54 protein-coding genes and 2 tRNA genes (2 of these 56 running past the window's edge) are annotated in these 57,671 nt (G+C 40.9%); 26 read left to right on the top strand and 30 right to left on the bottom strand.

From position 1 onward, the window contains the following. The 6 genes from OQX61_RS08080 to OQX61_RS08055 form a co-directional block, all read right to left on the bottom strand. Nucleotides 1-680 carry the 5' portion of a FecR domain-containing protein gene (locus tag OQX61_RS08080; RefSeq protein ID WP_265841146.1) on the bottom strand. The gene continues 301 nt to the left of window position 1, outside the view, so 680 of the gene's 981 nt are visible here — the first part of the coding sequence; it begins with the start codon at nt 678-680; the stop codon falls past the left edge of the window. Nucleotides 681-798: 118 nt separating this feature from the next. Further along, nucleotides 799-1,368: an RNA polymerase sigma-70 factor gene (locus OQX61_RS08075; RefSeq protein WP_265841145.1), complete on the bottom strand. Its 570-nt coding sequence runs from the start codon at nt 1,366-1,368 to the stop codon at nt 799-801. A gap of 425 nt (nt 1,369-1,793) precedes the next feature. Continuing rightward, nucleotides 1,794-2,657, bottom strand: coding sequence for a glycine betaine ABC transporter substrate-binding protein (locus tag OQX61_RS08070; protein ID WP_265841144.1), 864 nt, complete (start codon nt 2,655-2,657; stop codon nt 1,794-1,796). Between the two features lie 194 nt (nt 2,658-2,851). Beyond that, complete coding sequence (locus tag OQX61_RS08065) at nt 2,852-3,679, bottom strand: proline/glycine betaine ABC transporter permease (protein WP_265841143.1); 828 nt, start codon at nt 3,677-3,679, stop codon at nt 2,852-2,854. Continuing rightward, a complete protein-coding gene (locus tag OQX61_RS08060; protein ID WP_265841142.1) occupies nt 3,679-4,917 on the bottom strand; it encodes a glycine betaine/L-proline ABC transporter ATP-binding protein in 1,239 nt (412 codons plus the stop codon). The genes OQX61_RS08065 and OQX61_RS08060 overlap by 1 nt, the downstream gene beginning before the upstream one ends. 16 nt (nt 4,918-4,933) lie before the next feature. Further along, entirely contained in the window at nt 4,934-6,313 is a 1,380-nt protein-coding gene (locus OQX61_RS08055) for a hypothetical protein (protein ID WP_265841141.1), read from the bottom strand. A 320-nt stretch (nt 6,314-6,633) separates the two neighbouring features. On the opposite strand from OQX61_RS08055, the gene OQX61_RS08050 reads away from it, so the two are divergent. The 5 genes from OQX61_RS08050 (at nt 6,634) to OQX61_RS08030 (ending at nt 11,121) form a co-directional block, all read left to right on the top strand. After that, on the top strand, nt 6,634-7,227 hold the full coding sequence (locus OQX61_RS08050) for an HD domain-containing protein (protein ID WP_265841140.1): 594 nt from the start codon (nt 6,634-6,636) through the stop codon (nt 7,225-7,227). 2 nt (nt 7,228-7,229) lie between these two features. Next, nucleotides 7,230-8,159, top strand: a complete 930-nt coding sequence (locus OQX61_RS08045) for a hypothetical protein (RefSeq protein WP_265841139.1) — start codon at nt 7,230-7,232, stop codon at nt 8,157-8,159. A gap of 316 nt (nt 8,160-8,475) precedes the next feature. Next, entirely contained in the window at nt 8,476-9,312 is an 837-nt protein-coding gene (locus OQX61_RS08040; RefSeq protein WP_265841138.1) for a DUF6266 family protein, read from the top strand. 71 nt (nt 9,313-9,383) lie between these two features. Next, entirely contained in the window at nt 9,384-9,824 is a 441-nt protein-coding gene (locus tag OQX61_RS08035; RefSeq protein ID WP_265841137.1) for an SRPBCC domain-containing protein, read from the top strand. Nucleotides 9,825-9,894: 70 nt separating this feature from the next. Continuing rightward, complete coding sequence (locus tag OQX61_RS08030) at nt 9,895-11,121, top strand: TCR/Tet family MFS transporter (protein WP_265841136.1); 1,227 nt, start codon at nt 9,895-9,897, stop codon at nt 11,119-11,121. Between the two features lie 10 nt (nt 11,122-11,131). On the opposite strand, the gene OQX61_RS08025 is transcribed toward OQX61_RS08030, so the two are convergent. The 3 genes from OQX61_RS08025 to OQX61_RS08015 form a co-directional block, all read right to left on the bottom strand. Further along, nucleotides 11,132-11,650 carry a GNAT family N-acetyltransferase gene (locus OQX61_RS08025; RefSeq protein WP_265841135.1) on the bottom strand — a complete coding sequence of 173 codons (519 nt, stop codon included), beginning with the start codon at nt 11,648-11,650 and terminating at the stop codon, nt 11,132-11,134. A 214-nt stretch (nt 11,651-11,864) separates the two neighbouring features. Next, nucleotides 11,865-13,301: a PLP-dependent aminotransferase family protein gene (locus OQX61_RS08020; RefSeq protein ID WP_265841134.1), complete on the bottom strand. Its 1,437-nt coding sequence runs from the start codon at nt 13,299-13,301 to the stop codon at nt 11,865-11,867. 183 nt (nt 13,302-13,484) lie between these two features. Beyond that, entirely contained in the window at nt 13,485-15,065 is a 1,581-nt protein-coding gene (locus tag OQX61_RS08015; RefSeq protein ID WP_265841132.1) for a M1 family metallopeptidase, read from the bottom strand. A 273-nt stretch (nt 15,066-15,338) separates the two neighbouring features. Between OQX61_RS08015 and OQX61_RS08010 the strand changes: the two genes are divergently transcribed. Together OQX61_RS08010 and OQX61_RS08005 are read left to right on the top strand one after the other, a co-directional pair. Next, nucleotides 15,339-16,244 carry a class I SAM-dependent methyltransferase gene (locus OQX61_RS08010; protein ID WP_265841131.1) on the top strand — a complete coding sequence of 302 codons (906 nt, stop codon included), beginning with the start codon at nt 15,339-15,341 and terminating at the stop codon, nt 16,242-16,244. Nucleotides 16,245-16,270: 26 nt separating this feature from the next. Then, a complete protein-coding gene (locus OQX61_RS08005) occupies nt 16,271-16,753 on the top strand; it encodes a GNAT family N-acetyltransferase (protein WP_265841130.1) in 483 nt (160 codons plus the stop codon). A 65-nt stretch (nt 16,754-16,818) separates the two neighbouring features. On the opposite strand, the gene obgE is transcribed toward OQX61_RS08005, so the two are convergent. The 3 genes from obgE to OQX61_RS07990 form a co-directional block, all read right to left on the bottom strand. Next, entirely contained in the window at nt 16,819-17,823 is a 1,005-nt protein-coding gene (gene obgE / locus OQX61_RS08000; RefSeq protein ID WP_265841128.1) for a GTPase ObgE, read from the bottom strand. A gap of 117 nt (nt 17,824-17,940) precedes the next feature. Continuing rightward, a complete protein-coding gene (locus tag OQX61_RS07995; RefSeq protein WP_265841127.1) occupies nt 17,941-18,510 on the bottom strand; it encodes an adenylate kinase in 570 nt (189 codons plus the stop codon). Nucleotides 18,511-18,948: 438 nt separating this feature from the next. Continuing rightward, the gene (locus OQX61_RS07990; protein WP_265841126.1) at nt 18,949-20,151 is read right to left on the bottom strand and encodes an MFS transporter; all 1,203 of its coding nucleotides are present in this window, start codon (nt 20,149-20,151) and stop codon (nt 18,949-18,951) included. An 88-nt stretch (nt 20,152-20,239) separates the two neighbouring features. Between OQX61_RS07990 and OQX61_RS07985 the strand changes: the two genes are divergently transcribed. Together OQX61_RS07985 and OQX61_RS07980 are read left to right on the top strand one after the other, a co-directional pair. Beyond that, nucleotides 20,240-21,097, top strand: coding sequence for an AraC family transcriptional regulator (locus tag OQX61_RS07985; protein WP_265841125.1), 858 nt, complete (start codon nt 20,240-20,242; stop codon nt 21,095-21,097). Nucleotides 21,098-21,198: 101 nt separating this feature from the next. Further along, a complete protein-coding gene (locus tag OQX61_RS07980) occupies nt 21,199-21,663 on the top strand; it encodes a DUF2147 domain-containing protein (protein WP_265841124.1) in 465 nt (154 codons plus the stop codon). Nucleotides 21,664-21,810: 147 nt separating this feature from the next. On the opposite strand, the gene OQX61_RS07975 is transcribed toward OQX61_RS07980, so the two are convergent. The 3 genes from OQX61_RS07975 to OQX61_RS07965 form a co-directional block, all read right to left on the bottom strand. Then, nucleotides 21,811-24,009, bottom strand: coding sequence for a radical SAM protein (locus OQX61_RS07975; RefSeq protein ID WP_265841123.1), 2,199 nt, complete (start codon nt 24,007-24,009; stop codon nt 21,811-21,813). A 74-nt stretch (nt 24,010-24,083) separates the two neighbouring features. After that, the gene (locus tag OQX61_RS07970; RefSeq protein ID WP_265841122.1) at nt 24,084-25,304 is read right to left on the bottom strand and encodes a crosslink repair DNA glycosylase YcaQ family protein; all 1,221 of its coding nucleotides are present in this window, start codon (nt 25,302-25,304) and stop codon (nt 24,084-24,086) included. 13 nt (nt 25,305-25,317) lie between these two features. Continuing rightward, entirely contained in the window at nt 25,318-25,866 is a 549-nt protein-coding gene (locus tag OQX61_RS07965) for an RNA 2'-phosphotransferase (RefSeq protein WP_265841121.1), read from the bottom strand. Between the two features lie 313 nt (nt 25,867-26,179). Here OQX61_RS07965 and OQX61_RS07960 point away from each other — a divergent pair, with 313 nt between their 5' ends. Both OQX61_RS07960 and OQX61_RS07955 read left to right on the top strand, forming a co-directional pair. Continuing rightward, on the top strand, nt 26,180-26,659 hold the full coding sequence (locus OQX61_RS07960) for a LemA family protein (protein WP_265841120.1): 480 nt from the start codon (nt 26,180-26,182) through the stop codon (nt 26,657-26,659). A gap of 9 nt (nt 26,660-26,668) precedes the next feature. Then, complete coding sequence (locus OQX61_RS07955) at nt 26,669-28,612, top strand: DUF2207 domain-containing protein (protein ID WP_265841119.1); 1,944 nt, start codon at nt 26,669-26,671, stop codon at nt 28,610-28,612. Nucleotides 28,613-28,696: 84 nt separating this feature from the next. Here OQX61_RS07955 and OQX61_RS07950 read toward each other — a convergent pair. The 4 genes from OQX61_RS07950 to OQX61_RS07935 all read right to left on the bottom strand — a co-directional run bounded on the left by OQX61_RS07950 (nt 28,697) and on the right by OQX61_RS07935 (nt 30,443). Further along, nucleotides 28,697-28,770, bottom strand: a tRNA-Arg gene (locus OQX61_RS07950). Nucleotides 28,771-28,861: 91 nt separating this feature from the next. Further along, nucleotides 28,862-28,935 (bottom strand) — tRNA-Arg (locus tag OQX61_RS07945). Between the two features lie 109 nt (nt 28,936-29,044). Beyond that, complete coding sequence (locus OQX61_RS07940; RefSeq protein ID WP_265841118.1) at nt 29,045-29,509, bottom strand: redoxin domain-containing protein; 465 nt, start codon at nt 29,507-29,509, stop codon at nt 29,045-29,047. A 19-nt stretch (nt 29,510-29,528) separates the two neighbouring features. Further along, a complete protein-coding gene (locus OQX61_RS07935) occupies nt 29,529-30,443 on the bottom strand; it encodes an SDR family oxidoreductase (protein WP_265841117.1) in 915 nt (304 codons plus the stop codon). Nucleotides 30,444-30,682: 239 nt separating this feature from the next. On the opposite strand from OQX61_RS07935, the gene atpD reads away from it, so the two are divergent. From atpD to OQX61_RS07860, 15 genes are all read left to right on the top strand, one after another. Further along, complete coding sequence (gene atpD, locus OQX61_RS07930; protein ID WP_265841116.1) at nt 30,683-32,188, top strand: F0F1 ATP synthase subunit beta; 1,506 nt, start codon at nt 30,683-30,685, stop codon at nt 32,186-32,188. 22 nt (nt 32,189-32,210) lie between these two features. Then, nucleotides 32,211-32,453, top strand: a complete 243-nt coding sequence (gene atpC / locus OQX61_RS07925) for an ATP synthase F1 subunit epsilon (RefSeq protein WP_265841115.1) — start codon at nt 32,211-32,213, stop codon at nt 32,451-32,453. Between the two features lie 756 nt (nt 32,454-33,209). After that, a complete protein-coding gene (locus OQX61_RS07920; protein ID WP_265841114.1) occupies nt 33,210-34,100 on the top strand; it encodes a branched-chain amino acid transaminase in 891 nt (296 codons plus the stop codon). Nucleotide 34,101: 1 nt separating this feature from the next. Further along, nucleotides 34,102-35,799 carry a dihydroxy-acid dehydratase gene (gene ilvD / locus OQX61_RS07915; RefSeq protein WP_265841113.1) on the top strand — a complete coding sequence of 566 codons (1,698 nt, stop codon included), beginning with the start codon at nt 34,102-34,104 and terminating at the stop codon, nt 35,797-35,799. Nucleotides 35,800-35,834: 35 nt separating this feature from the next. After that, nucleotides 35,835-37,574 (top strand): biosynthetic-type acetolactate synthase large subunit, encoded by a 1,740-nt coding sequence (gene ilvB, locus OQX61_RS07910; RefSeq protein WP_265841112.1) that lies wholly within the window; start codon nt 35,835-35,837, stop codon nt 37,572-37,574. A 9-nt stretch (nt 37,575-37,583) separates the two neighbouring features. Next, nucleotides 37,584-38,201: an acetolactate synthase small subunit gene (gene ilvN, locus OQX61_RS07905; protein ID WP_265841111.1), complete on the top strand. Its 618-nt coding sequence runs from the start codon at nt 37,584-37,586 to the stop codon at nt 38,199-38,201. A 79-nt stretch (nt 38,202-38,280) separates the two neighbouring features. Then, nucleotides 38,281-39,762, top strand: coding sequence for a ketol-acid reductoisomerase (gene ilvC / locus OQX61_RS07900; RefSeq protein ID WP_265841110.1), 1,482 nt, complete (start codon nt 38,281-38,283; stop codon nt 39,760-39,762). Nucleotides 39,763-39,820: 58 nt separating this feature from the next. Continuing rightward, nucleotides 39,821-41,236 carry a 3-isopropylmalate dehydratase large subunit gene (gene leuC, locus OQX61_RS07895; RefSeq protein ID WP_265841109.1) on the top strand — a complete coding sequence of 472 codons (1,416 nt, stop codon included), beginning with the start codon at nt 39,821-39,823 and terminating at the stop codon, nt 41,234-41,236. An 11-nt stretch (nt 41,237-41,247) separates the two neighbouring features. Then, entirely contained in the window at nt 41,248-41,832 is a 585-nt protein-coding gene (leuD, locus tag OQX61_RS07890; RefSeq protein ID WP_265841108.1) for a 3-isopropylmalate dehydratase small subunit, read from the top strand. Continuing rightward, complete coding sequence (locus OQX61_RS07885; protein WP_265841107.1) at nt 41,832-43,328, top strand: ATP-binding cassette domain-containing protein; 1,497 nt, start codon at nt 41,832-41,834, stop codon at nt 43,326-43,328. The genes leuD and OQX61_RS07885 overlap by 1 nt, the downstream gene beginning before the upstream one ends. A gap of 88 nt (nt 43,329-43,416) precedes the next feature. After that, nucleotides 43,417-44,508 (top strand): 3-isopropylmalate dehydrogenase, encoded by a 1,092-nt coding sequence (leuB, locus tag OQX61_RS07880; RefSeq protein ID WP_265841106.1) that lies wholly within the window; start codon nt 43,417-43,419, stop codon nt 44,506-44,508. Nucleotides 44,509-44,520: 12 nt separating this feature from the next. Then, the gene (locus tag OQX61_RS07875; protein ID WP_265841105.1) at nt 44,521-46,029 is read left to right on the top strand and encodes a 2-isopropylmalate synthase; all 1,509 of its coding nucleotides are present in this window, start codon (nt 44,521-44,523) and stop codon (nt 46,027-46,029) included. A 1-nt stretch (nt 46,030) separates the two neighbouring features. Then, nucleotides 46,031-47,281, top strand: coding sequence for a threonine ammonia-lyase IlvA (gene ilvA / locus OQX61_RS07870; protein WP_265841104.1), 1,251 nt, complete (start codon nt 46,031-46,033; stop codon nt 47,279-47,281). Nucleotides 47,282-47,453: 172 nt separating this feature from the next. Further along, nucleotides 47,454-47,948 carry a YdeI/OmpD-associated family protein gene (locus OQX61_RS07865; protein WP_265841103.1) on the top strand — a complete coding sequence of 165 codons (495 nt, stop codon included), beginning with the start codon at nt 47,454-47,456 and terminating at the stop codon, nt 47,946-47,948. A 141-nt stretch (nt 47,949-48,089) separates the two neighbouring features. Beyond that, nucleotides 48,090-48,506 carry a hypothetical protein gene (locus tag OQX61_RS07860; protein ID WP_265841102.1) on the top strand — a complete coding sequence of 139 codons (417 nt, stop codon included), beginning with the start codon at nt 48,090-48,092 and terminating at the stop codon, nt 48,504-48,506. A 40-nt stretch (nt 48,507-48,546) separates the two neighbouring features. On the opposite strand, the gene OQX61_RS07855 is transcribed toward OQX61_RS07860, so the two are convergent. The 11 genes from OQX61_RS07855 to hemB all read right to left on the bottom strand — a co-directional run. After that, nucleotides 48,547-49,539 (bottom strand): ABC transporter ATP-binding protein, encoded by a 993-nt coding sequence (locus OQX61_RS07855; protein WP_265841101.1) that lies wholly within the window; start codon nt 49,537-49,539, stop codon nt 48,547-48,549. Between the two features lie 86 nt (nt 49,540-49,625). Beyond that, nucleotides 49,626-50,426, bottom strand: a complete 801-nt coding sequence (locus tag OQX61_RS07850) for a PorT family protein (protein ID WP_265841100.1) — start codon at nt 50,424-50,426, stop codon at nt 49,626-49,628. 23 nt (nt 50,427-50,449) lie between these two features. After that, nucleotides 50,450-51,211, bottom strand: a complete 762-nt coding sequence (locus OQX61_RS07845) for a hypothetical protein (RefSeq protein ID WP_265841099.1) — start codon at nt 51,209-51,211, stop codon at nt 50,450-50,452. Next, nucleotides 51,192-51,758, bottom strand: a complete 567-nt coding sequence (locus tag OQX61_RS07840) for an RNA polymerase sigma factor (RefSeq protein WP_265841098.1) — start codon at nt 51,756-51,758, stop codon at nt 51,192-51,194. The genes OQX61_RS07845 and OQX61_RS07840 overlap by 20 nt, the downstream gene beginning before the upstream one ends. A gap of 89 nt (nt 51,759-51,847) precedes the next feature. Then, the gene (hemJ, locus tag OQX61_RS07835; RefSeq protein ID WP_265841097.1) at nt 51,848-52,393 is read right to left on the bottom strand and encodes a protoporphyrinogen oxidase HemJ; all 546 of its coding nucleotides are present in this window, start codon (nt 52,391-52,393) and stop codon (nt 51,848-51,850) included. 69 nt (nt 52,394-52,462) lie between these two features. Beyond that, the gene (gene hemE / locus OQX61_RS07830) at nt 52,463-53,485 is read right to left on the bottom strand and encodes a uroporphyrinogen decarboxylase (RefSeq protein WP_265841096.1); all 1,023 of its coding nucleotides are present in this window, start codon (nt 53,483-53,485) and stop codon (nt 52,463-52,465) included. Between the two features lie 15 nt (nt 53,486-53,500). Then, the gene (locus OQX61_RS07825; RefSeq protein ID WP_265841095.1) at nt 53,501-54,016 is read right to left on the bottom strand and encodes a hypothetical protein; all 516 of its coding nucleotides are present in this window, start codon (nt 54,014-54,016) and stop codon (nt 53,501-53,503) included. Continuing rightward, entirely contained in the window at nt 54,016-54,720 is a 705-nt protein-coding gene (locus OQX61_RS07820) for a response regulator transcription factor (RefSeq protein WP_015809248.1), read from the bottom strand. Before OQX61_RS07820 ends, OQX61_RS07825 begins: the two co-directional genes overlap by 1 nt. 5 nt (nt 54,721-54,725) lie before the next feature. Next, nucleotides 54,726-55,592 (bottom strand): HAMP domain-containing sensor histidine kinase, encoded by an 867-nt coding sequence (locus OQX61_RS07815; protein WP_265841094.1) that lies wholly within the window; start codon nt 55,590-55,592, stop codon nt 54,726-54,728. Nucleotides 55,593-55,622: 30 nt separating this feature from the next. Continuing rightward, nucleotides 55,623-56,996 (bottom strand): glutamate-1-semialdehyde 2,1-aminomutase, encoded by a 1,374-nt coding sequence (gene hemL / locus OQX61_RS07810; RefSeq protein ID WP_265841093.1) that lies wholly within the window; start codon nt 56,994-56,996, stop codon nt 55,623-55,625. An 11-nt stretch (nt 56,997-57,007) separates the two neighbouring features. Beyond that, a protein-coding gene (gene hemB, locus OQX61_RS07805; RefSeq protein ID WP_265841092.1) for a porphobilinogen synthase crosses the window boundary here: on the bottom strand, nt 57,008-57,671 show its 3' portion. 305 nt of this gene lie beyond the right edge of the window; only the last 664 of its 969 coding nucleotides appear in the window; its start codon lies beyond the right edge, outside the window; it ends in the stop codon at nt 57,008-57,010.

Below are 57,671 nucleotides of genomic sequence, written 5' to 3'. Positions count from 1 at the left end.
TGCAAGAGTTGGCTTTCAGTTCCGGCCTTCGTTTTAACCAGTCCGGTCCGAACGATTACCGCCGTTGATTTCCTGGTGTCAATCACATTAAAAGAAGTCCCTAAAACGGAAACCTCCAGGTTTGAAGACTTAACCGTAAAAGATTTTCGATGGCCATCCTTCGCTTTCACTTTAGTGATTTCAAAGAAAGCCTCTCCGATCAGTCTCACATTACGCTCCTTCCCATTAAAATCAGGAGAATACTGTAATGAACTTCCCGGCTTTAACCATACGATAGATTGATCCGGTAATACCACTTTTTTAATACCTTCATTCAGTGCTACGGAGATAGAAGTCACTTCATGATTCCCATAATAGCGGCTAACTATTAAAATTGAAAATGCGAGGGTAAACAAAACGGCGGCAGCATATTTAAGATAGGAGCGATTAAGTTTAAACACCCCTGTCCGCTTAGTTTCAACTTTAGCTTTCCCGGAAATATTTCTCCATACTGCCTGATCAGGGGCCAGCCTTACTTCCTCATAATCTATATGGTTCACAATATCCTTGACCCGGAAATAAATTTCCTTATGCTCAGGGGATTCATTGATCCATTCTAATACGGTGATTTTTTCTTCCGGACTGGTTTCTTCGGTTAGAAATTTAAGCAGTAGCTGATAGGCTTCGTTTTGTTCTTCCATTTTTTAGGGTACATACACACATTTTTATGTGCGTATAAACAGAAGACGATGAGCTTTATTTTTTTACGTACGCCGGGAAGAAAAAAAATATAGGGGCCCAAATCCCGGGAGAAGGAATCTATCGGGGGGAAAGGAAAATCAGGAGCAACAGGAAAAACAGGCTAATGTCTTTGAAAGTAGTTTTCAGCTGTTTCATGGCTTTATAGATTTGTGTTTCTACGGTGCGGATAGAAATCCCCTGCTCATCAGCAATTTCATTATTCCTTTTTTGGTCAAAGTATTTTGCCTTTAAAATGATGCGACACTTTTCCGGAAGTTTTTCAATGGCATGAAAGACCGCCATTTCATCGTCATCAAACAATAAACTTCTTTTATGATCCGGATTAAAATATTCTAACTCTTCCAGATTCAAATGGAGCGTCATTTTATCAATGTAACTCAAATGTACCTGTTGAGATTTTACGTGATCAAGGTATTTATTTTTGATTGCCCGGTAAACGTAACCTTCGAGCGTGGTATTGATGGTCATATGATTGACCTTTTTTAACAGCTGAAAAAACACATCCTGAACAATGTTTTCAGCAATATCCATAGGCACAAACTTGTTTGTAAAACCAACCATTTTTGAATAGTGATTTACAAATAAGTGTTCTATTTCCTTTTCCGAAAGATTTATCCCCTGAGTCATTCAATAATTATTAGCCAGGCATTCAGGATCAATTCCCCGACGCTAAGCGATATTTGGTAAACCAAAGAAAGTGTTTTATCGAACTGTTTATTCTATCATTTTGTCATTTCATTCAGCGTTGATGGCAGAATCTTTCCGTTGGCCATGCGCTAGTCAACAATCCGATTTGCAAACCAATCCAGATTATCAAAAGTGAGACTACACCAACAGAAAATTGACATTTACCCCTGATACTAAGAATTAATGAAATTTCAGGATAGGAATAAAAAAACCGCGATTGCGGTTTCTCAGATATCATTAAATAAAAAAAGCAATATGCTTTAAAGCCTATTGCTAAAAAACAGGCCATATCACTTAGCTTGTGATACGGCCTGTTTTCTGACTACTCCTTAAAAGGATCTGTCTGGAAACACCGGAGTGTTAAATTACTCCGCGTCTGATTTTATAAAAGAACGCAATTGCATTTCTAATTCCTGGTGTTTGCTCAACCATTCATCAACTGCTGCTTTTTCATTCGGATTGTTTTCCAAAGCGGCCATTAAAGAACCTAATTCATCTTCATCCAACTGGAAGTTTCTAAAAAACTCTGCCACTTTTGGTTGTGCTGTTACGAATTTTTTATTAGCTACAGTCTGAATTGTTTCTACCGCACCAAAAACTGCTTTCGGGTCATTCAGGAATTTCAATTTATAAGTACTGAAGATATAATGTGGTGACCAGCCTGTAATGACTACCGGTTGTTTTGCATCTATACTTTTCTTAAGTACAGCTAACATTGCCGCTTCACTTGCCGATTGCAATTCCAGTTTTAAACCGTAATCTTTAATCGCTTCCTCTGCTTTACCCATAATTCCTGCACCAGCATCAATCCCAACGATTTTACCGTCGAACAAAGCTGCATTTGTGTTTAGATCTTCAATACTGTTGATCTTTACATATTCCGGAACTACAAAACCGATTCTTGCGTTATTGAAATTGGTTCCTAAAACCTCCAGGTTCGGACCAAATTTCTCCAGATATTCCTTATGCGTTACCGGCATCCAGGTATCCAGAAAAACATCGGCATCACCACCGGCTACGGCAGCAAATACAGGTGCTACATCTGCGTTTTTCAACGCTACGGTATATCCTTCTTTTTCCAGCAAGGTTTTAGAAAGTTGCGTCATGGCTACCCCTTCTGCCCAGTTTACATAAGCAATCGTTACTTTTTTCTCTTCTTTTGCTGGTCCACATGATGCGATTACACCAATAACCAATGCGATTAATATACTACCTACTATCTTTTTCATGTTGTATTCTTTTATATAATATGTACTAATTTTCTATGCTAAATTCCGGATCATCTGATGATGATCTTTGTGCTTCATTCCGAAAGCCTGCTACGTTTCAATTTTTGAAACCATTGGACCTTCGTATACTATATTTCGAAAGCTTGCTACATTTCAACCTGTACTTCATTTCGAATTATCCGGTATGCTGAAGCTTAAGCCTTAGCGAGCTTTTTCGCTCCGAACGACTGTGTAATCCTATCCAGGATAACAGCCAGAATCACTACGGCAATCCCACCTTCGAAACCTAAACCGATTTTCAACTGTGTAATTCCTTTCAATACTACCTCACCTAATCCACCGGCAGCAATCATTGCAGAAACCACAACCATAGAAAGCGCCATCATTATCGTTTGATTTACACCTGCCAGAATTGTCGGCAATGCCAAAGGCAATTCTACTTTAAAAAGCAGCTGACGAGGGGTAGCACCAAAGGAACGCGTAGCTTCTACGATAGATGCCGGCACCTGACTGATCCCTAAGGTTGTTAACCTCACTGCAGGAGGCATCGCAAAGATAACCGTTGCAAAAGCACCGGGAACTTTACCCAGGCCAAAGAACAGCACTGCAGGAATCAGGTAAACGAATGCAGGCATGGTTTGCATTAAATCCAGCACCGGACGAATGACTTTTCCTGCCGTTGGATTTTTAGCTGCCCAGATGCCTAATGGCACACCCATTAATAAAGCTATAAATGCAGCGGATAAAATCAGTGCGAGCGTAGCCATTGTCTGGTCCCAATATCCCATCCCCCAGATTAAACCTAGTCCGAGGATAGTAAAAACCGTTAAGCCCCAACCGGTACGTTTCCAGGCTAAAAATGCGATTAAAGCAATCACGATGTAAAACGGTGGAAACATCAGTACCCATTCCACTGAATTAACCACCGATTCTACGACCACCTTAATCAGGTTAAAAAATGAGCCGAAGTTGAGTGTCAGCCAGTTTATAAATTGTTCTATATATGTCCCTATATTTATCATTATAAAATTTCTTTTTGAAGGTTATCAATTGTATTTCCGGTTACGTTTTCCCATGTTGCTCCTGTGGTTTCAATCAATAAGGAAGTTTGGGCAACGATACCAATCAGTTTATTTGTTTTTTCATCAACTACAGGTACTGCCCTACCGTTTTCTGCGATAAATGGCAGCATTTGTTCTACGGTAGTCTCCGGATAAGCTACCGGAATATCCTTGATAATTGCTTTTTCAATAGAGGTTTCTTTTTGAGCTTTCAGGTCTAAAAGATCTTTCAGGTATACGAAACCAAGGAAATGTTTATCTACCGACACTGCCGGTAAAGAGGTTAATCCGGAAATACGCATTTTGCGTAAGCTTCCTTCTACCCCATCCTTTTTGAAAATCGCAACTGTAGGTTTCTCAAACAGCAGACTTGCCGCTGTGATGATCGACTTACGGTCTACCTTCTCTACGAAAGAGGCCACGTAATCTGTTGCCGGATTTGTTAAAATATCTTCCGGGGTACCTATTTGTATAATTTCTCCATCTTTCATGATTGCAATACGATCTCCTAAGCGAATTGCTTCATCCAGATCATGGGTAATAAAAACAATAGTTCTGTGCATTTTCTCCTGCAGGTCGATCAGCTCGTCCTGCATTTGCGTACGAATTAGCGGATCCAGTGCTGAAAAGGCCTCATCCATCAACAGAATCTCCGGATCATTGGCTAAAGCTCTGGCCAGACCAACACGTTGTTGCATCCCACCGGAAAGCTCGCCGGTATGTTGATTTTCGTAACCACGAAGACTCACCATATCAATCACTGTTTTCGCTTTTTCTTCTCTTTCTTCTTTCGGAATATCTTGTAATTCCAATCCGAATGCAACGTTTTCCAATACCGTACGGTGTGGCAGTAGTCCGAAATTCTGGAATACCATCGCCATTTCTTTACGACGAACGGCTTGTAATTCCATATCACCCAGACTGGTAATGTTTCTCTGATTTAAGATCACACTCCCCGCTGTGGGTTCGATTAACCTGTTCAGGCAACGCAGTAAGCTGGATTTACCACTTCCGGATAATCCCATAATGACAAAAAACTCACCCTCTTCAATTGCGAAGCTGGCATTTTTCACCGCTACTGTACAACCTGTTTCTTTGAGGATCTCCGCTTTGGATTTCCCTTGCTTCAATAATGAAAGCGCTTCTTCTTTTTCCTTCCCAAAAATCAGGGTAAGGTCTTCTATTTTAAGTTTAGACATTTCGGTAGATGTTATGTTAAAAGTAATAGCCAATATTAATATTAAAACGACTGTGCCATTTGGCATCCGGGTTTCCTGCGGCAAGGCCATTTTGCCATTCAGGACCTAACCAGGGTTGGTTTTTTCCTGCTGCCCAATCCACATAAGTAACCAGATTACCTGCGGTAAGCATCATTCCCAATACATTCATTTGCGTATCGGTAGCCCCTTGTTGCGTCTTATCCATGTAGGAATAGTTTTCATAAAAGGTGATCTTGCTTACCGGACCAATTTTCACTGGTTGGGTAAAAGCCACAGATGCGGTATGCAGGTATGCTTTTGTGGCCACATCATAAGTAGAACCATAGGCGCCCAGGTTTACGCTCTGGTTATATTGTGCCGAATCTGCCAGATGGTATTGATAATACATGGATTGCAGTTTCACATTGAACTTTCCAAAAGTCAGGTCGGTGTGTATTGCTGCTGCCCATCTGGAGCCCATATTTCCGGTGGGGATGTTGTAAACACCACCCAGCATTCCAGAAATACCAATTCGTTTATTTTCTGAGAGTAAGTATTCTGTTTTTACATTCCCCTGGTTTACTTCTTTATTTCTGCCGGCAACATCATAAGAATATCGCGAAGGATCGATGCTGGTTTTATCGCCAAAATCTAGCTCCATTGCACTTTTAAAGAAGGCCAAATCATATACCCAGCGGTTGCTGCGTTGATGGAACCTGATTCCCATGGATGCTTTGTCTTCAAAGCCCAGGTAGTAAGGAAGGTTAAAAAACCAGTTGTGAGAGTTATATGTCGTGTTCCCGAAGGGATTCTGAACTAGTCCAATTGCGAGATTGGTACTGTCATTGAAGTTATAGGTTAGATATCCATCTTTTAAAAAGGATCCGCCGGAGGCTTTAGCGTAAAACCGATATTCTGCGTGGAAATCTAGTTTTTTGTGGGAGGCATCTACATTGATTCTGAACATATCAAGTCCGAAATCTCCGCCTCTCTTTACTTGTTCTTTTTTCCAGGAGGAAAGGTTGTAGTTGAACCTTAATGCGCCTCCGATTTTGAGTGTAGGCTTATCTGCCTGTTTTATGGAATCTGCCCTTTTTGCCTGGCCTGCTGTATCTGTCTGTTTTATCGATGCTGCCTGTTTTTCCCGGCCTGCCGTATCTGTCTGTCTGGCCGTATCTGACCTGTTTCCTGGAGCTGCCTTATTTGCCTGGCTTACTCCGGGGACCTGTCTTATCGAATCTGACTGGTTTCCCTGACCTCCCCCGGCCGCCTGATCTGGTCTTAATGAACCTGAGGCAGTATCGGGTAGTATCGGTATGGGGTCCTGGGCCAAAGTTGTCAAAGGGACAATAAAAAATAGTACTAAACAGCCTGTGAGCTGTGTGAGTTTTACCATAATTAGTTATTAATACAAATCAGCTGCATTACCGTTTGTAATAAAATGCTTTAAATAAAACATTAATGAAATCAGGGGGCAATCCCCTTAGACATTGAACAGATTTTCATCTGTTTCTTTTAAAGAAATTGACTAGCAAATTGCGATGAATCCGCTGAGGTTTAAATTAAAAACATGACAAAGGTAAGAAAAATAAGCCTAAAATCAAAGTAAAGGGCCGAATTAGCCCCCCAATACCGGGGATACACCTGACCTCAATATGATAGAAAAGGAGGAATAAAACCTTACTTTTGGGCGGTTAGAAACCAATCTTTATCCCTATGAATTTAACAGCACTGGCCAAACAAATGGCCTTCATTCACGAAATTGACAAACTCAAATATATACAGCGAAAAACACGCCTGTTCAACAGTATGCGTCATGAAAACGATGCAGAACACAGCTGGCACCTCGCCATGATGGCCATGGTTCTTGCTGAACATGCCAATGAAAAAGTAGACGTTCATAAAGTTGTTAAGATGTTGCTCATCCATGATATTGTGGAGATAGATTCGGGAGATATTTTTTTATATGATACCAACGCGAATCACGACAATACTGCCGAAGAGCAGAAGGCTGCAGTGCGGATTTTCGGCCTTTTACCCGATGAACAGGCAGAAGAATTTATTTCACTATGGGAAGAATTCGAAGCCGGAATCACCGCAGAATCGAAGTTTGCCAGGTCCATTGACAGGCTGGAACCAGTGCTCCAAAATGTATCAAATGAAGGTGGAACCTGGAGCGAATTTGAGGTAAAATATGATACAGTGATCCAAAAAACAAATAAAATGAAGGAAGGATCTCAGGTTTTATGGGACCATACCACTAATTTATTTGACGAAAGTGTTCTAAAGGGTATCCTGAAAAAAAATTAGCCTTGAAAAAGATTCTTCCAGTCTTAATCGTTATTGCCATTTTAGGTGGTGGTTATTTCTTTTTTCAAAAAATAACCACTCCTGGTCCCCGCTATACAAGGAAAACACCCTCAGCTAAATTGACAAAGTATCAGGAAGAAATGGAGCGCATCTTGTACTCGACCTTTGAACCGGATCAGTCTTATGCCGATATGCTGATCAAAAACGGTAATACTTTTGATTATGTAAAACTTTACAAAAGAGATCTGATTCATCCCTGCGATTGTCCGGAAAAGACTTATCAGGAATTTCAGGATAGCCTGATGCAACAACCATTGTCTGTAAAAACGCGCTTTGTTTATAATGATGACAACCTGTTACTGGAATCTACGCATTTGAATGATGGTCACCTGACCGCCAGATTGAACTACACCAGGGATGATCATGGGCTCATCCAAAAAATCATGACCAACAATCAGGATGGAAAGTTCCTGACCTGGTTCGTTTATGAGAAAGACCGTTACTACAAAGTCACCCTAAAAGATGGTGTACCAGAAGCTTATGAGACTTTTCTTTTGAACGATCTGAAGCAGTGTATCAGGAGGTTTTCTATAAAATCTGAGCTCCTGTCAGCTATGGACATTAGCTTTAGCTATGACCAATTGGGTCGGGTGGTTAAAGAAACCACAAAGGATTCTGAATTGATCTATGAATACCAGCATGACGAAGATGTTTATACAAAATTTAAGTTTTACAGCTTAAATCCGAGAAAGCTATTCAGTATTAATGAAATGACCTCGGACAATAACCGCCAGTCTCTGGTTGGCAAAACCGCAGCGTTAGCACCTTCATTTAAGTATATCAGGGAAAGAGACGGGGATTGCATTGTCCGCTCTTATGTATATAATGAAAATGATCGCCTGATGAGTACCACATTGGAATCCTGCCCGTAATAAGGCAGGAGCTCCTGCTCCCAACTTTCTTCCTACCTCTTCCCTTACCTCTTGCGACAACCGTTCAGGTAAAGGTTAACCTGTGCTCGATATGAGGTTATAATTACCTGGGATTTGATTGGAGTTTAACAGGTGGTTGGTAGGGCTATGATGGGCTTGATACCCAATCAACATTGGTTTAATATACCGGAGAACTTCTAATAATTATTTAAAAATTATAGGATCATCCCGACTGCATAGTGGATTCTTTTTGGTACCTTCATGAAAGCTTCCCGAACAAACAACCTACTCAAATACAACTCATTAACTCTCTACTATGGCCATCGCTTTAAACGGCCCTCAAGGGCATTTCAATGGAAAAATAGGAAACCTTGTTTTCTATATGTTAAATGGTATTCCGGTGGTCCGGCGTATCGGGCGGGCGGGAAAACCCAGCAAAGCTCAATTATCCAATCATTCTGCCATGGCTGTAACGGCTAAACTGTTGAGGTCCATGAAAGATTTCATTAAATTGGGATATGGTCTGCAGGCAAAAGGAACGCCTCAGAACGCCCATAATCTGGCGACTTCCTATCACAAAAAACATGCTTTAACTGGTGTGTACCCTGATATTAAGGTCGATTACAGTAAAGTATTACTCAGTCAGGGCGTACTTCCCCTTGCGGATGATTTGAAAATAGTGAAGACTGCAACAGGATTAGAAATCAGCTGGAATCCGGCCCATGGAAAAGACGAAAAGTCCTATGACGATAGTGTCATGATTATGCTTTGCCATCCTGAATCTAATTCTGGTCATGAATACCTGAATATTGCGAGAAGATCAGAGGGGAAATGTTTTATAGGATTGGGAGCACGTGATATCAACCAACAAATTGAGGCCTATATCGCTTTCCGGTCTTCTGACGGGGAAAAAATATCTGACAGTGCCTATCTGGGCAATCTGAATGGCCAGGTAGAAAGCCCTGAAGAAAAAATTAACCGGGAAAAATACGAGCAGGTCAAAAAAAGATTTGATCAGGTTGCCGATATTTATAATGGACAGATCAAGGAAAGCCATATCGATAATATGAATAGTAAAGCTTTCCGGCATCTGCGAAAAGAATATCAGGTATTAAAAGAAAAACTCGACAGGACGCCCGGGAAGCCCGGTTAAAGCTACCGGATTTAAGCCCCCCAGGGTGAAATATGCTATATTAATACCGAGAAAATTAAAGCTATAAAAAGATGAAAACAGCAGCGCTTGAAGTAGAATACGTGTATGATGCAGCGGTTTCCGATGTATGGGATGCATTGACTAATAATTCCAGGATGAAAAAATGGTATTTTGACCTTGCTGAATTTAATCCGGAAATCGGTTTTGAGTTTCTATTTTATGGCTCAAAAGATGATACCAGATACCTTCATATCTGTAAAATAACAGCCGTAATTCCAGAAAAAAAACTGAGTTATACCTGGAAATACGACCAGTTTCCCGGCGAATCGACGGTTACCTTTGAGCTGTTTGAAGCCGGAGAGAAAACGCGGTTAAAACTAAGTCATGCTGGATTAGAGAACTTTGCTACTGACAATCCGGATTTCTCCAGAGCATCATTTGAGCAGGGCTGGACGCACATTCTGGGTACATCGTTGAAGAATTATATAGAAAACAGACAAAATAACACCTAATCTCCAGGGTCAGGAAAGGGCATCTATAAATTAAAAGCAATAACTTGCGCCTTCAAATCCTGAAATTTTTATGGCATCATCCAGAAAAGCGGCGTTAAGCTTCATTTTCATCACCATGTTATTGGACGTGATTGGCATTGGGCTGATTATTCCGGTATTCCCTCAATTGATCGAACAGTTGATTCATGGCAATATTAGCGAGGCTTCTCAATGGAGCGGCTTGCTCATGTTTGCTTATGCCATTATGCAATTCATTTGTGCCCCGATTATAGGAAACCTGAGCGACAAATACGGCAGAAGACCGGTACTACTCTTCTCATTATTCGGCTTCGGCATTGATTATATCTTTCTGGCCTTAGCGCCTACGATCTGGTGGTTATTCGTTGGCCGTATCATTGCGGGCATGTTTGGTGCCAGTATGACTACCGCTACCGCTTATATTGCTGACATCAGTACGCCGGAAAACAGGGCACAAAACTTCGGTTTGATTGGTGCTGCATTTGGCTTAGGCTTTGTCATAGGCCCCGCTTTAGGTGGTTTGCTGGGCGAAATCGGTCCCAGAGTTCCATTTATCGCTGCTGCTGCCCTTACTTTTATCAATGTAATTTACGGCTATTTTGTATTGCCGGAATCTTTAGATAAAGCACACCGACGTCCTTTTGAATGGTCAAAAGCCAATCCTATCGGATCCTTACTTTGTCTTAAAAAATATAAAGGCGTTGGCGGCTTAATTGTGGCTTTGATTTTTATTTATATCGCCGGTCAGGCCTTACAGAGTACCTGGACCTTCATTAATATTGAGCGTTTCCAATGGAATACTTTTCTGATTGGTATCTCACTGGCTACTGCCGGAATATTGGTTGCCCTGGTTCAGGGTGGCTTAATCAGGTATACCAGTCCGCGCCTGGGCAATGAAAAAAGTATATACATCGGCCTCGCCTTCTCCGTATTTGGCATGCTGTTATTTGCTTTTGCCAACCAGAGCTGGATGATGTTTGCCTTTCTGGTGCCCTACTGTCTGGGCGGAATTGCTGGTCCGGCGTTACAGGCTACGATTTCCCAGAATGTCCCACAGAACGAGCAGGGGGAGCTGCAAGGCGCTTTAACCAGTCTGATGAGTGCCACCTCTATTGTGGGACCCTTACTGATGACCAATTTATTCGCCTGGTTTACCAGTCCTAAAGCACCCTTTAAATTTTCAGGTGCTCCCTTCCTTGCCGCAGCAGTATTTATGCTGATCAGCTTATGGATTTGCAGGAACACCATGAAAAAAGAATCTTATATCAATAGAAAATAATTGCCCGTTTTTAAGGGTTTATTCTGATCAGTGTAACCGATGGAAAAGTGACACCGGCTATGCTGATCTCTTCCCTTTCCCCTTGCTGAAAGCCATATTGTTCATAAAAAGCAACCATTTCCAGAGCAGCAGAAACTTTCAATGCTTCGTAAGATTTGCAGACGTTCAGGCATTTTTCCATTAGAAATTCCCGCGCCCCGCTTTCTTTATATTGGTCTAGCAGTTCAAAATCTACCAAATGAACCACACGTTTATCTTTCAGCTCTTCGGGGAGAGCTCCGTTTCCACTGAAATAGGCATATCCTGCTGGCTGATCTTCCACATAGACCACGATCAATTGATTAGAAAAGGTATTTAAATTGCTGACGACAGTTGCAGTATTGAATTTATCGTAGAGGTAATTTTCGAGTTGACTGGTATCGAAGACTCCGGCATATTTTTCCTGTCCGCGTTTTTCTCCCAGCATTTGTAATAAGGCTATTCCTTCTTCAGAGGCTATAGTGAACTTCGTTTTTATCTTATTTTCCATGTTAATACCTGTTATGACCTTTAATGATTACTGATCAATCATCGTTCCCGGTTGATCAGTAATCAGGATTAATCGTTATTCCTGATTAATCATTGTCCAGGCTTGATCTTTATTCCGGATCAAACCTTCAATAATGGTCAAAAGTAAGTATTACGGAGCCGGATAAGGGGGTCAGTACCCTTAAACCGATGGGGTACAGATCTTGGCGCCCGCTTTACTCCTCCCTATTCAAATTTCCCGCCAATACCCCTGCCTGCCTCAAAACGTCGACACTCTGCCGGGTATACTTAACCGCAAAAACGATCCTGAAATACTGTTGAAAAGCATTGCTAAAAGAGAAAGTGTGGCCAGGAGTAAAGCGTACCCCGATCTCCTGACAATGGTTATGAAATTTGGCCATATCAATACTCTTATCCAATTTCAGCCAGATGCTATATCCGCCTTTTGGGGTAGAAATAAGTGTTTTATCCGGAAAATTAGTGGAAATCAATTCCATGGTCTGATAGCATTGGCTGGCTAGTTTCATGCGAAAATTACGAATATGACGCTCATAACTGGTTGTCGCTAAAATTTTCAGCATCGTTTCCTGATAAACCGGTGATACGGAACTGCCCAATGCGAATTTGATCTGTTCAGCAACTTTAAAATATCTACCAGTAAACAGCCAGCCCAAACGGATCCCTGAAGCCAGGGTTTTAGAGTAAGAAGAAAAGGTCATAACCAGTCCGCTATCGTCCATTGAACTGATATTTCCTGGTCGGTGATCATGAAAATTAAGATCTCCGTACACATCATTTTCAATGATTGGAATATCTCTCGCAGTAGCGATTTGCAGTAATCTGAGCTTATTTTTATCAGACATCAGAAAGCCCGTCGGATTATGAAAATTTGGCGTCAGCGCAATGGCTTTTATGGGGATATTTTTCAAAGTTTCCTCCAGAAAATTCAGGTCAAAACCTTCAGGATCCAATACCGGGATCTCAACTATTCTAAGTTTCAGGGTTCTTAATACCTGTAACATCGAAAACACACATGGACTTTCTATCGCTACTGCGTCCCCGGGACTGGTTACCGAAGCCAATGCAATATAGAAGGCCTGTAATGCACCGTCGGTAATGATCAATCCTTCAGCATCAAAATTCCCATGGTTTAAGGCGGCACGTTTTGTAATGTGCTCTTTCAAAGGTTCAGAGCCATTAGGCGGGTAATACCTGAGTATTTTGGTCCCTTTTTCTCTAATGACTTCCTGCATATTTCTCAGGATCATTTTCTGAGGAATGAACGTATCATCCGGAGTAGCCACATTAAATTCGCTGGTCCGGTGACGCTGGTTTGGGTCCGGACTGGTGCTGATGGCCTGCAAATTATTTCTAAACAGTTCATCCCTTAAGCGGATCTGGCCGGGGACGGAGATTTGCGAACCGTTATCCCAGCCTTTCGCCAGGACCACATAATAACCAGATTTGGGAATACACTCTACCAGCCCCATAATAATTAAAAGCTCGTAAGCTTTCTGAACCGTACTTAAGCCTGCACTGTATTGCTGTTTCAAGCTCCTGACCGAAGGAAGTTTATGTCCTGGTTTTAACCTTCCTTCGGTAATGTTAAGCGCGATCTCCGCAGAGATCTCTTCATATCTATACTTATTCATTGGAAAACTTAGATACCGAATTTATATATTTTTAACATTTTTCCATTAGCATTGGTTTTGAAAATTTCACTGTTTTATGCGGTTGATAACCGCATCATTTCCAGCCTAAAATGTGAACAACCCCTGTGGATAAAGGGTGGATAACAGGTGGAGAACTATGTGAACAACCTTGTGGATAAAATACTATTTAAAGCTTCCTTCTTTGTCAATCAGCTTAAAATAACCGTCCAGATTAACCCCTAAGGAGGTCTCAAAGGCAGCTTTCAGGTCTTCAGGTTGCGGGTGTTTATTCTTCCAGCGGCTGAAATAATATTGAAAAGCTTTATCCATTTTTTCTCTTCCTACTTCATTTTCGAGGATAAACAGCCATAAAGCGGGTTTCACATAGGAAGCCATGCTGTATTCATCAGAACTGCTGAATTTATCCGAAGGGGTTTCGATAGCCGACTTCATCGGAAGGGAGCCTAAAGCATTGTATATACTGGTTAAAAAATCCTTTTCCGGCATTTTCTTAACGGCTTCAGGAATGGCATCCCCAAAGAGACTATTGCTGCGGTACTTTTCTGCTTCATACCTGAATTGAAAATAACTGTTTAATCCTTCATCCAGCCAGGGATGCTTGCGCTCATTACTGCCCAACATGCTCATAAACCAGTTGTGTCCTACTTCATGCGCAATTACTGCATCTAAGGTTTCTTTTTTAGCATCAGGACTGGTGATCAGCGTGATGGTTGGGTATTCCATTCCGCCACTGGAATTATTGGCCGGGCCCTCTACCACTTGTACTACGGGATATTCATACTCGCCAATCCATTTGCTGTAATGTTTTACGGCATCTTTTGTATAATCGATGCTACTGTTCCACAATGTCTTCTTTTTATCATGGTAATAAGTAAAGGCATCTACTACCTTTCCGGACCCCAGTTGTATGGTGTCGTATTGGATCACAAAATTCTTTGCGGCAAACCAGGCGAAATCAGGCACATTGTCGATTTCATAGCTTAGCTTTTTGATAGCTGATTTATGAATGGACTTATAAAGCGCTGGTTTTCCTGTTCTGTTGGCCGTGTTTTCAGCACCCAGTTTTTTATAAAGGGCCAGTTCGTCCGCGTTTTGCAGTACTCCGGTGGCGCCTACCACATAATCAGCAGGCAAAGTAATGTTCACCTTAAAAGAAGCGTAATCGCTGTAGAACTCTCCCATATCGAGGTATGGGAACTCATGCCAGCCATCTTTATCGAATACAGCAGGTTTTGGATACCACTGACTAATCATAAATTCTCCATCGGCAAAGCCTGATCTGGAGAAATAGGAAGGCAGTTTTACGTTAAAATCAGTGCTGATGTTAACCGAATCTCCAGGTATTAAAGGGCTGGTCAGTTTTACTTTGATGATATCGATGTATTGTGGATTTGGATGGGCTTCCGTAATGGCAGTCTTTCCATTCACCTTGAAATTTAAGCCGTCAATACTGCCGAAGCTGTACTTTTCCATTTTCTTCATTCTGCTGGTATCATTTTTCAATTGATGGAACAAAGCGGTGGACTCCTGCTTATAGGCATTTGGCCAGAGGTGGAACCAGATAAAGTCGAGGGTATCTGGTGAGTTATTTTTATAAACGATGTGTTCTGAACCTTTGAGCGTTTTCGCCTGGTCATTTAAGGCAACATCGATTTTATAACTTACGGCTTGCTGCCAATATTTATCCTGGGCAAAACCGATACTGCTAAAACATACAAAGAGGATTATCAGGTATTTTTTCATTCTTTCAGGGTGTTTTTTAAGGGTTATGGTGCCGGTTAATCAGGCAGCTCAATTTTTTATGGTGTATCTGTTCCTGTTGAATAGATTTACTGTTCTCAGGTGCAAAGATCAAGCCTTTTCTAACGTTATCCTACTTTACAAATGCTACTCAGCTGCTACCGACACCCTAACTTACTTCGTATCAAGTCAATATTAACACAATTTAACATTTACGTTTAATTCTTAAGGATAAAAAATAACTAGATTTAGTATAACCTAAACGCCAACCAGTAAATGTTTCACAAAGAAAGCTATGAGCTCCATGAAAAGTGGTACAATGAGAAGTTTCCGACACCGGAGGCTAAATCAGATTATTTTAAAAGAAGCCGATACGCGGATACCACCAGTATAGGCTACTGGCTACAGCGTCTTTTTTTTGATTGCCTGAATCCGCTTTTGAAAAATAAAGCTCAAAAATGGCTGACTGTTGGTGATGCTTATGGTTTTGATGCCCGATACATTCTCAGCAATGGCAATCAGGCCACCGCTACGGACCTTAACACCGATTTCCTGAGCATTGCCCATCAGGAAGGGATTGTGAATGATTTCCGGTCGGAGAATGCCGAAAAACTCTCTTTTGAAGACAATAGTTATGATTTCGTGCTTTGCAAGGAGTCTTACCATCATTTTCCAAGACCATACTCGGCTTTATATGAAATGATCCGTGTGTGTAAAAAGGGAATTGTGATCATTGAACCACAGGATCCTATTTCCAAAATGCCTTTGTTGTTGTTTATGGTAAATACCTTAAATTCTATTCGGAGTAACCTGGGTTCCAAAGTATGGAAAAACCGGTTTTCTTACGAGCCGGTGGGTAATTTTGTCTATAAGGTATCAGAGCGGGAATTTGAGAAATTTGCTGCCGGACTGAATCTGCCTTTGGTTGCTTTTAAGCGCATCAATCCGAACTTTTATTTCAGCGGTGCGGAAGGAATTACTGCGGACAAGAAGAATAAAAAGTTCAGGTCTATTTACCTTAAAAAATCAATTCTTGACCTGTTATTGAAGTTAAAGATCATTCCCGGACAAGTGTTATCAGCAATTGTTTTCAAGGAATCCCCCACAGCAGAAGAGCTGCAACTACTTAAAAAAGAGGGCTATAAATTACAAAATATTCCAAAAAATCCATACCTTAATTAAGGTTTAACAGGCGAAAATGACATGCCATGAATAGTAACGTACACCTTAGCAGAACTAATCCTGATCATTTAGATTTCAGGAAACTGATTGCACTTTTAGATGAAAACCTGAATGAAAACAATGGGGAGGAAGCGCAGTCCTTTTTCAGGCAGTTCAATAAAACTGATGAGATCAAACATGTGATTATCGCTTATATGGAAGGCATAGCGATAGCTTGTGGCTCCATAAAGGAGTATGACTCCGCCACCATGGAGCTGAAACGTATGTTTGTACACCCCGAGTTTCGAAATACCGGCATCGCCTCAAAAATCCTTGCTCATCTGGAACATTGGGCTCAGGAAATGGGCTATGAAAGGTGTATTCTGGAAACTGGTGAGAAGCAAAAAGAAGCGGTTATTTTGTATCAGAAAAGAGGTTATCAGCTGATCCCGAATTATGGCCAGTATGAAAATGTGGCCGGTAGTATTTGCATGGAGAAAAAACTAAAAAACCTTTCTTCTACCGTTTAGGCAAAGGAAAGGTTTTTCTTATATTCGATGTTGTGGATACTTATTTATCCAGCTGCATTCGTTACTTATGCTTCTGCATTAATTGATTCCCATAACATATCTTTCAATTCCGTTAAGCCTTTTTGAGCTACAGAAGAGATAAATATCGATGGAACGTGTGCAGGAATATCCTTTTTCATTTCTGCCATCAACTCATCATCCAACATATCAGATTTAGTGATTGCTAATAAATGAGGTTTCTGCATCAATTCCGGATTGTAATCTCTCAGTTCTGTTTTAAGAATTTCATATTCTTCAGCAATGGTACGGTGTGTATCTGCTGGTACCATGAATAACAATACTGAGTTTCTTTCGATATGACGAAGGAAACGGAATCCTAATCCTTTACCTTTTGAGGCCCCTTCGATAATTCCAGGGATATCTGCCATTACGAATGACTTGCCGCCACGATAGGCCACAATACCCAGATTTGGCACTAAAGTAGTAAATGGATAATCTGCGATTTCTGGTTTCGCTGCTGACAATACAGACAGCAATGTTGATTTTCCTGCGTTAGGGAAACCTACTAAACCTACATCGGCAAGTACTTTTAATTCCAGTACCATCCATTGCTCTTTACCAGATTCACCTGGTTGAGCGAAACGTGGAGTTTGCAGGGTTGGCGTTTTAAAGTGCCAGTTACCTAATCCACCACGGCCACCTGAAGTAAGGATTTTTGTTTCTCCTTCTTTCGTTACTTCGAAAAGTACTTCACCTGTTTCTGCATCTTTAGCGATGGTTCCCAGGGGTACATCCAGAATTTCATCCTTACCGAATTTACCGGAAGAAGTACCACTTGATCCCGGCTCACCATCCTTAGCGATGATGTGCTTACGATATTTTAAGTGGAGTAAAGTCCAGAATTGTGAGTTTCCTCTTAGTATGATGTGTCCACCGCGTCCACCATCACCACCATCAGGACCACCCGTAGAAGTGCGTATATCACGGTGCAAGTGTGAAGACCCTGCTCCGCCCTTACCTGAGCGACAGCATATTTTAACATAATCTACAAAATTAGAACCTTGCGACATAACCTTCTTTTTTAAAAATAAAAAAGCCGACTTATAAAGTCGGGCTTTTGCGATACTGATTTAATTCAGCATCAAATTTATGATAAATATGCCGGAGTTTCCGGCACATCTTTTTTACTAATACTGATCAACAACCGCACGTAACTCTGTAAAGATCGTATCGATATTACCGATTCCGTTCACTTTACTTAGTTTACCTTGTGCTTCGTAATACGGCAAAACATGAATAGTTTTGCTGAAATACTCGTCGATTCTTTTTTGCAGTTTATCTGCATGATCATCCGCACGACCGCTTTCCAACTGACGTTGAGCGATACGTTTGGTTAATTCTTCCTGATCAACATCTAAAGCGATTACACCTGCAATATTACTGCCTTTGCTCTCTAAGAATTCATCCAATGCAATTGCCTGTGGAACTGTACGTGGAAACCCGTCAAAAATAAAGCCTTTAGCTCCAGGGTTTTTGTCCACTTCTTCTTCCAGCATAGCGATGGTAATCTCATCAGGAACCAATTGTCCGTCTGCGATCAACTCACTTACTTTCTGCCCTAATGGTGATTGATTTTTAATGTGATCCCTAAAAAGGTCACCTGTGGAAATGTGAATCAATTGATACTGGTCGATCAATTTCTGAGATTGAGTGCCTTTGCCTGCACCCGGTGGGCCAAAGAGAACAAAATTAAGCATTTGGTTTGTCTTTAAATTTAGAAAGTCTGCAGCTTTCGCCCGGGACTTTAGTTTCCTATTTAGTGTAATTATTCCTATGATCCCAGCCTTAAATTCTTACCTGGTAAATCCACCCGGCAAACAAAAAGATTTCTAATCATCTGATACTTTCAGTCTTCAAAACCAGCCTATCATTTTGGAGACCATTTCTCGAGGATTCGAGGGTAAAATTGCAGCTTTCCTAAAGAAAGACGGTAAATTTAGCTCGAATTACCTGTTTTAACGTTCAAAACAAGTAAAGTCCTTTTGAGGTTGCAAATATATAATTATTAATTTAGTATAGTTAATTTTTGACAAATTCTTAGCCATGAATCTCCTATTTATGTTAATAACAGCTGTAAACATCGTGTAAATATAACACTATGGTGTTCAGTACCTAAAAAACAGTTTACAAAAAAATTATACGGCTGGTGTTTTTGTCGGAATTAACATCTTTATCCTTGCGGAAAGTAGCACAATAATCAGGGCCATACTACTCCATGCGAGCATCTGCCAGGTAGCTCCTTCCCAGCCTCCGGACTTCCAGGCCAGCAAACCGCCGTAAGTCCCCACCGCAGCCCCGATAAAATAGGTCGTCATGTAGATGGTGTTCAGTCGGCTGTGCGCTTGTTCATCCAGACTGTAAATCCGGGTGAAGTTGGTAATTTGTGTGGCTTGTACGCCGATGTCCAGAAAGAATACGCTGATCACGAGTACGGCTATAGAAAAAGGGAATAATTTAATAAGTATGATACTCCCAATGATCATAGAAACCGTGATCAGCAATGATTTATACACGCTTCCTTTATCCGCCAGTTTCCCAAAGTAAGGGGCTACAAGCGCGCCTCCAATAGCAATCAGGCCAAATAACCCAATAGTTCCGGCATGAAAATTTAATGGCGGGGCACTCAAATGAAAAGTCAGCGTGGTCCAGAAGGAACAGAAAACACCAAAGGTGAAGGCGCCAAGTATCGCTGCTTGCCGGAGGACACGGTACTCTTTAATTAATGATAAGGTGGATTTGAGCAGACTACCATAATTCCCTTTGAATTTTGCCGGTGCTTCGGGCAGGTATAATTTCAATAGCACAGTCATAGTGAGCACCATAACTGCGGAAAGTCCGAATACAGAACGCCAGCCAAACCATTCGGTAAGGAGGCCGGCAATCACCCTTGCCCCTAAAATCCCGACCAGAATCCCACTAAAGACTTTCCCCACTGTTGCCCCACGATTTTCTTTACCTAAAGTCGCAGCCATCGGTAGTATGATCTGTGCCGGAGTAGAAAATAATCCGACAAAAAAACTGAGTACGGAGATTTGCAAAAGTGTATTTGAAAAACTCACTAATACCAGCGTTAAGCACAATAATGAGGCAAGTAGAATGATCAGGTTTTTTCGGTTTACTTTATCGCCCAGAGGCAGCAGAAAGAACATGCCCAGTCCGTATCCCAGCTGTGATATCATGGAGATTTTCCCGATTTCGCTTTCCGAAGCATCCATGGTTATGGCGATTTCTTTAAGAATCGGCTGGTTATAATACACGTTTGCTACTATAATACCTGCGGAAACTGCCATTAAAGGAATCACTCCTACGCGTATCTTTGTATTTTGATTGGGTAACATAATTGATCATTTGATGAATGCCACAAAGCTATTACCCGGACAATTCTATAAATGGTAGATATTCATCTTATACTTGTAAAAAGCAACTGTGAAAAGATTTATTCAGCATGAAGCCTTGTTTGTAAGGCACTTTGAGACGGAAAAATGGCCTTTTCCTTTGCACAACCATGACCACTATGAATTGGTGTTTATTCATTCCGGAAAAGGGATTCATTCCCATAACCAGGTAGATCAGGCTTATTCCGGGAGAAGTTTATTCTTGCTGGCACCACAGGATGCACATATTTTTGAGATCAGTGAACGCACAGAATTCAGTGTATTGAAGTTTAATAACCTGTATCTGGAAGGAGTTTCAAATGAAAAGACTCCGGCAGTCTGGAGGAAGCTGGTAGATCATTTACTGGCCATTGCAGCTACTTATGATACTTGTCTGCTGAAATCTGAGCAGGATATGGAGAAAATCGAGCAGTTGATGCGATTGATTGTCCAGGAATGGGAGGCGAACGCCGGCTTGGGTAATGAGGTGATGTTTCATTTGATACGTGCAGTGTTCAGTATTCTCAAAAGAAATGTGATTGGAAATATCATGACGACTCCTTCTTCCAATGGTGATCTGGTCATTTCAATTATTGAATTCATCCATGCACATATTCATCAGCCGGAATCTTTAAAACTGAATGTTCTGGCGCTACATTTCAACTTTTCCCCGAACTACCTGAGCAGCTTATTTAAGCGACAGGTAAAGGTTTCTATTAAGCAGTATATTGACGATTATAAATACAAACTAATTGAGACACAGCTCAATTCCGGTGGGAAGATTAAAAAAGAAATCAGTAATGAGTTTGGATTTAATGACCTGAGTCATTTCCTGAAGTTTTTGAAAAGGTATGCGAATGCCCGGGAGGAAGTATTGAGCAGGAATGATAATGGTCAAATGATCTCTTAACCGAATTTATTCTGTCTTCTTATCCCATTCCTTTCAATTTTTGTCCGTACCTTCTATAGGCGAAGATCATTTCCAACATGACCGGTAGAGGTAGTTTTAGTATGGGCAGATTATTTTTATTAACATCCTTAGTACTGGCTTTATTCTTTACGGTTCCGGCTTTTCCTCAAGAACAGCACAGGAACCCTGACCGTATTGTGGGTAAATGGATCACTGAAAAAAAGAACCTGATTGTAGAGGTTTATAAACAGAATCATAAATACAAGGCAAAAATAGTCTGGTTCGATGATACTGATAATTTAAGCAGGCCTGCAGAAATGAGAAGAGACGATCAGAATCCTGATCCTGCTTTGAGGCAGCGGAAAATCCTTGGCCTCGAAATCCTTAAATTACTGGAGTTTAACAAGGAGTCCAACAGCTGGGAAGATGGCGTTATTTATGATGCATTGACTGGCAAAGAGTGGAGTTCATATGCTTTTATCACCAATAAAGGCCTGCTAAGGGTTAAAGGCTACTGGCGTTTTAAGATATTTTCTAAAAGTGTGGACTTTATGCCGGTTAAATAATCACCGGATTTTCTGCTTTACGCTTTAATCTGTGAATCCTCTTCAAGAACCCTCTTAAAAAAGAGGAAATCAAACATTTGCAGCATTCAATAGAAAAAGTCCGACAGCATTCAATAAAAATAATAACATATCGAATCCGATGAATGACTATAAGACTAACAGTCCAAAATCTCTTAAATTATAGATTGGTTCTGAGTACCAGAATAATTCAAAATGTTCCATTGATTTCTCAAAATCTGCTTTAATTTCCTGGAAGGTGTAAACCTGAGTATTGGAAGCGGCAATTTTCTGTAAGATGGAAATCAGCCATTCTCCTTCATTTTTATTGGTCTGAATGGTAAAGGTTTCCTTTTTATCATGAAAAGTTAAGACCATTGTCTCCAGAGGCTTATTCTTCTTATACTTTGTAAAGATTTCTGTATCGGGCTTCCCCCCTAGCCAAACCACTTTAGCCGTTGGTTTAGTATTCAGCTTACTTTCTTCTTTTATAGCTTTCTCAATAAAATCTGCGGGAATCTCTGTTTTGGGAATCTTAAAATCAAACCACTCTTGCAGTTTATACTCGAAGCAAATGCCATGCATAAAGTTAAACAGCGATTTCTTTAAGCCGAAACTAAATTTATTATGGTCTATTCCTGTTTTATCGATGTAATTGATGTCATTATTGGCAAAGGTTCCGATAGTTTCTGTTTCCTTGACTACACCAAATTTCTCTGGATACAGGCCTACAGGGCTATGGGCGGTCATTGCAAACTGGTGCCAGAAACCCGATTGTAAAACACCTGCTTCGAACAATTGTCTGACCATTTCCAGACTGTCTACCGTTTCCTGAATAGTTTGTGTTGGATAGCCATACATCAGGTAAGCATGCACCAATATCCCTGCTTCCGTCAGATTCCTGGTCACACGGGCTACTTGTTCAACCGTTACTCCTTTGTCAATTAGTTTCAATAACCTATCCGATGCTACTTCTAAACCACCTGAAACAGCGATACAGCCTGATGCTTTAAGCAGAATGCATAAATCCCTGGTAAAGCTTTTCTCAAAGCGGATGTTTGTCCACCAGGTGACAGATATTTTTCTTCTTAAGATCTCCAGTGCAACTTCCCGCATTAAGGCTGGCGGTGCAGCTTCATCCACAAAGTGAAAGCCATTCTGCCCCGTTTTTTCACTTAACTCTACGATCCGGTCTACAATCAGTTTAGCGGCAACAGGTTCATAGACCTTTATATAATCTAAAGAGATATCACAGAAAGTACATTTCCCCCAATAACAACCATGTGCCATGGTCAGTTTGTTCCAGCGACCGTCGCTCCACATGCGGTGCATTGGGTTTACAATTTCAATCACTGAAATGTATTGATCCAACTTTAGATCGCTATAATCTGGTGTGCCTACATCTGTCTGCTTATAATCGCTTCTTAATGCATCATTTTTATAAACAACCGCTCCATTTTCTAATAGAAAGGTTCTTTTATACAGGTGAAAATCTCCTGGTTTTGTAACCGAATCGTAGATCAGTTCGACTGGTAATTCCCCGTCATCCAGGGAGATATAATCGAAAAACTCAAATACTCTTTTATCAGAAAGGGAACGTAATTCTGTATTAGGAAAACCGCCACCCATTGATATTTTAATCTCAGGATAGTTCCGTTTCACATATTGTGCGCATCGGAAAGCGGCATATAAATTCCCGGGAAAAGGAACAGAGATTAAGAATAACTTAGGTTGAATCAATGCTATTTTTTCTTCCAGAATAGCTATCAGGAGTTTATCCATATAGGTATATTCCTGATTTAAGGCCTCATAAAGTTCATCAAATGAGTTAGCACTTCTGCCTAATCTTTCGGCATAACGACTGAAACCAAAATTCTGGTCAATACATTCAATGATGAAATCCGAGATGTCCTCCAGATATAAAGTAGCCAGATGCTTGCCCTTATCTTGCGTACCCATGCTACCAAATGCCCAATCCAGTTCATCCAACTGCTCAAATCTGGAAGCTTCCGGCAAGAAATCCTCCTGACAAATTTGCAAAGCCAGGGTTGGGTTTTTGCCTTGTAAAAAAGCAATCACCGCGTCAATGGTCTTGATATACTCGTCTTTTAAAGCCAAAATACGCTTTGCATTTAAGCCTTTTGGCTGAGCAGTTTTTTTCCCGGCATGCGCAAAAAGGTCTTCCAGTCCTTTTCTGGAGAACAAGGCCAAAATCACTTCAATACCTAAATCCGCCTGGGTGGAAGAGATATTTTTAGTATTCAAAAAACCTTTGATATAGGCAGTTGCAGGATACGGGGTATTCAGCTGGGTAAAGGGAGGAGTAACAAGGAACAGATCTGTTTTCAAAATGGAATTGTATTACGCTACAAAAATACAATAATACTTTAACATGCCATGAAAACAAAAAAGAGCCGCTCTGGTTACAGGGGCAGGATACCGGACCAGGCAGATTCAAAAAAACTTTTCCTGATGGCTTGCAGATAAGTTTCATTATTGGATCGTTTGAAAATAATATCCTGACATTGATTGAACCGTACGAATACTTTTAAAGCCTCAATAAACTTCTCCATCGTGATTTGGTCGAGCTCAACGGCTTCAAAATGGATGTTATGGACGATCAGTGTTTTTTGTTTGCGATCAGCTTTCGCATCCATTCTTGCGATAAAAGTTTCCCCTGCAAGTACAGGCAATGAAAAATAACCGTAGAGACGTTTGGGAGCAGGCACAAAGCATTCGATCTGGTAATCAAAATTGAAGAAGTCTTTTAAGCGGTAACGGAAGACATTCAGGATATCGAAAGGTGAAAGAATGAAGACTTCTTCAGCTAGTTCAATGTTAGTTTCCTGATCAGGAAGCATGTATAGCGGAGCTTTCAGGCCCTCTACCATTACCATTTTTACTTCAGCGCTCTGAGCCATTTTTTCTAACTCTTTTTTAATGAGGTTGCCTTTTACTCGACGGGATCGCCAATTCATTTCCTTGAGGGAGGCAATCCCCAGGGCACCTAAAGTTTGGCAGATCATAAAACGAGCGTATTCTTCCGCGGTGGGCATGTTTAAGTCTATGTCCTCTGGTACTAAGTTGAGTGGCAAATCGTAAACTTTCTGAAAGGTTTTACTCCGACTGATCATCAGCTTTCCCTCCAGGTAAAGTCTTTCGAGTGCCACTTTAGCCGGTCGCCAATCCCACCAACCAGTACTGGCTTCAAAGCGATCGTTCTCAAAATCGCCAACCATCACTGGCCCCTCTCGTTCCACCTGGTCCATGATCTGCTTCATTAAATTGTGTTCAGGTTTACTAAGCGGTTTGCCTTGTGTTTCAAACACTTGTTTTACAGGAAATGAAAAGCGGAAATCGCGCATAGGAAGATAACCTGCATCTGAACTGAAGTATTCATAAATACGGCCATCTTCGCAAAGTTCCGTCAGCCATTCTGTTTGATAATCTGGTACGCGTGCAGCCATCACATGGTGATGAGCACGTTCCACGACATAATTTGTATCTAGCTGCACGAAACCCAGGTGATCAATCAGCCGGTAAACAGCTTCGATTCCCGTACCGAACTGAGCTTTTCGGGCAAGTCCAGCGGCTTCAATGATGATTTTCCTTGCTTGCAGCTTCGTTAAGACAATAGGTTCCATTGGCATATGATGTTTAACCTATAGCAAGAAATTGAACAGGAACATGGTCTGTAAGCCAGACATTATTATCTGATAAATAAAATAAATAGCCAGCCTGATGCATCATACTCGCCTGCACCATAAAAACAACAGGTTTACCGTGTCTTCCTCCTACCTGTCTCGCTGTTTGCAGATCCTGACTAAGATGTACATGTTGCCTATCACGTTTTTCCAGCCCGGTATTCTCAATTGATTCAACAGATTTTTCAGCGGTTCCATGAAAAAGAATATCAGGCGGAACCTGTGCTACATAACCAAGCTCTACAGCAATTGAATGGCCCTGGCTAGCTCGTATCTGTTCCCCATTGTCACTAAAAGTAAACCGTTTTTTACTATTGGTTTCCACAACATGATCCAATAGGGCACGATCTACAACAATGTTGTGGATGTTCATCTGTTGAATTAACAGTTTAACATCCACCCAGCCATGTTGATCGGGTTCAATACCAATCAATTCTGGCTGATGCCTAAGCACCAGGCTTAAAACTTTACTAATCCTGGTCAGCTCTTTACTGCTCATCATAACTTATTATCTAATGCGATTTACATTTTACATACCAAATCTAATGCTTTTTTAAGATGCAGCAATTCCTGCCAGCAATATTGACCTCATTTCATCGATCTTACTTTTCATCCTGCATTGAAGATAGCTTTCTATAGGCACAGTATTTTTAATTGCCATAAAATAGGAAACTCATGTTAGAAGAACTTCAAAACTACTATTTGAACAAAAAAAGAGCCGGATTTTTTCTATCTTTCTCCTACCTATGTTATACCTCTTAATCGCCCTAATTTGCTTGTTGCTAGCTGGCAGCATATTTTATTACAACACACTTGTGAACAAGAAAAACAGGATGAAAGAAGCCTGGAGCGGGATCGATGTGTATTTGAAGAAACGGTATGAATTGATTCCTAACCTCATTGAAACTGTTAAAGGTTATGCCAGTCATGAACAAAAACTGATGCAGGACCTGGTTCGTTTGCGTAATGAAGCGATTCAGACCCCACAAAATCAGGAAAAAATCAACACCGAGAACCACCTTACAGAAAACATCAGCAGATTGATGCTTATTGCTGAAAATTATCCCGATTTGAAAGCAAATACCAATTTCCTACAGCTCCAGACTCAACTGGAAACCATAGAATCTGAAATTGAACTCTCCAGAAGATATTACAACGGTACAGTGAGGGAAAATAACATTCAGGTTCAATCCTTCCCTTCCAACCTTATCGCATCCATCTTTGGATTCGAAAACGGCATTTTCTTCGAAATAAACAATTCTGCAGAACGCGAACCGGTAAAGGTTACTTATTAAATCACCAGTATGAAACTTAAACATCTATTTGCGCTGTCTGGGGTGTCAATGATATTACTGCTCATCCCTACTTTATTCACAAGAACTTTTGCGCAGCAACCTCTGACATCAGGAATTGACCAGGGTAACCATTCTGAAAGAATTATCTCCTTTCACACCGACATCAGGATTGATACCTCAGGAATGATGTACCTGTCTGAGAAAATTAAGGTCTATGCATCTGGCGATCAGATTAAACGCGGTATTATCAGGAGCATCCCGGTGTATCGTAAAGATATATTTGGCGACAGAAAATCTGCAGATTTCAAAATAACGAGCATTTTAAAGGATGGGAAGGAGGAAAACTACAAGACCAAAAACGATGGTAGGGTCCGCAGTATCTACATGGGGAATGAAGATATTATTCTTAATCCAGGTGTCTACACCTATGAAATCAATTACCAGACTAAAGGACAAGTCGGCTTCTTTAAAACCTATGATGAAATTTACTGGAATGTTACCGGTAGTGACTGGGATTTCGAAATAGAAAAAGCCTCTGCTACCATTTTACTACCTAATGGAGCCCTACCCGGAAATACAGCTTGTTATACCGGCCCTGGTGGATCAACCAGTAAAAATTGCAGCATCAGCATCAATCCCGACAAATCCATCAGCTTTCAGACTACTGAAAGTCTGCCATCAGGAAGTGGATTCACTGTGGCCTCAGCTTTTACCAAAGGGATTATACACAGGCCATCTGATTTCGAACTTTTTTACCAGGACTATCTGAAAATAACCTTGACACTTCTGTTGTTGATTGGTCTTGGCACTTACTATTACATCAGCTGGTCGCGTTATGGACGGGATCCGCAGGAACCAGTCATCATACCCAGCTTTAATGTTCCAAATAACTGGTCCCCGGCCTTACTCCGTTATTTTTACCTAAAAAAAATAGATGATAAGTCTTTTGCCATCTCGATCATCAATATGGCTGTTAAAAAAGTCATAAAAATCAGCCAGGGAGCAGGCCTCAAAAAAGAAGATTACGCTGTTGAAAAATCATCGGGCTTAACAAACGTACTGTCGAAAGAAGAAGAGGCCATTTATGTCCGCTTCCTCAACAAAAGAAATAGAATATACATCAATAAATCGAATGGTTCGACCATAAATGCAGCAAAGAATGCACATCGTGACAGGTTGAAACCACAGCTTGACTTAAAAGGTTTCTTCATTAGTCACAAAACACATCTCATCAAATCAACGCTAATTACGTTGGCTGTCTTTATTGTATTCATGGTTTTTGTAGAAACCGGTACTCCTTTGATGCTGCTTTTTTTCAGTTCTTTTATCGTGATCGGAGGATACTGCTTCTTTGCAGGATTCAAAATGATAGGCAAAAATGTAATTGTAGGAATTTTCCTGATCATTTGGGGAGTCGGGTTCGGTGGTACTCCGCTGTATATGTTCCTTTCTCACCTGAGCAAACTACCCATAATTTCGCTTGTATTCATCATAGCCAGCACCATCATGTATGCATTATATGTTTACCTGATTAGTGCACCTACAGCAGCAGGAATTGATGTTATAAGCAAGATAAAAGGATTTAAAATGTATCTGGAAACGGCAGAGGAACATCGTTTAAACCTATTGAACCCGCCAGAACATACCCCGGCATTGTTTGAAAAATTCTTGCCTTATGCGCTTGCACTTGATGTAGAAAATGCCTGGGGCGCCAAATTTGAAGCGCTGCTCAATGCCGCTGATTACAGTCCTGATTGGTATGAAGGCGACAAGTTCTATTATCCTCAGATTACCAAAGGTTTTATGGTGCCATTTAGCAGCGCGGTCAGTGATAGTAAGCCAGATACAGGCTCTTCTTCCGGATCGTCCGGGAGTTCAAGCTGGAGCTCTGGAAGCAGCGGTGGCGGTTCTTCCGGTGGAGGAGGTGGCGGCGGAGGCGGTGGTGGATGGTAGCTGAGCTTACTTTCCAGACTACCAGAAAATTAAGGCATAAAAAAACCGGAGAAAAAACTTTAGAAAATTTTTACTCCGGTGATGTGCACTTGTAGGGATTCGAACCCCAAACCTTCTCATCCGTAGTGAGATGCTCTATCCAATTGAGCTACAAATGCATTTTTCATTTGTGTTGTATCGTTATCGGTTTTAAGACCTTTAATCGAAAAGATCAACAAAAAAAACCTTAGATTGCTCTAAGGTTTTTCGTGCACTTGTAGGGATTCGAACCCCAAACCTTCTCATCCGTAGTGAGATGCTCTATCCAATTGAGCTACAAATGCATTTCCTTCAAACGTTGTTTTGTTATCGGACTGCAAAAGTAGTGTTTGAAATTGAAAATACAAACTTTATTTAAAAAAAACTTCAAACACTACTCCTTAAAAACTGCGATTAGGCTTCAATTGAGCGCTTAATTGCGTCAAAATCAGGCATATTCCCTGCATCTTCCAATACTTCTGCATGGATAACTTTTCCTTCTTCATTGATGACAAAAGCAGCTCTTTTTGAAATTCCTTTCATGTTAAATGCGAAATCTTCATAAAAAGCACCGTAAGCCTGTGATTCTTCTTTGTTAAAATCAGAAAGCAAAGGGAACTGGTAGTTTTGATCTTCTTTAAATTTAGCCAGGGTAAAAGGAGAATCCACAGAGATACCTACTACATCTGCATTCATACCTTCATAATAACCAAAGCTGTCTCTCATGGTACATAACTGAGCAGTACATACGCCTGTGAAAGCCAATGGGAAGAAATGAATCACTAATTTCCTTCCTTTATAATCAGATAGGGATACTTCTTTCAGTTCTGAGCTGAATAATTTAAAATCCGGGGCTTGATCGCCAATTTGTAATGCCATAGTATATCTATTTTATAATTTAAACGGTTTCTATTGAAAGTAATTGTTGATTTAATAATTCCAGACCTTGTTCAAAGCTATGCGGTGCATAACCCAGGTCGCGGATGGTTTTATCTAATATAAAGCCTGTCCTGGCCGGGCGTTTAGCGCTTTGATTTAAGGTTTCGGCAGAGACCTCTTTAATCAGTCCTTTATCAAGGTTCCAGAAATCGGCTACTTTAGCTACCAGTTCGGAGATACTCATCATATCTTTCCCTGAAGCATTATATATGCCTTGTGCATTTTTAGCTACGGCAAGCAGGCAGCAGTCGGCCAGATCTTCTGCGAGGGTTGGCATACGCCACTGGTCATTGACTACATTAATAGGTTGTCCTTTTTCTAAAGCTCCTTTTGCCCACAATATAATATTGCTACGGCTCATGTCGCTCACGATACCATATACTATAATGGTCCTCAAAACTGCCCATTTAATTTTAGACTGTTTTAGTGCTTCTTCGGCTTCTACTTTAGTTTGTCCGTAATAACTTAAGGGGCAGGTAGGCGCTTCTTCATCGTATGGGCCATTTAATCCGTCAAATACAAAGTCGGTGGACAGGTGTACCAACTGAACATCATACTTTTCACAAACCCCAATAAGTGTCTTCACAGCTGCCACATTTAGCGCATAAGCCTGCTCTTTTTGCTCCTCGCAAGTATCCACATTGGTCATTGCTGCGGTATGAATGATTGCATCAGGTTTAAATTTCGCTATAATTTCTTCCACATTTGCGGCATTAAGAATATCCATTTCTGCATAAACATATCCTTCTTTAATTGGGTAACGGTTCTCCCCTTTTGCGGTCGCGATCAGATTAAACTGTTTTGTTGCGAGCACTCTTTCCGTGATTTTCTGCCCTAAAAGGCCATTGCTACCCGTTACTAGTATTGTTTTCATGAATTTTCCTTATATCCTTATGATACCTATTTAGCGCCAAAAACTCTCTTTTTAACGTCAAAAAGGGCTTGTTCGTACCTTGTTTTATACCGGCTAAAATATTGATTTAAAAACTGTGGAAAAACTTTTTATTTATATATGCAATTTATGTTGAAAAATCTTAACTTTGCAAACCGAATTGTGGGCTCTGAAAACGGCCTTTAACATTTTGATATTTATAATTTTACCCAAAACAATATATGCCTAACATTGGAAAAATAGCGCAGATTATAGGACCGGTAGTTGACGTGAGTTTTGCTGACGATGCTCATTTACCTCAAATTTTCTCTGCATTAGAGATTGAAAAAGAAAACGGTCAAAAGGTCGTTTTAGAAGTTCAACAACATCTTGGTGAAGACCGCGTACGTGCAATTGCAATGGACTCAACCGACGGTTTAGTTCGTGGCATGAAAGCAGTAGATACTGGCGCACCTATCAAAATGCCTGTTGGTGATCAGATTAAAGGTCGTCTATTCAATGTTGTTGGTGATGCTATCGATGGTATCAACACGATTGATAAAACTAACGGTAGACCAATCCACAATGCTCCGCCAAGATTTGACGAGCTATCAACTGAATCAGAAGTACTATTTACTGGTATCAAAGTAATCGATTTATTAGAGCCTTACGCTAAAGGTGGTAAGATCGGTTTATTCGGTGGTGCTGGTGTTGGTAAAACTGTATTGATCATGGAGTTGGTAAACAACATCGCGAAAGCGTATGCTGGTTTATCAGTATTTGCTGGTGTAGGTGAGCGTACACGTGAAGGTAATGACCTTTTACGTGAGTTTATCGAATCTGGTGTAATCAACTATGGTGAAGAATTCCTTCATTCTATGGAAAAAGGCGGATGGGATTTAAGCAAGGTTGATACTGAAAAACTAAAAGACTCTAAAGCAACATTGGTATTCGGTCAGATGAACGAACCTCCTGGTGCTCGTGCTCGTGTAGCTTTATCAGGATTAACAGTTGCAGAATACTTCCGTGATGGTGATGGCGAAGGCGCTGGAAAAGACATTCTTTTCTTCGTTGACAATATCTTCCGTTTCACTCAGGCAGGTTCTGAAGTATCGGCTCTTTTAGGTCGTATGCCTTCTGCGGTAGGTTACCAACCAACTCTGGCAACAGAGATGGGATTAATGCAGGAACGTATTACTTCAACTAAACGTGGATCAATTACATCTGTACAGGCGGTTTATGTACCTGCGGATGATTTAACGGATCCAGCTCCGGCTACAACGTTTGCCCACTTAGATGCAACTACAGTATTGTCTCGTAAAATCTCTGAGCTAGGTATTTATCCTGCAGTGGATCCATTGGATTCAACTTCAAGAATCTTATCTCCAGCGGTATTAGGTGACGAACACTATAACACTGCACAACGTGTGAAAGAAATCTTACAACGTTACAAAGAGTTACAGGATATCATCGCGATCTTAGGTATGGACGAATTATCTGAAGAGGATAAATTAATCGTTCACCGTGCGCGTCGTGTTCAACGTTTCTTATCTCAACCATTCCACGTAGCTGAGCAGTTTACAGGCTTAAAAGGTGTGTTGGTTGACATTAAAGATACCATCAAAGCATTTAACATGATTATGGATGGTGAAGTTGATGAATATCCAGAGGCTGCATTTAACTTAGTAGGTGGTATCGAAGATGCAATCGAAAAAGGTAAAAAACTATTAGCTGAAGCAAACGCTTAATTAAAGCGCATACACTTTGAATATGACACTAGAAATATTAACACCAGATAAAAAAGTCTTTGAAGGCGAAGTAACAGCTGTTACTGTACCAGGTACCATGGGTTCATTTCAAATTTTGCATGACCATGCTCCTATTATCTCAACCTTAGAAGACGGTCCAGTAATTGTTAAAACCAATACAGGTACTCAAACCTTTAACATTAAAGGTGGCGTAGTAGAGGTTTTGAAAAACAAGATTATTGTTCTAGCCGAAGGGGTTGCTTAATATTTAAAGCATAATAAAAAAAGGATGTCCGAAACGACATCCTTTTTTTTGTGCCTTGATTTTGGCAGGAAGTTTTTTACATGACTATTCGCTGCTCCGCAGCCTTCCCCCTATTCTGGAATTAATAGTTTTATCAGCACCACACTTTCCTTTCCTGATTCTCCCCATCACCGGAATTTATCCTTCTTGTATTTTAGCATATAGCTCATTATACCAGGGGTTGATTTACTCAGAAAACACCACCAATTTTTATTTGGTCACCTACCTATATTTTAGTCGTATTTTCTTCAACTTTTTCGGCCATTCTCCGATTTTAGGCAGAATATGAGCTAAAATACAATGCAAGCATAATACCTATACCGAATACCGATTTCATAATTGGTATAGTAGCATCCACGTAAAGAAGTTAAAACCACCTATTTCAAGATATTTTATTTGTCTTTTCAATACAAAATCAGAATTATATTTTTTTTCATTTATTTTTGTACAGCTATTGATAGTATAGATCACAAGACCTAAATTGGATTTATAAAGCAACAACAAATAAAGCTTACTAATACAAGACCTAAAATGAACTTTAACATCACCGCCTTAATTATTGTCATTATTAATGTGATTCTTCTGCTGGTAATTCAGAAGGGTAAGGCGCTGCAATAGAATATTTTAAATACAAAAATAAACTCAAGCGCCCCCCACAAGTGGCGCTTTTTTAATGAACCAATACCACAACCAACACGATACCTAGAGCTTTAACCAATGAAATATTTCAATTCAAATACAGTGTTATACTTAGACGGCAAGTTCCAGAAAGCCGCCAACACAACCGCCGATATATATGGGCAATCGCTCCATTATGGCTACGCTGTATTTGAAGGAATCAGGGCGTACCGAACTCATAATGGAACCAGGGTATTTAAGGCCAGGGAACATTTCGAAAGATTGAAGAGATCCGCAGAATTGGTTAATATGCCTTTTCCATGGGATGTAAACGATCTGATCAAGCAAACTTATAAGTTACTTCAGTTGAATAATTTAAAAGATGCTTACATCCGTCCCCTGGTTACCTGTGCGCCTAATATGTCGTTGGTTGCAGCTACAGAAGTATCTATTATGATCTGTGCCTGGGAATGGGGTGCTTACTTAGGTAACGGGCAGTTAAAGGTTGGCGTGTCCAGCTATGAGCGTCCAAATCCAAAGTCCTCTCCTATTGAAGCTAAAGTAAGCGGCAACTATGTGAATTCCATCTTAGCCACTACCGAAGCCAAACGCAATGGATTTGATGAGGCCCTATTATTAGATATGCATGGCAACATCGCCGAAGCTCCGGGCGCAAATATCTTCATCGAGAAAAACGGAAAATTATATACACCACCACTGGGCAATATTTTAGCAGGTATCACCCGTGCTACAGTGATCGAGCTATGTCATATCCTGGATATAGAAATCATTGAAAAACACTTGTCGGTAACCGACTTAAAACATGCAGACAGCGCTTTCTTCTGTGGTACTGCTACAGAGATTGCAGGAATTGCATCGATAGATGACTATCAGTTCCCATTGAGATGGACTGACAGTGTTGGTGCCACCATACAACGCACTTACAAATGTTTAGTGTTAGAAAAACAAAATTACGAAGTAATCATATAATATGTCACAATCACCAGAATTAAACCGCTACAGTAAAGTATTCACGCAGGATCCTACCCAACCTGCTGCACAGGCCATGTTATACGGAATTGGCTTGACCAAAGAAGATATGGACAAAGCCCAGGTCGGCATTGCAAGTATGGGATACGATGGAAACACCTGCAACATGCACCTGAATGATTTAGCAAAAATTGTTAAAGATGGTGTCTGGGATAATGGAATGGTCGGTTTAACCTTTAATACGATCGGTGTAAGCGATGGTATGTCTAACGGTACAGATGGAATGCGTTATTCTTTGGTTTCCAGAGATGTGATTGCAGATTCAATTGAAACCATTTGTGGTGGACAATATTACGATGGCGTAATTGCATTGCCAGGTTGTGATAAAAACATGCCGGGTTCTATTATGGCAATGGGCAGATTAAATCGCCCTGCGATTATGGTATATGGTGGTAGTATCCACTCCGGAAAATATAAAGGAAAAACTTTAAACATTGTTTCTGCTTTTGAAGCCCTTGGTGAGAAATTAGCAGGTAATTTAGATGAAGAAGATTTCCAGGGTATCATTCGTAATACTTGCCCGGGCGCTGGTGCTTGTGGCGGTATGTACACTGCAAATACCATGGCTTCGGCAATCGAAGCTTTAGGAATGAGCTTACCTTATAGCTCTTCTTACCCTGCTTTAAGCGACGAAAAGAAAGCAGAATGTTTACATGCTGGTAAAGCCATTCGTGTTTTATTAGAGAAAAACATCCTTCCTTCGGATATCATGACGGAGAAAGCATTCCACAATGCGATTGTTACGGTAATGGTATTGGGTGGTTCTACGAATGCAGTATTGCATTTAATCGCAATGGCGAAATCAGTAGGATTAACCTTGAAGCTCGAAGATTTTCAGGCGATCAGTAATTCGACACCTGTATTGGCTGATTTGAAACCTAGCGGTCAGTATTTAATGGAAGATGTTCATGAGATCGGTGGTGTTCCTGCCATCTTAAAATATCTTTTGAAAGTAGGTTTGATTCATGGCGACTGTATCACAGTAACCGGAAAAACACTTGCTGAAAACGTTGAAGCGGCTTTAGACTTAGATTTTGATGCTCAAAAAGTAATCCTTCCGGTAACTAACCCGATCAAAGCAACTGGTCACCTTCAAATGCTGTATGGTAACATCGCAGAAAAAGGTTCTGTAGCCAAGATCTCTGGTAAAGAGGGAGAAAGATTTGAAGGTCCGGCGCGTGTATTTGATGGTGAGAAATCACTAATCGCAGGAATTCAAAGTGGTAAAGTGAAAAAAGGTGATGTAGTCGTGATCAGACAGGTTGGTCCCAAGGGCGCTCCTGGTATGCCGGAAATGTTGAAACCAACCTCTGCCATTATCGGTGCAGGTTTAGGAAAGTCAGTTGCTTTAATTACTGATGGTCGTTTCTCTGGTGGTACACATGGTTTTGTGGTAGGTCACATTACTCCTGAGGCCTGGGACGGTGGAAATATCGCTTTTGTACACGACAATGACATCATCATTATTGATGCAGTAAACAACACTTTACACCTTCAGATTACAGAAGAAGAAATGGAGAACCGTAAAGCAGTCTGGAAGCAATTACCACCACCGGTTAAAGGCGGTGTACTTTACAAATACCTGAAACAAGTAAGCGACGCCAGCGAAGGCTGCGTTACTGATGCCTACACTCACTAATCAATTTAAGAAACCCCATACTTAAAAGAAAAACAATGGACACAGCACAAGAGGAAGCAACCACCTTAACGGAACCGAAGAAAACAGTAAGTGTTTCTGGTTCTGTGGCTTTATTGGAAGGATTAATAGCAGAAGGTACCGATACCATTTTTGGTTATCCAGGTGGTGCCATCATGCCTATTTATGATGCGATTTACGACTACAAAGACAAGTTAAAACATATTTTAGTACGCCATGAACAAGGCGGTACACATGCCGGACAAGGGTATGCACGTACTTCCGGAAAAGTGGGTGTCGTATTTGCGACCAGCGGTCCGGGTGCTACAAATCTGGTTACAGGTTTGGCAGATGCACAGATCGACAGTACGCCGATGGTTTGTATCACCGGTCAGGTGTATGCACACTTATTAGGTACGGATGCTTTCCAGGAAACGGACGTGATTAACATCACGACTCCGGTAACGAAATGGAACTACCAGATTACGGATGCCAATGAGATCCCTGCAGTATTAGCGAAAGCATTTTACATTGCACGCAGTGGCAGACCAGGTCCGGTATTGATCGATATCACTAAAAATGCGCAGTTACAAATGTTTGATTACGCAGGTTATGTTCCTTGTGATCACGTACGTAGCTACCGCCCGAAACCAAATGTTCGTAAAGAATATATTGAGGCAGCAGCAGCATTAATCAATTCCGCTAAAAAACCTTTCATTTTGTTCGGTCAGGGTGTTTCCTTAGGATTTGCAGAGCAGGAATTTAAAGCTTTCGTAGAGAAAAGTGGTATTCCTGCAGCTTGGACGATCTTAGGTGCCGGCGCGATTCCTACTGACCACCCTTTAAACGTTGGGATGTTGGGCATGCATGGTAATTATGGTCCCAATGTACAAACCAACTCTTGTGATGTGCTGATCGCAATCGGTATGCGTTTCGATGACCGTGTAACCGGTCGTTTAGACAAATATGCGAAACAAGCGAAAGTGATTCACTTAGATATTGATCCTGCTGAGATTGATAAAAACGTAAAAGCTGATGTTCCGGTTTGGGGAGATTGTAAAGAAACTTTACCGCTTTTAACTGCTTTAGTTGAAGAGAAAAAACATACCGAATGGTTAGCAGAATTCAGAGCTTTTGATAAAACTGAACAGGAAGTTGTCATTGAAACGGAATTGAATCCTGGTCAGGGAGAATTGACTATGGGTGAGGTGATCAATCAATTGAACATTTTGACTAAAGGGGAAGCGATTATTGTGACTGACGTTGGTCAGCATCAGATGGTGGCTTGTCGTTATGCAAAATTCAACCATACCAGAAGTAATGTAACCAGTGGTGGTTTAGGTACAATGGGCTTCGGCTTACCTGCTGCTATCGGTGCTAAATTTGGTGCTCCTGACCGCACCGTGGTTGCGGTAATCGGTGACGGAGGTTTCCAGATGACACTTCAGGAATTGGGTACCATCATGCAAAGTGGTATCGATGTGAAGATCATGATCTTAAACAACAGGTTCCTGGGCATGGTTCGCCAATGGCAACAGTTGTTCCATGAGAAACGCTACTCTTTCGTGGACATCACCAGTCCGGATTTCGTGAAACTTGCCGATTCTTATTATATCGCCGGTAAAAGAGTTTCAGAACGTGAAGATTTAGTGAGTTCATTAGAGGAAATGTTAAACCATAAAGGTTCTTTCCTTTTAGAAGTAATGGTAGCCCAGGAGCACAATGTGTTCCCTATGGTTCCTCAAGGTAGCAGTGTAAGTGAAATCAGACTTAAATAATTAAAGATCATGAGCAATTCCCAGGATATAGAAATAAATGAAAAACAGGAATTTACGATTACTGTATATACCGAGAATCAAATCGGCTTATTGAATCGTATTGCCATTATATTTTCAAGAAGAAAAATCAACATTGACAGCTTAAACACCTCCCCTTCGGAGATTGAGCACATCCACCGCTTCAATATCGTGATTAACGAGACAGAAGATGTGGTACGTAAACTGGCTCGTCAGATTGAAAAACAAGTAGAAGTGTTGAAAGTATATTTCAATACCAACGAGGATATCATCTGGCAGGAAATGGCGCTTTATAAAGTGCCTACAGATACCATCGCAGAATTAGTATCGGTAGAACGTTTACTTCGCGAAAACGGTGCAAGAGCAGTCGTGATCCGTAAAGATTATACGGTGTTTGAAACTACTGGTCACCGTGAAGAAACCGATAAGCTGATCGAGGTTTTACAACCTTTTGGCCTGATCGAATTTGTGAGAAGTGCAAGGGTAGCGATCATCAAGAACAGCGATGGTTTCAACCGCAAACTCAGAGAATTTGAGCGCAGAGAGCCAGGACAGGATGTGATCGAAAACGAATTCCTTGACGCAGAGAAAAACGTATTTAGCATGTAATGCTCCGAAGATGCCTGTGCATCTTCATTAAAATAAACAAAAATTAAAAGAACCTTTACAATCAAATAACTATAACAAAATGTCAAACTATTTCAACACGTTGCCTCTTAGAGAAAAATTAAACCAATTGGGTGTATGCGATTTCATGGACAGTTCAGAGTTTCTGGATGGCGTAAATGCGCTTAAAGGCAAAAAACTGGTTATCATCGGTTGCGGTGCACAAGGCTTAAACCAGGGTTTAAATTTAAGAGATAGTGGTTTAGATGTTTCTTATACTTTACGTAAAGAAGCTATCGAAGGTAAAAGAGATTCCTGGAAAAATGCTACGGAAAACAATTTTACAGTTGGTACTTACGAAGAATTAGTTCCTACAGCAGATGTAGTGATCAACCTTACTCCTGATAAACAACATACTGCAGTGGTTAATGCGGTGATGCCATTGATGCAAAAAGGTGCTACTTTATTGTATTCACATGGTTTCAACATTGTGGAAGAAGGCATGCAGATCCGTAAAGACCTTACCGTGATCATGGTGGCTCCAAAATGTCCGGGTTCTGAAGTAAGAGCAGAATATGTACGTGGTTTCGGTGTTCCTACCTTAATCGCTGTACACCCTGAGAATGATCCTCAAGGAAAGGGTTTATTACAGGCGAAAGCTTATTGCGTTGGTACTGGTGGCCATAAAGCAGGTGTTTTAAAATCATCTTTCGTTGCGGAAGTGAAATCTGATTTAATGGGTGAGCAAACCATTCTTTGTGGTTTATTGCAAACTGGTTCTATCTTATCATTTGACAAAATGGTAGAAAAAGGAATCGATGCAGGTTACGCTTCTAAATTGGTTCAATATGGTGTAGAAGTGATCACAGAAGCCTTGAAACAAGGTGGTATCACTGCGATGATGGACAGATTGAGTAATGTAGCTAAAATCAAAGCTTTTGAAGTTTCTGAAGAATTGAAAACTATTATGCGTCCATTGTTCCAAAAGCATCAGGATGATATCATGAGCGGTGAATTTAGCCGTACCATGATGGAAGACTGGGCTAATGGTGATAAAAACCTATTGGCATGGCGTGCTGCAACCGGCGAAACTGCTTTTGAGAAAACTCCGGCAGGTGATGTTAAAATCGGTGAGCAGGAATATTTCGATAACTATACTTTAATGGTTGCTTTCGTTAGAGCTGGTGTTGAATTGGCTTTCGAAACTATGGTTGAAGCAGGTATCAAACCTGAGTCGGCTTACTACGAGTCACTACACGAAACTCCACTTATTGCAAACACGATTGCACGTAAGAAATTGTTCGAAATGAACCGCGTTATTTCTGATACTGCTGAATATGGTTGCTACTTATTTGATTACGCTTGTAAACCATTACTTGCTGATTTCATGACTAGAGTAGGTACTGATTTAGTAGGTAAAAACTTTAATGCAGGTAAAGATGGTGCTGTGGATAACAGAGCATTAATCGCAGTAAATGAAGTGATTCGTTCACATCAGGTGGAACTTGTTGGTGCAGAGCTGAGAAAAGCTATGACCGCAATGAAATCAATTAAAACTGCCTAATCATCAATTAAACGGCTGAGGTTTTCATAGCCTCAGCCATTTACAAAGCAATAATAAGATGTCAAAAACATTAGTAGAAAAAATTTGGGATGCGCATGTTGTAAAAAGCGAAGCTGGTTTCCCTGATATTTTATATATCGATACCCATTTGATTCATGAGGTGACTTCACCTCAGGCATTTGATGGTTTACGCAAAAGAGGTTTACCTGTTTTCCGTCCGCAGCAAACTGTTGCTACCGCTGACCATAACGTTCCAACTTTAAATCAGTTACAACCGATTAAAGAGGAGCTTTCCCGTTTTCAGGTGGATATGCTGACTAAAAACTGTGCTGAATTCGGTATTGAGCTGTATGGTTTGGGTCACCCTTTTCAAGGGATTGTCCATGTAATCGGTCCGGAACTGGGGATTACGCTTCCGGGGAAAACGATGGTTTGTGGCGATAGTCATACTTCTACGCATGGTGCTTTCGGTGCGATTGCTTTTGGTATCGGTACTTCACAGGTGGAGCAGGTTTTTGCGACCCAGTGCTTATTGCAACAACGCCCGAAAACGATGAAAATCGAGGTGAACGGTGAATTGGGTAAAGGTGTTTCTGCTAAAGACATTATTCTATATATTATCGCTAAGATATCTGCTGCCGGTGGTACAGGTTATTTTATCGAATATGCAGGGTCGACTATTGAAGCTTTAAGTATGGAAGCGAGAATGACGATCTGTAATATGAGTATTGAGATGGGTGCCAGAGGTGGTTTAATTGCCCCTGACCAGATCACTTACGATTATATCAAAGGAAGAGAATTTGCTCCTGCAGGCGAAGAGTGGGATAAAGCACTGGCTTACTGGAAAACATTATATAGCGATGCTGATGCGAAATTTGATAGCGTTTTAACGTTTGACGCAGCAGACATCAGCCCGATGATTACCTACGGAACAAATCCGGGTATGGGTATGGGCATTGCCGCACACATCCCTGCTAAAGGTGATCAGGCGGTTTCTGAACAGGCTTCTTTCCAGAAGGCGCTGGATTATATGGGCATCGAAGAAGATACTGAATTGGTAGGAAAAGCTATTGATTACGTATTTATCGGTAGCTGTACCAATTCAAGAATCGAGGATTTACGTGAAGTAGCGGAGTTTGTAAAAGGTCGCCAGAAAGCAGAAAATGTAATTGCATGGATTGTTCCGGGGTCTAAACAAGTGGAACAACAGGCGATCGCTGAAGGTTTGGATAAGATTTTTGAATCAGCAGGTTTTCAATTACGTGAGCCAGGATGTAGTGCTTGTTTAGGTATGAATGAGGATAAGATTCCGGCAGGAAAATACTGTGTTTCGACTTCTAACAGAAACTTTGAAGGTAGACAAGGTCCGGATTCCCGCACATTTTTAGCCAGTCCGCTAACCGCAGCTGCTGCTGCAATTACTGGTAAGGTAACCGATGTAAGAACTTTATTGAACGACCCTTTACACGCTTAATCCGAAGAATCATGAGAAAATTTGAAAAGTTAACCTCGGCAATTGTGCCTTTAAACATAGAGAATATTGATACGGATCAGATCATTCCGGCAAGGTTCTTAAAGGCCACTACCCGTGAAGGTTTTGGTGAGAACTTATTCCGCGACTGGCGTTACAATGGTGATCAGACCTTAAAAGCTGATTTCGTATTGAACAATCCGGATTATAGCGGAAGAATCCTGGTTGCAGGAAAAAACTTCGGTTGTGGTAGTAGTCGTGAGCACGCCGCATGGGCGATTCAGGATGCTGGTTTCGATGTGGTGATCAGCAGTTTCTTTGCAGATATCTTTAAAGGAAATGCTTTGAATAACGGTTTATTACCTATTCAGGTAACTGATGCGTTCTTAGCAGAAATCTTTAACACCGTTGAAAAAGACCATAACGCAGAACTGGAAGTAGATTTAGAAAACCAGACGGTAACCATCGTTGCTACCGGTGCTAAAGAAGGTTTTGAAATCAACGCCTATAAAAAATCCTGCTTAATCAATGGTTATGATGATATCGATTTCATCTTAAACCAAAAGCAGTTAATTGAAGAATTTGAACAAAAAAAATAATGTCAAAGCCCGTCGTCCATATCCACAACCTTAATTTAGCGTATCAGCAGAAGCCTGTTTTACAGGGTTTGTGCTGGACAATAAATCGCAATGACAATTGGTTGTTATCTGGCGAAAGTGGTACTGGAAAAACTACTTTAGCAAAAGCGATTGCAGGTTTGATTCCTACCCTTGAGGGCGACATTCAGCTGAATTTTGATCCTTCTTCTGCTTTACCAGCGAAGGTTCATTATGTAGCCAACTGGTATCAGTTTAAAGATCTTGAAGGGGCTTCTAATTTCTATTATCAACAGCGTTACCAGAGTTTGGCGACTGCAATCACCGCTACGGTAATCGCAGAATTAACGCGCTTTGGTAATGATCAGCAACTTTCATTTGATGCATTAGAACAGCTTTTAACCGCTTTAGGTTTTGCTGCTTTAAAAAACTCAGCGCTTTTACAATTGTCTAGCGGTGAGCATAAGAAATTGCAATTGATTAAGGCTTTGTGGTCTAAACCTCAGTTATTGATTTTGGATCAGCCTTATAATGGCCTGGACAAGCGTTCCCGTGAAAACTTAAATGATTTGTTGACCGAAGTATCGGATAATGGAACGCAGTTGATCATTGTTGGTAATGAAACTGAGTTACCAGCTGCGATTAATCGCTTTGCGGTTTTAAAGGATGGTAAGCTACAAGAGATTTCTTCCCCTATATCTCCTAAAGAAGAATTGGAAGAAGTGATCAAACCCTTGCCTTCTTTTCTTCAGCAAGAGGCTCCATATGCTGTTTCTGGTTCCAGTCAGGTTTCCGGTTCAGCGGATCATATCATCAAAATGATTGATGTGAACATCAGATATGGAGATAAGCAGGTGTTAAAAAACATCAACTGGGAAGTGAATGCAGGTGAAAAGTGGCTTTTACAAGGTCACAATGGCTCTGGAAAATCAACTTTGTTAAGTTTAATCAGTGGTGATCATCCTCAGGCTTATGCCAACAACTTTTATCTTTTCGGAAATAAAAGAGGAACCGGTGAAAGCATTTGGGAGATCAAAGAACGCATTGGTTTAATCTCTCCTGAATTACACTGGTATTTTGACGCTTCTGCTACTGTCTGGCAGAGCATTGCCTCCGGCTTTTATGACAGTTCAGGATTGTATTGCAGTCCGGGTTCAACAAAACATGCCCGGGTAGATGAGTTAATTCAGTATTTCGGATTGTCAGCCTACAAAAACACCTTGATGAACGAGCTGCCTTTAGGTAAGCAACGCTTAACCTTATTGGCCAGAACAATTGTCAAAAAACCAGCAATACTGATCCTTGATGAACCTTGTCAGGGTTTAGATCAGCAACAGACACAACATTTCAACAGACTGGTAGATGAATTGTGTAAGGATGGCACCACGTTAATTTACGTTGGCCACTTTGAATCACAACTTCCGGAATGTATAGAGAAAAGAATATTATTAGAAGACGGTGCAGTAAAATCCGTTGAACACTTATTACAAAGCATTTAAAAATGAAGCTATCCTAAGCATACTGCCTGAAAACAGTTGTCAATATGCTTAGGATAGCTTCATAACAGATAAAAACAAAATTATACTGATGAAAAAAAATATATTAGTCATTCCTGGTGATGGTATCGGGCCTGAGGTTACTACCTGGGGTAAAGCCGTATTAGAAGAGATTGCCAAAGGTTTCGGACATGATTTCAGCTATGATGAGGCATTAATGGGCCATGCTGCAATCGAAGTAACTGGTAGTCCCCTGCCTGATGAAACACTGGAAAAAGCTCAAAAAAGTGATGCTATCCTTTTCGGTGCAGTTGGTCATGCTAAATATGACAACGATCCTTCTTTACAAGTTCGTCCGGAGCAAGGTTTACTTAAAATCCGTAAGGAATTAGGCTTGTATGCTAACTTACGTCCGATTTTATTATTTGATGAGTTGTTAAACGCTTCCAGCATCAAAGCTAATATATTAAAAGGTACAGATATCCTGTTTTTCAGAGAGCTAACCGGAGATGTTTATTTCGGTGAGAAAACCCGTTCTGAAGATAAAAACACGGCTTCTGATTTAATGATCTACCACCGTTATGAGGTAGAAAGAATTGCACACAAAGCGTTCGAAGCTGCAATGAAACGCAGAAAGAAACTTTGTTCTGTAGATAAAGCCAATGTATTGGAAAGCTCTAGATTATGGAGAGAAACCGTACAAAATATAGCAAAACAATACCCGGAAGTAGAAACTACTCATATGTTCATTGACAATGCAGCGATGCAATTGATCAAAGATCCTAAGCAGTTTGACGTGGTATTAACGGCTAACTTGTTTGGTGATATCTTAACCGATGAGGCTTCACAGATTGCCGGTTCTATGGGTATGCTTGCTTCCGCTTCTGTTGGAGAAAGCACTGGTTTCTTTGAACCGATCCATGGCTCAGCGCATGACATCACCGGAAAAAACCTGGCGAATCCTTTAGCTTCTATCCTATCTGTTTCCCTGATGCTGGAAATCGGTTTCGGACTATTGGCAGAAGCGAAAGTGATCATTGATACCGTAGATCAGGTATTGAAAGAAGGTTACAGAACAGGCGACATTGCCGATGAAACAACCAATCCTGACCAGATCCTTGGAACAAAAGAAATGGGACAATTGGTCTTAAAATATATTGCACAGCATATTAAATCTAACTAAACACCAAGAATTATGTTACACGATCCTAATAGAGTCTATGTGTTTGACACCACCTTACGTGATGGTGAACAAGTGCCGGGCTGCCAGTTGTCAAGCCCAGAGAAAATTCAAATTGCAAAAGCGCTGGAAGCACTTGGTGTAGATGTGATTGAAGCTGGTTTCCCTATTTCAAGCCCTGGAGATTTCCAGAGTGTAGTAGACTTATCAAAAGCGATAAGAGAACCGATTATCTGTGCATTAACACGTGCCAATAGAAAAGACATTGATTCCGCAGTTGCGGCATTACAATACGCGAAGAGACCAAGGATCCACACTGGAATTGGTGCTTCCGATATGCACATTAAATACAAGTTCAACAGCACGAGAGAAGAAATTCTGGAAAGAGCGGTTGCAGCAGTAAAATATGCGAAGCAGTTTGTTGAAGACATTGAGTTTTTTGCAGAAGATGCGGGTCGTGCAGACAATGCTTATTTAGCGCAAATGATTGAAGCAGTAATTGCTGCCGGTGCAACGGTAGTAAACATTCCTGATACGAATGGCTACTGTCTTCCGGATCAATATGGTTCTAAAATCCTTTACTTAAAAGAGAACGTTAAGAACATTGATCAGGCGATCATCTCTGTTCATTGTCACAATGACTTAGGCTTAGCTACTGCAAACAGTCTTGCAGGCTTAATCAACGGTGCCCGTCAGGTAGAATGTACCATTAACGGTATTGGTGAGCGTGCAGGAAACACGGCATTGGAAGAAATTGCTATGGTATTGAAAACACACCATGCCTTAAATCTAACCACTAACATCAACAGCAAACATTTCACTGAAATCAGTGGTATGGTTAGCCGTATGATGCACATGCCGGTACAACCGAATAAAGCGATCATCGGTCAGAATGCTTTTGCACACAGCTCTGGAATTCACCAGGATGGTTTCTTGAAACACAGAGAAAACTATGAGATCATCAATCCTGAGGATGTTGGTTTAAACTCAGCAGATATCATCTTAACCGCACGTAGCGGTCGCCATGCCTTGAAACACCATTTAGAGCGTTTAGGTTATGAGATCGATCGTTTAAACCTGGATCAGGTTTATGAGCGCTTCCTGATTTTAGCTGATGAGAAGAAAACCATCTGCGATGATGATATTCTTTTCTTAATGAGTGATGGCGAAGAAGGTGCGGTAAAAAACGGTTACAAACTGAACTTGTTGCAAGTCCTTTGTGGTGATCCGTTAAGCCCTACTGCAAGCATCAGATTAGAACATGAAGGGGTGGAAAAAGAAGCGATGGCAACCGGAAACGGTCCTGTAAACGCGACGATTAAAGCCATTCAATCCATTGTTGGAAAAGACATCCTGTTAAATGAATTCACCATACAGGCGATGCATGGTGGTAGTGATGATGTGAGCAAGGTAAACATGAAGGTTTCTTATGAAGGAAAATCTTATGTAGGCTACGGTTTTAGTACAGATATCGTAAAAGCTTCGGCCAATGCGTATCTGGATGCAATGAATAAATTTATCTAAAATGAGTGTAGAAAAAGAAGTGATACTGGATTTTCTGGCGGCAGCAGAACGATTAAAAGGTACGGTAAAACGTACCCCTTTGGAATACAATGCAGGACTTTCTAAAACATACCAGGCAAATATTTACCTGAAAAGAGAAGATTTGCAATTGGTACGCTCTTATAAATTAAGGGGTGCTTACAACATGATCAGCACCCTTGAACCTGAGCAGGTAGCAAAGGGGGTAGTTTGCGCCAGTGCTGGAAATCATGCACAGGGTGTGGCACATTCCTGCAAAAAGCTGAACATCAAAGGGGTTATTTTTATGCCGGAAATTACCCCTAAACAAAAGGTTAAACAAACAGAAATGTTTGGTGGCGACCATATTCAGATTGTGCTGGTAGGTGATACGTTTGACGATTGTTTAAAAGAAGCCCTGGCTTATACTGCACAACACGGGATGACTTTCGTTCCTCCTTTTGACAATACAAAAGTGATCGAAGGTCAGGGTACGGTAGGTGTAGAGATTTTTGAAGACCTTCCGGAACTGGATATGGTGATCATGCCGATTGGTGGTGGTGGCCTCGCTTCGGGTGTTGGTAGCTATTTAAGAAACCTGAAACCTGCTATTGAACTGATTGGTGTGGAACCAGAAGGTGCGCCTTCTATGAAACATGCGTTGAATAGTGGTGCTCCTGTTTTATTAGGTGACATTGATCGCTTTGTAGATGGTGCCGCAGTGAAAAGAGTAGGTAACCTTACTTTTGCTTATTGCAATGAATTGTTAGATCAGATGTTATTGATTCCGGAAGGAAAAATCTGTACTACAATTGTGAAACTGTATAATGAAGATGCCATTGTGGTAGAACCTGCAGGCGCATTGGCAGTAGCTTCTTTAGAGCAGATCAAAGATCAGATCATCGGTAAAACGGTAGTTTGTATTGTCAGCGGTGGTAACAACGATATTGAAAGAATGCAGGAGATCAAAGAGAAGTCATTGCTTTTTGAAGGATTGAAACATTATTTCATTGTGCGTTTTCCACAACGTCCGGGAGCTTTAAAGTTGTTTGTGAACAATGTTTTAGGTCCACATGACGACATCACCAGGTTTGAGTTTATTAAAAAAACAAACCGTGAAAATGGTCCTGCCTTAGTTGGTATTGAACTGGCAGAGCCTACAGATTATGATGCTTTACTGCAAAGAATGAAAGAGTTTAAGTTTGAAATTATTGAACTGAACAACGATCAGACTTTGTTTGAGTATCTGGTATAAAAGCTTATTAATAGCCCCCTATAGATTTGGATAAAAGGCCGTATCACACTCCCGTGAACGGCCTTTTATGATAACCAGGATTTCTGTTTTGTTCCCGCTTAAGTTTTGTAATGTCTTTATTCTGATAAAATATATATAATTTTATATCAGCGATTAAGAGGACAGCGGGCTTATGGAAGATTTACCATTGATTGATCAGGATTTATTACTGGAACGTTTCCCTGGGAAGGGCGGCTGGACCTATGTCCGTTTTCCGGAAATAGTACCTGGTAAACATGATTATTTTGGCTGGCAAAAGGTGAAAGGATTCATCGACAGCTTTGAAATCAATAAAGCAACGCTGATGCCCATGAAAAAGGGCGTACTTTTTCTTCCGGTAAGGGCCGAAATCCGCAAGACGATTAAAAAACAGGAAGGAGAACGGGTTAGGGTGCGTTTATATCCGGATGGTGATCCAAAGGTCGAAATTGGAAATGAGGATTTTATTGACTGCTTAAAAGATGAACCTGCTGCCTGGGCTGCTTTCCAAAAACTATCTTCCAGTAAACAAGAAGAGTGTTTTACCTGGCTGCTAGACGCTGTGGTGATGCAAACCAGAATCCAGCGGATGGCAGATGCCGTCACCAACCTGGCCTCCGGACTTCCTTTTAATGCCACAAAACGATGATTATAATTCTCTAAATAACTGGATTTTAACTATATTACCATACAATATTTTGTATCACATTTTAATTACCGCATAAGTAAAAACAGAATTGTATTTTTATGGCAATAGATTTGCTATACGAACATCAAACACACAAATCACATGAGAAAAATATTACTATTATTACTTTGCACGGCCGCACTAGGTCTGTCTTCGTGCAAGAAGGAAGTGATCGTTGATCCGGGACTTCCAAATGAAACCATTGAAAAGATCATCAGACCAGCTGCCTGGATTCCTAATTCAAATAGAACGACTTTGACGGCCACCATCCCTTTTTCTGAACTGGATGAGGAGACGTTTTTAAATGACGGTTTAATTGTTTCGCTTTATACTGATAATGCAATTCCGGAATACAGTGCAATGCCATTTGTATTTGGTGGCGAAACTTATTCGTACACGGTAAAAAGAGGTTTTATTATCATTGACATCCAAACTACGGGAGACCCAAGCATACTACCCAACCCACCAATAAGAGACATGGGTTTAAGGGTAACTTTTGTGACTTCCACTTTAAGATAAGACCTTAGTAATTTTCAAAACAGATCAAAGTTGACCTGTTTTATAACGATAAGAAACGACCAATGTTCGCCTGAACGTGGTCGTTTTTTTTATGGACGCCTCTGTTCAATTGAATCGCTCTGATTTTCACCCCATTTCTTTCGAGTAACAGCTCTTCATAAAAACCTTTATAATACACATCTTTCACCTCAAAGCGTCTGCTGTTCCAGGAATTGTTCAGTTCTACCCACTCCGGATAAAATACCGCATGACCTTCCTTTACCTCTAAGCCCAGTTTATGTGCTTCTTCAGGGTTTAAGACCACTGCATTTCCGAGCATCCTGGCAGTATAAATATGCTTTGGTTGCTGATAAATATCGACTGGCTTACCGCGTTCTATCAAATGACCGTCTTTCATGATCAATAGCTCGTCGGCCAGGAACAATCCATCTGCGGGATCATGAGAAACCATGATGACCGTTACCCCGGTTTCCGCAGCGATTCTTTTAATGTCTGCGCGAAGCTGATTTTTAAGTAAAGCATCCACCTGACTAAAGGGTTCATCCAGCAATAAAACGGAAGTATCCGTTACCAAAGCTTTGGCAATTGCTACCCTTTGCTGCTCTCCCCCACTTAATTGTGTAATCTTTTTATCTTTCAGGTGATCAATATGCAAATGTGCCATCATTTCCATCGTTTTCTGATGTTTATGATGGACATCTGTATTCGCCATCATGGAAGCAATGTTATCATATACTTTCGCATAGATGTTTAGTGAAAAATCCTGGGTCACCATTTTCATCTGCTTATGTCCGGGGATCAGCAGTACATCCGGGCCCCATACCTTTTCATCCTGATAGAAAACGTCTCCTTCATCCACAGTCAATAAGCCGTAAATACATTTCAGCAAGGTCGACTTACCACTGCCGCTTTCACCGATAATGGCGAGAATATCCCCTTTATTGATGTCGAAGCTAATGTTACGAATCCCTGAAACCTGTTCCTGCTGATATTGCTTACTGATGTTTTTAACGCTGATGATTTTTTCTTTCACATGGTAAAGATAAAGTATTTCGCATTGCCACAAAAAAATCCCGCAACCTTAGCGGCTACAGGATCAGATATATTTGTGTGTGTGGATTAGTTCAATCCTAAGGTGACACCAAAAGACATATTTCTAAGTCCTTTTTGTGCGGTAGTGGTAAACATATCGTTAAAATAATACTTGGTAAAGACACCGAATCCACCATAGCCCAGGCGCAATGTACCTCCATAACGGAATGGCTCAAAATTATAGTCGTCTTTAAACTTCTCTTTTCCATTCTCTTTACTCACCTGTTTCACTTTTGCATTTAACAGGAAGGCCACTTCTGGTCCGAATACAAAGGTAAAGCGTTTACCATGGGCGTTTTCTTTGCTGCGCAATTCAAAGTTCAGAGGAATATGCACATAACTGTTGGACAACCTGTTTTTAGAGAATTGTATGGATTCTTCCGTATAAGACATGGTCGGGCTATTCTTTTCCAGGGTGATGTTCTGTTTCAGACGAATCATCGTCCAGTCGAAACCACCAGCCATATAGATTTTAAAATGGGAATTAAAGCGGTAGCCCAACTGTAAAACATCAAATGAGACCGTACTTGTTTTTCCACCGGTATAATCCAGGAACTCATTTTCTTTTGATAAAGAGAAGCTGCCATTGTCTACCAACCTGGAGAAACCAATATCCAGGCGTGTTAGCGTAATCCCCCCAGTAAAACGACCGTGAGATGATTTGGCTTTACTGGTACTGTCTTTCCCATTGATGCTGATAGAGATCAGCCCATTGTCAAGCCCGAATGTTGATTTCTTTTTAACGCTATCCTGCTGTGCAAATGCACCTTGTGCCATAACACCGGCAAGCCCGCTTACCAAAAGTGTTGTCCATACTAGTTTCTTCATATTGTTGGTTTGAGCTGTGTGTATTATTTGTTCCTTTTCGGATTAAACTTTAATATTCCAATGTTTAGCGCGATTAATGAAGAGTTGTCATCTTCATCCGTTTTAAACTGTATCAATTTCCTCTCTCTTTTATCCAGTTTATCTACCACAAAATTGATCACATCGCCTACATTTCTAATGCCTTTTCTTTCTTCTCTGCCTTCTGTTTCCATGATCTTCTGATCTCCGTTCTGAACATCAGGCAGGACTACACTGGCGATCACATTTTCCGTTGGCAGATCTGGTATTGCGCTTACTTCTTCTTTCAAAGCAGTACGAACTTCAACTGGTTTTAATTGATGACGTCTGATCCTTTCATTACGTTGCAAGGCCATCAAATTATTTTCCTGAACCAGGTTTCTCAGCTTTACTTTCGGAGCAAGTACCAAAGGAGTACCTTGTTCGGAAACCGGAACATCTGATCCGCTAAGCACATCGTCTGATGAACCTCTGGAAACTACTGATCCTGTAGCAGAAGCCGCATCAGCAGCCCTGGTTTCCAAAACTGTAGCGACCTCAGCACCTTGTAATTGCACCTTTTCCCTTTCCGGAACCAACAATCCTACGGAAACCGCAATCACAGCTACAGCTGCTGCTGCAGCCAGATAAACCGGGAAAACACGTTTTTTCTTTGGTGTCAGTTCCTTTTCAATATTGCTCCATAAATTTGTAGATGGCTGCATTTCTGCCCCTTCAAATTTATCTTTAAACAACTGATCAAAATCTTTATCCTGCATAGCTTGCATAATCTATACCCTCCATTTTTACAATCTCCTCTCTTAAGATCGCCCTTGCTCTCGACAATTGCGATTTACTTGCTCCCTCAGAAATCCCCAGTGTTGCGGCAATTTCTTTATGAGAATATCCTTCTATGATGTACATGTTAAATACCATTCTATAACCATCGGAAAGCTGCTGAATGAGTTTCAGTAAATCCTGCATACCCAATCTGCTAAAGTCGAATCCGCTACCTGGTTGCTCGTAAGCATCCTCAATCGGAACCACATTCAGGCTGCGTAAATTTTTTCTATAACTCTCAATTGCGGTGTTCACCATGACCCTTCTCATCCATCCTTCAAAAGACCCCTCTCCTCTATACTCCCCAATCTTTTGAAAAATTTTGATAAAACCCATTTGCAAAACATCTTCCGCTTCCATCCGGTCTTTCGCATAACGCATGCAAACGACCAGCATTTTGGATGCAGTTTGCTGATAAAGCGCTTCCTGCATCTTTCGATTGCCGGCTTTACAGCCTTCCATGAGTTCATTTATCGTATACTGCGTCAAAATCATCTGTTTGTTTGGTATATAGAAGATGAGCATCACAACCGAAAGGTTGCACACAGCAGGAAAAATAAAGAAAAATAATAGAATCGGGGGGATTAGCAGCCGTGCTTTTTACGGTAAGATTTGTACCATTTTACGGCCATCATGATGACACAGGAGAAAACGATCAGGCCTATCAGCCCATAAATCCAATTTACTGCACTTTTAAGCACTACAGTGAAAACAATAGCAACCAACAGGACTGTGGCCACTTCGTTCCATAAACGCAGCTTGAAGGAGCTGATTTTACATTTGCCCAGTTTCAGTTGATTCATGATCCGCTGACAAATGAAATGATAAATCAAAAGAAGGACTACAAAAGCAAGCTTCACATGGAACCAGCCTTGAGTCATCAGGTCTGGCCTCAGGAAAACCATCGTTACTCCTGCTGCTACGGTGAGTGCCATTGCGGGCGTAGTGATGATATGCCAAAGCTTCGCCTCCATGCGTTCATATTCCTTTTGAAGAATATTGCGTTCCAGCTCTGGTCTGGTTTCCGCTTCTACATGGTAGATAAACAAGCGAACACTATAAAACAACCCCGCCATCCAGCTAACCACAAAAATGATGTGCACAGAGAGTACGTAATAATAGTATTCCATTTTGTTTCTTTTTTGATCATTAAAAAGGCCATCTGAAAAGCAAGCTTTAGAGATGGCCTGAATTATATATTAGTATCTGAATTCTTTAACTACTTCGATTGCATATTTCACGTTATCGAATGGGATGTCTGGCATAATACCATGACCAAGGTTAAAGATAAACCCTTTTTCACCTCGCATACGTTCAAACAACTGAAGGATTGTTTTCTTAATTACCGGCTTATCTGCGTATAAGATAAACGGATCAAGGTTACCCTGAACCGCGATACCCGCAGGCAGGCTTTGTTTAATATTCAACAAATCTGCGTTCCAGTCTACCGAGATCACATCAGGTTTAGCCTGTGCCATGATCGGTGCAAATACAGAACTACCTTTACAGAAAGAGATCACAGGGATATCTTTTCTATTCAGGTTTGCAATGATTTCCTGGATATAACGGTGAGAAAATTCCTGATAATCGTTCCATGACAATGCCATAGCCCAGCTGTCAAAAATCTGAATCGCGTTTACACCGGCAGCAATCTGAAGATTCAGATAATCAGCCGTTACTTTAGCAATTTTAGCTAGTAAACGGTGTGCTACTTCAGGTTGATTGTGCATCAACATTTTGGTCAGCTTGAAATCTTTAGAAGAACCACCTTCAACCAGGTAGCTCATCACTGTAAATGGTGCACCAGCAAAACCGATCAATGGAATACTACCATTTAAACGTTGCTGAATCACTTTAATGGCATCCGCTACATATTGTAACTTATCCAGACAATCTACATTTAAGTTGTCTACATCTTTCGCATTACGTACAGGATTGGCAAATTTAGGACCTACACCCTGCGTAAAGCTCAGGTCACCGCCCATTGCTTCTCCGGTTACTAAAATGTCAGAGAAAAGGATGGCAGCATCGATACCCAGTAAATCAACAGGTAACATCGTTACATCCGCTGCAAGTTCTGGCGTTTTGCACATCTCCAGGAAAGAGTATTTGTTTTTGATTTCCCAGTACTCAGGCATAAAACGGCCAGCCTGGCGCATCATCCATACCGGTGGACGTTCTGTTTGCTTCGAAAATGCGGCATCTAAAAATAACGTGTTCATCTATATTGTGTTTGTTTATAATCGATTTGCTTCTTGCTCAATTTTACTAATGATCTCTTGCGCTCTTGGGGTTGTAGCCAGCTCTTTAGCCCGCTCAATGTATGCCCTTGTACGCTCCAGATCTTTTTTCCGCAGGGCGAGATTGGCCAGGTGGATCATGACAAAAGCCTTGTCGTTCTTCCCACCAAGTGGAAAGCGACTGGCGATTTGAAAATGACGCTCGGCGGCTTCATAGTCTTCTCTTTTAAGCGCAATATTGGCGCGCATAAATTCGTAGTATCCTCTTCTGTTTCGGGCTAACCGATCCGGATTGGGCACCTCTGCAAGTATCTTTTCTGTCCTTTCGTAATCTCCGTTCTTAAAATACTTAGAAGCCAGTAATATCGAACTGTGTTTGAAATGGCTCCAAATCACAAAGGCAAAGAAAAAACCGGCCAATACAGCCAGTTGAATTTGATCGTAAAAAAGGCACACTCCCGCGGCAATCACAAAGAGTGCCATGAGGGCATACCTGCCTTTATTATTATACATTAATGGATATCTGTGAATTTATAACCTACACCTCTGATCGAATGGAAATAAACCGGATTCTTCTGATCTGGCTCGAAATACTTACGGAAAGTAAGGATAAAGTTATCAATCGTACGTGTAGAGGGATAAACATCATAGTTCCATACCGTTTCCAGAATCTGCTCACGGGATACTGCTTCGTTTTTACGTTCGATCAGTAATTTCAGCAACATCGTTTCTTTCTTCGTTAAAGGAACAATAACACCATCATCCTGTTTCAATTCGAAAGAGTTGAAGTAGATGGTTTTATCACCGATTTTATAAGAATTGATTTCTTTCAGGTCATCAGCTTTCATGCTGCGTTTCACTAAAATACCAACTCTAAGAATCAGTTCTTCTAAGTTGAAAGGTTTAACCAGATAGTCATCAGCGCCTTTTTTCAATCCCATTACGCGGTCTTCACTCGTGTTTTTGGCCGTTAGGAAAAGGATAGGTACTTCTGTATTTTCTAATCTGATGGTTTCACAAACCTGGAATCCGTCCATTTCAGGAAGCATTACATCCAGAATAATCAGGTTAAAACGTTCTTCTTTAAAAACTTTTAAAGCCGTCTTACCATCTTTTACTGCATGAACTTTATAGCCTTCCAGTTCAAGGTTTAATTTTATAGCATCTAACAAGTGGTCTTCATCTTCGACCAGTAATATTCTTAGTTTCTGTTGCATAATGATCAACTAAATGTAATTTCAAAAATAGCACCCTGCGGTACGTTATCTCTAACGCTAATATCAGCGTCGTGCATTTGTAATACTTCCTTAACAATAAACAGGCCTAATCCTGTTCCTTTTGATTTTCTTACATTCTCATTACCGACGCGATAAAATTTGTCAAAAATCAACATTTTTTCCTGATCTGGAATACCAGGCCCCTTATCAGAGACCTTTAAAAACGGGTGACCGTCCTTTACTGTCAATTCGACATCTATTTCCGCACATGGACCTGAATATTTGACAGCATTTTCAATCAGGTTCGTTACCACAGAGGATAAAGAAAACTGATCTCCAACTACCTTAATACCAGGTGTTATCGCTACAGAAATCACCTGCTCGCAACCACAGGAGTGGATTTGCAGACGATCCGTTACCTTGCTGACCAGCTCTGAAAAATCAAACTCTTCTTTCGGGAAAGATAAAGAGCCATTTTCAATTTTCGTAGCCAATAACATATTTTCTACCAGGTCGTCCAGACGCTCAATATCCTTTAGGGAATTGTTCAGTAAGGAAGTTTGTCTGGCTTTATCAAGGTCGCGCTTAATGATCGTTTGAACAGACAATTTAATGGCCGCCAAAGGCGATTTTAGTTCATGCGTTACAGAAAGTAAAAAATTCTGCTGCTGTTCTCTTAACCGGTCTTCTTTTTTGATCGACTGGTGTAAAAAATAGGCACCTACACACAGTAGAAAAAGGAATACAGATCCCTCCCCCATCACCATGGCCATTCTGGCAGGCTCCAATCTTACTACCAATGCTCCCCAGGAGATCAACTGTACTAAAGAGTACAGTAACATAAAATAAAAGATGACGATTGATTTCTTCAAAACAGCAGTTTTTATACTATCTAAATATATTTATTTATTTCTGAAAACCACATCAAGACTGTCGAAGATCGCTCTTTTAGCTTTCTCCAGCTCGATTTTAGTATGTGCTGCAGAAACGAAACCTACTTCATATCCGGAAGGACCTAAGTAAATGCCTCTGTTCAGCAATTCTCTGTGCATCAGTTTAAATTTCTCCATGCTTGCCGGATCAATATCTTCGGCCGACTGGATTTTATCTTTATCTGTAAAGGCCATCCAGAAGATAGAACCTACGTGGAATACTTTCAACTTGTAGTTTCTGGCTGTTGCAAAGCGTTGGATGCTCTCTGCAAATTCTGTCGCCTTATTGTTTAATTCTTTGTAGAAACCTGAACGTACTAATTCGGTTAACTGTGCGATACCAGCGGCCATGGCTACCGGATTTCCCGATAAAGTACCTGCCTGATAAACGCCACCATCCGGAGAAATATGTCCCATGATCTCAGCAGAAGCACCGTACATGCCTACAGGTAATCCACCACCGATAATCTTACCATAAGTAACGATATCAGGTTTCACCCCATAATAAGCAGCAGCACCTTCAAAACCGATTCTGAATCCGGTGATCACCTCATCAAAAATTAACAGGGCATTGTTTTCTTTACAGATCTGCTCCAGGAATTTGATGTATTCAGGATCCTGCATTAACAAACCGTTATTTGCTGGAATACCTTCAATAATTACCGCAGCTACTTCCCCTTTAAACTGCTCGAAAGCCGCTTTAATCGCTTCAGTATCATTCAAAGGAATCACAATCGTTTCCTGAGCGAATGATTTAGGTACACCTGCAGAAGAAGTTTCACCGAAAGTAACCAGGCCTGAACCTGCTTTTACCAATAGTGAATCGGTATGACCGTGGTAGCAACCTTCAAATTTGATGATTTTATCTTTTCCGGTATAACCGCGCGCCAGTCTGATTGCAGACATTACTGCCTCAGTTCCTGAGCTGGTGAAACGGATTTTCTCTACGAATCTGTTGTTTTTAATGATCAGTTCTGCAAGCTCGTTTTCCAATGCTGTTGGTGCGCCGAAGCTCATTCCACTCTGCATGACTTCCGTTACTTTTTCCCTAACCTTAGCGTTGTTATGACCCAAAATTAATGGACCCCAGCTTCCGCAAAAATCTATAAATTGATTACCATCGGCATCCCATACGAAACAGCCATCTCCTTTTTGAATAAACAAAGGAGTGCCATATACTGATTTAAAAGCTCTCACCGGAGAATTTACCCCTCCAGGGAAATAATTCTTTGCTTTTTCATACAGTTCTGCCGACTTTTCTCTCGAAATATCAGGTTTACTACCAGTATTCACCGGCACTTCGCCTTCATTTCCTGAAAACATTTTTTTTAAAGATTCTAACATATTTTTTTTACTTACAACCAATTCTTTTCAACCATATCCCTGATGTGATAGGTAGTAATGATACTTGCACCGGCACGCGCAAAGGCATGCATGGTTTCCATCACTACTTTCTGCTCATCAATCCATCCTTTTTCCGCCGCAGCCTTCACCATCGAATATTCTCCCGACACGTTATAACAAGCGATCGGCAAATCTGTATGTTGTTTCAGGTTATGCATCACATCCAGGTAAGCCAAAGCTGGCTTCACCATCAGTACATCTGCGCCCTCACTCTCATCCAGCAGCGCCTCTCTTAGCGCTTCGTTACCGTTTCTAAAGTCCATTTGATAAGCTTTTCTGTCGCCCTTGCTCGGCGCACAGTCTGCCGCTTCACGGAAAGGACCGTAATAAGCAGAAGCAAATTTTGTAGCGTGCGACATGATCGCCGTGTTTACAAAACCTTGTCCATCCAATAAATGTCTCATTGCGGAAATCCTGCCATCCATCATATCTGATGGCGCCAGCATATCTGCACCTGCTTCCGCATGTGCCAGTCCCATTTTAGCAATTACCTCCACTGTAGGGTCGTTCTGAACGTAATCGTCCTTCATAATCCCACAATGTCCATGAGTGGTATAAGAACAAACGCAAACATCAGTAACTACGTACAAATCTTCTCCAAAGTTTTTCTTTAAC

Source organism: Pedobacter sp. PLR (assembly GCF_026239675.1).
GTDB lineage: Bacteria > Bacteroidota > Bacteroidia > Sphingobacteriales > Sphingobacteriaceae > Pedobacter.
Note: the sequence above shows the minus strand (reverse complement) of the source record. Positions and strands in the feature narration are given on the sequence as shown.

Excerpts from the sequence above, each read along its gene's own strand:
- OQX61_RS08075 (WP_265841145.1), bottom strand. The coding sequence starts at position 1,368 with ATGACTCAGGGGATAAATCTTTCGGAAAAGGAAATAGAACACTTATTT.
- OQX61_RS08070 (WP_265841144.1), bottom strand. The coding sequence starts at position 2,657 with ATGAAAAAGATAGTAGGTAGTATATTAATCGCATTGGTTATTGGTGTA.
- OQX61_RS08065 (WP_265841143.1), bottom strand. The coding sequence starts at position 3,679 with ATGATAAATATAGGGACATATATAGAACAATTTATAAACTGGCTGACA.
- OQX61_RS08060 (WP_265841142.1), bottom strand. The coding sequence starts at position 4,917 with ATGTCTAAACTTAAAATAGAAGACCTTACCCTGATTTTTGGGAAGGAA.
- OQX61_RS08055 (WP_265841141.1), bottom strand. The coding sequence starts at position 6,313 with ATGGTAAAACTCACACAGCTCACAGGCTGTTTAGTACTATTTTTTATT.
- OQX61_RS08050 (WP_265841140.1), top strand. The coding sequence starts at position 6,634 with ATGAATTTAACAGCACTGGCCAAACAAATGGCCTTCATTCACGAAATT.
- OQX61_RS08040 (WP_265841138.1), top strand. The coding sequence starts at position 8,476 with ATGGCCATCGCTTTAAACGGCCCTCAAGGGCATTTCAATGGAAAAATA.
- OQX61_RS08035 (WP_265841137.1), top strand. The coding sequence starts at position 9,384 with ATGAAAACAGCAGCGCTTGAAGTAGAATACGTGTATGATGCAGCGGTT.
- OQX61_RS08030 (WP_265841136.1), top strand. The coding sequence starts at position 9,895 with ATGGCATCATCCAGAAAAGCGGCGTTAAGCTTCATTTTCATCACCATG.
- OQX61_RS08025 (WP_265841135.1), bottom strand. The coding sequence starts at position 11,650 with ATGGAAAATAAGATAAAAACGAAGTTCACTATAGCCTCTGAAGAAGGA.
- OQX61_RS08020 (WP_265841134.1), bottom strand. The coding sequence starts at position 13,301 with ATGAATAAGTATAGATATGAAGAGATCTCTGCGGAGATCGCGCTTAAC.
- OQX61_RS08015 (WP_265841132.1), bottom strand. The coding sequence starts at position 15,065 with ATGAAAAAATACCTGATAATCCTCTTTGTATGTTTTAGCAGTATCGGT.
- OQX61_RS08010 (WP_265841131.1), top strand. The coding sequence starts at position 15,339 with ATGTTTCACAAAGAAAGCTATGAGCTCCATGAAAAGTGGTACAATGAG.
- OQX61_RS08005 (WP_265841130.1), top strand. The coding sequence starts at position 16,271 with ATGAATAGTAACGTACACCTTAGCAGAACTAATCCTGATCATTTAGAT.
- obgE (WP_265841128.1), bottom strand. The coding sequence starts at position 17,823 with ATGTCGCAAGGTTCTAATTTTGTAGATTATGTTAAAATATGCTGTCGC.
- OQX61_RS07995 (WP_265841127.1), bottom strand. The coding sequence starts at position 18,510 with ATGCTTAATTTTGTTCTCTTTGGCCCACCGGGTGCAGGCAAAGGCACT.
- OQX61_RS07990 (WP_265841126.1), bottom strand. The coding sequence starts at position 20,151 with ATGTTACCCAATCAAAATACAAAGATACGCGTAGGAGTGATTCCTTTA.
- OQX61_RS07980 (WP_265841124.1), top strand. The coding sequence starts at position 21,199 with ATGGGCAGATTATTTTTATTAACATCCTTAGTACTGGCTTTATTCTTT.
- OQX61_RS07970 (WP_265841122.1), bottom strand. The coding sequence starts at position 25,304 with ATGGAACCTATTGTCTTAACGAAGCTGCAAGCAAGGAAAATCATCATT.
- OQX61_RS07965 (WP_265841121.1), bottom strand. The coding sequence starts at position 25,866 with ATGATGAGCAGTAAAGAGCTGACCAGGATTAGTAAAGTTTTAAGCCTG.
- OQX61_RS07955 (WP_265841119.1), top strand. The coding sequence starts at position 26,669 with ATGAAACTTAAACATCTATTTGCGCTGTCTGGGGTGTCAATGATATTA.
- OQX61_RS07940 (WP_265841118.1), bottom strand. The coding sequence starts at position 29,509 with ATGGCATTACAAATTGGCGATCAAGCCCCGGATTTTAAATTATTCAGC.
- OQX61_RS07935 (WP_265841117.1), bottom strand. The coding sequence starts at position 30,443 with ATGAAAACAATACTAGTAACGGGTAGCAATGGCCTTTTAGGGCAGAAA.
- atpD (WP_265841116.1), top strand. The coding sequence starts at position 30,683 with ATGCCTAACATTGGAAAAATAGCGCAGATTATAGGACCGGTAGTTGAC.
- atpC (WP_265841115.1), top strand. The coding sequence starts at position 32,211 with ATGACACTAGAAATATTAACACCAGATAAAAAAGTCTTTGAAGGCGAA.
- OQX61_RS07920 (WP_265841114.1), top strand. The coding sequence starts at position 33,210 with ATGAAATATTTCAATTCAAATACAGTGTTATACTTAGACGGCAAGTTC.
- ilvD (WP_265841113.1), top strand. The coding sequence starts at position 34,102 with ATGTCACAATCACCAGAATTAAACCGCTACAGTAAAGTATTCACGCAG.
- ilvB (WP_265841112.1), top strand. The coding sequence starts at position 35,835 with ATGGACACAGCACAAGAGGAAGCAACCACCTTAACGGAACCGAAGAAA.
- ilvN (WP_265841111.1), top strand. The coding sequence starts at position 37,584 with ATGAGCAATTCCCAGGATATAGAAATAAATGAAAAACAGGAATTTACG.
- ilvC (WP_265841110.1), top strand. The coding sequence starts at position 38,281 with ATGTCAAACTATTTCAACACGTTGCCTCTTAGAGAAAAATTAAACCAA.
- leuC (WP_265841109.1), top strand. The coding sequence starts at position 39,821 with ATGTCAAAAACATTAGTAGAAAAAATTTGGGATGCGCATGTTGTAAAA.
- leuD (WP_265841108.1), top strand. The coding sequence starts at position 41,248 with ATGAGAAAATTTGAAAAGTTAACCTCGGCAATTGTGCCTTTAAACATA.
- OQX61_RS07885 (WP_265841107.1), top strand. The coding sequence starts at position 41,832 with ATGTCAAAGCCCGTCGTCCATATCCACAACCTTAATTTAGCGTATCAG.
- leuB (WP_265841106.1), top strand. The coding sequence starts at position 43,417 with ATGAAAAAAAATATATTAGTCATTCCTGGTGATGGTATCGGGCCTGAG.
- OQX61_RS07875 (WP_265841105.1), top strand. The coding sequence starts at position 44,521 with ATGTTACACGATCCTAATAGAGTCTATGTGTTTGACACCACCTTACGT.
- ilvA (WP_265841104.1), top strand. The coding sequence starts at position 46,031 with ATGAGTGTAGAAAAAGAAGTGATACTGGATTTTCTGGCGGCAGCAGAA.
- OQX61_RS07865 (WP_265841103.1), top strand. The coding sequence starts at position 47,454 with ATGGAAGATTTACCATTGATTGATCAGGATTTATTACTGGAACGTTTC.
- OQX61_RS07860 (WP_265841102.1), top strand. The coding sequence starts at position 48,090 with ATGAGAAAAATATTACTATTATTACTTTGCACGGCCGCACTAGGTCTG.
- OQX61_RS07850 (WP_265841100.1), bottom strand. The coding sequence starts at position 50,426 with ATGAAGAAACTAGTATGGACAACACTTTTGGTAAGCGGGCTTGCCGGT.
- OQX61_RS07845 (WP_265841099.1), bottom strand. The coding sequence starts at position 51,211 with ATGCAAGCTATGCAGGATAAAGATTTTGATCAGTTGTTTAAAGATAAA.
- OQX61_RS07840 (WP_265841098.1), bottom strand. The coding sequence starts at position 51,758 with ATGATTTTGACGCAGTATACGATAAATGAACTCATGGAAGGCTGTAAA.
- hemJ (WP_265841097.1), bottom strand. The coding sequence starts at position 52,393 with ATGGAATACTATTATTACGTACTCTCTGTGCACATCATTTTTGTGGTT.
- hemE (WP_265841096.1), bottom strand. The coding sequence starts at position 53,485 with ATGAACACGTTATTTTTAGATGCCGCATTTTCGAAGCAAACAGAACGT.
- OQX61_RS07825 (WP_265841095.1), bottom strand. The coding sequence starts at position 54,016 with ATGTATAATAATAAAGGCAGGTATGCCCTCATGGCACTCTTTGTGATT.
- OQX61_RS07820 (WP_015809248.1), bottom strand. The coding sequence starts at position 54,720 with ATGCAACAGAAACTAAGAATATTACTGGTCGAAGATGAAGACCACTTG.
- hemL (WP_265841093.1), bottom strand. The coding sequence starts at position 56,996 with ATGTTAGAATCTTTAAAAAAAATGTTTTCAGGAAATGAAGGCGAAGTG.